48 protein-coding genes and 2 tRNA genes are annotated in these 54546 nt (G+C 50.4%); 33 read left to right on the forward strand and 17 right to left on the reverse strand.

Annotated features, from left to right (window positions below):
• Nucleotides 1-63: 63 nt before the first annotated feature.
• Complete coding sequence (locus C5S61_RS14370; RefSeq protein WP_205701405.1) at nucleotides 64-723, reverse strand: VOC family protein; 660 nt, start codon at nucleotides 721-723, stop codon at nucleotides 64-66.
• A gap of 161 nt (nucleotides 724-884) precedes the next feature.
• Here C5S61_RS14370 and C5S61_RS14375 point away from each other — a divergent pair, with 161 nt between their 5' ends.
• Together C5S61_RS14375 and C5S61_RS14380 are read left to right on the forward strand one after the other, a co-directional pair.
• On the forward strand, nucleotides 885-2021 hold the full coding sequence (locus tag C5S61_RS14375) for a DNA cytosine methyltransferase (RefSeq protein WP_110515755.1): 1137 nt from the start codon (nucleotides 885-887) through the stop codon (nucleotides 2019-2021).
• A gap of 17 nt (nucleotides 2022-2038) precedes the next feature.
• Complete coding sequence (locus tag C5S61_RS14380; protein ID WP_110515757.1) at nucleotides 2039-3484, forward strand: hypothetical protein; 1446 nt, start codon at nucleotides 2039-2041, stop codon at nucleotides 3482-3484.
• Here the strand turns inward: C5S61_RS14380 and C5S61_RS14385 are convergent.
• Nucleotides 3444-3695 (reverse strand): VOC family protein, encoded by a 252-nt coding sequence (locus tag C5S61_RS14385; RefSeq protein ID WP_110515759.1) that lies wholly within the window; start codon nucleotides 3693-3695, stop codon nucleotides 3444-3446. The genes C5S61_RS14380 and C5S61_RS14385 overlap by 41 nt on opposite strands.
• Nucleotides 3696-3926: 231 nt before the next feature.
• Between C5S61_RS14385 and C5S61_RS14390 the strand changes: the two genes are divergently transcribed.
• The 4 genes from C5S61_RS14390 (at nucleotide 3927) to C5S61_RS14405 (ending at nucleotide 10678) form a co-directional block, all read left to right on the forward strand.
• Nucleotides 3927-5675 (forward strand): DUF8814 domain-containing protein, encoded by a 1749-nt coding sequence (locus C5S61_RS14390; protein WP_110515761.1) that lies wholly within the window; start codon nucleotides 3927-3929, stop codon nucleotides 5673-5675.
• A 424-nt stretch (nucleotides 5676-6099) separates the two neighbouring features.
• Nucleotides 6100-9297 (forward strand): carbamoyl-phosphate synthase large subunit, encoded by a 3198-nt coding sequence (gene carB / locus C5S61_RS14395; protein WP_110515763.1) that lies wholly within the window; start codon nucleotides 6100-6102, stop codon nucleotides 9295-9297.
• Nucleotides 9298-9425: 128 nt separating this feature from the next.
• Nucleotides 9426-10067, forward strand: a complete 642-nt coding sequence (locus C5S61_RS14400; protein ID WP_164689493.1) for a cyclase family protein — start codon at nucleotides 9426-9428, stop codon at nucleotides 10065-10067.
• 56 nt (nucleotides 10068-10123) lie between these two features.
• Complete coding sequence (locus C5S61_RS14405) at nucleotides 10124-10678, forward strand: hypothetical protein (RefSeq protein ID WP_110515767.1); 555 nt, start codon at nucleotides 10124-10126, stop codon at nucleotides 10676-10678.
• A gap of 333 nt (nucleotides 10679-11011) precedes the next feature.
• On the opposite strand, the gene C5S61_RS14415 is transcribed toward C5S61_RS14405, so the two are convergent.
• Nucleotides 11012-12040, reverse strand: a complete 1029-nt coding sequence (locus C5S61_RS14415) for an N-acetylmuramoyl-L-alanine amidase (RefSeq protein WP_110515771.1) — start codon at nucleotides 12038-12040, stop codon at nucleotides 11012-11014.
• A gap of 248 nt (nucleotides 12041-12288) precedes the next feature.
• Between C5S61_RS14415 and C5S61_RS14420 the strand changes: the two genes are divergently transcribed.
• Together C5S61_RS14420 and pulA are read left to right on the forward strand one after the other, a co-directional pair.
• Nucleotides 12289-13035, forward strand: coding sequence for a response regulator transcription factor (locus C5S61_RS14420; RefSeq protein ID WP_110515773.1), 747 nt, complete (start codon nucleotides 12289-12291; stop codon nucleotides 13033-13035).
• Nucleotides 13036-13108: 73 nt separating this feature from the next.
• Nucleotides 13109-15784 carry a pullulanase-type alpha-1,6-glucosidase gene (gene pulA / locus C5S61_RS14425; protein ID WP_110515775.1) on the forward strand — a complete coding sequence of 892 codons (2676 nt, stop codon included), beginning with the start codon at nucleotides 13109-13111 and terminating at the stop codon, nucleotides 15782-15784.
• Between the two features lie 64 nt (nucleotides 15785-15848).
• Here pulA and gatB read toward each other — a convergent pair whose 3' ends face one another.
• From gatB to C5S61_RS14460, 7 genes are all read right to left on the reverse strand, one after another.
• A complete protein-coding gene (gene gatB / locus C5S61_RS14430; protein WP_110515776.1) occupies nucleotides 15849-17300 on the reverse strand; it encodes an Asp-tRNA(Asn)/Glu-tRNA(Gln) amidotransferase subunit GatB in 1452 nt (483 codons plus the stop codon).
• Nucleotides 17301-17718: 418 nt separating this feature from the next.
• Nucleotides 17719-18690, reverse strand: coding sequence for a BtrH N-terminal domain-containing protein (locus C5S61_RS14435; protein WP_110515778.1), 972 nt, complete (start codon nucleotides 18688-18690; stop codon nucleotides 17719-17721).
• A 177-nt stretch (nucleotides 18691-18867) separates the two neighbouring features.
• Nucleotides 18868-20370 (reverse strand): DUF790 family protein, encoded by a 1503-nt coding sequence (locus C5S61_RS14440; protein WP_110515780.1) that lies wholly within the window; start codon nucleotides 20368-20370, stop codon nucleotides 18868-18870.
• 436 nt (nucleotides 20371-20806) lie between these two features.
• Complete coding sequence (locus tag C5S61_RS14445) at nucleotides 20807-22132, reverse strand: DEAD/DEAH box helicase (RefSeq protein ID WP_110515782.1); 1326 nt, start codon at nucleotides 22130-22132, stop codon at nucleotides 20807-20809.
• Nucleotides 22133-22140: 8 nt separating this feature from the next.
• Nucleotides 22141-22686, reverse strand: coding sequence for a helix-hairpin-helix domain-containing protein (locus C5S61_RS14450; RefSeq protein ID WP_110515784.1), 546 nt, complete (start codon nucleotides 22684-22686; stop codon nucleotides 22141-22143).
• 170 nt (nucleotides 22687-22856) lie between these two features.
• Complete coding sequence (locus tag C5S61_RS14455) at nucleotides 22857-23093, reverse strand: hypothetical protein (protein WP_110515786.1); 237 nt, start codon at nucleotides 23091-23093, stop codon at nucleotides 22857-22859.
• Between the two features lie 117 nt (nucleotides 23094-23210).
• Nucleotides 23211-26840 carry a WD40 domain-containing protein gene (locus tag C5S61_RS14460; RefSeq protein ID WP_164689494.1) on the reverse strand — a complete coding sequence of 1210 codons (3630 nt, stop codon included), beginning with the start codon at nucleotides 26838-26840 and terminating at the stop codon, nucleotides 23211-23213.
• A gap of 858 nt (nucleotides 26841-27698) precedes the next feature.
• On the opposite strand from C5S61_RS14460, the gene coxB reads away from it, so the two are divergent.
• From coxB to C5S61_RS14490, 5 genes are read left to right on the forward strand one after another with little or no spacing between them, the layout of a single operon-like run.
• Nucleotides 27699-28778, forward strand: coding sequence for a cytochrome c oxidase subunit II (gene coxB / locus C5S61_RS14470; protein ID WP_110515792.1), 1080 nt, complete (start codon nucleotides 27699-27701; stop codon nucleotides 28776-28778).
• Nucleotides 28779-28787: 9 nt separating this feature from the next.
• Nucleotides 28788-30635: a cytochrome c oxidase subunit I gene (gene ctaD, locus C5S61_RS14475; RefSeq protein ID WP_110515794.1), complete on the forward strand. Its 1848-nt coding sequence runs from the start codon at nucleotides 28788-28790 to the stop codon at nucleotides 30633-30635.
• A gap of 59 nt (nucleotides 30636-30694) precedes the next feature.
• Nucleotides 30695-31324 (forward strand): cytochrome c oxidase subunit 3, encoded by a 630-nt coding sequence (locus tag C5S61_RS14480; RefSeq protein ID WP_110515796.1) that lies wholly within the window; start codon nucleotides 30695-30697, stop codon nucleotides 31322-31324.
• Nucleotides 31325-31349: 25 nt separating this feature from the next.
• Entirely contained in the window at nucleotides 31350-31682 is a 333-nt protein-coding gene (locus C5S61_RS14485; RefSeq protein ID WP_110515798.1) for a cytochrome C oxidase subunit IV family protein, read from the forward strand.
• 4 nt (nucleotides 31683-31686) lie between these two features.
• Nucleotides 31687-32499 (forward strand): cytochrome c oxidase assembly protein, encoded by an 813-nt coding sequence (locus C5S61_RS14490; protein ID WP_110515800.1) that lies wholly within the window; start codon nucleotides 31687-31689, stop codon nucleotides 32497-32499.
• A gap of 41 nt (nucleotides 32500-32540) precedes the next feature.
• Here the strand turns inward: C5S61_RS14490 and arsM are convergent, their stop codons facing one another.
• The 4 genes from arsM to C5S61_RS14510 form a co-directional block, all read right to left on the reverse strand.
• A complete protein-coding gene (gene arsM / locus C5S61_RS14495) occupies nucleotides 32541-33359 on the reverse strand; it encodes an arsenite methyltransferase (protein WP_110515802.1) in 819 nt (272 codons plus the stop codon).
• Nucleotides 33360-33404: 45 nt separating this feature from the next.
• On the reverse strand, nucleotides 33405-33827 hold the full coding sequence (locus tag C5S61_RS14500) for a GNAT family N-acetyltransferase (RefSeq protein ID WP_110515804.1): 423 nt from the start codon (nucleotides 33825-33827) through the stop codon (nucleotides 33405-33407).
• Between the two features lie 54 nt (nucleotides 33828-33881).
• On the reverse strand, nucleotides 33882-34241 hold the full coding sequence (locus tag C5S61_RS14505) for an ArsR/SmtB family transcription factor (protein WP_110515806.1): 360 nt from the start codon (nucleotides 34239-34241) through the stop codon (nucleotides 33882-33884).
• Nucleotides 34242-35104: 863 nt separating this feature from the next.
• Entirely contained in the window at nucleotides 35105-35476 is a 372-nt protein-coding gene (locus C5S61_RS14510; RefSeq protein ID WP_110515808.1) for a hypothetical protein, read from the reverse strand.
• 168 nt (nucleotides 35477-35644) lie between these two features.
• Here C5S61_RS14510 and C5S61_RS14515 point away from each other — a divergent pair, with 168 nt between their 5' ends.
• Nucleotides 35645-36937 (forward strand): DUF2087 domain-containing protein, encoded by a 1293-nt coding sequence (locus C5S61_RS14515; RefSeq protein ID WP_110515810.1) that lies wholly within the window; start codon nucleotides 35645-35647, stop codon nucleotides 36935-36937.
• A gap of 268 nt (nucleotides 36938-37205) precedes the next feature.
• Here the strand turns inward: C5S61_RS14515 and C5S61_RS14520 are convergent, their stop codons facing one another.
• Together C5S61_RS14520 and C5S61_RS14525 are read right to left on the reverse strand one after the other, a co-directional pair.
• The gene (locus C5S61_RS14520; protein WP_110515812.1) at nucleotides 37206-38267 is read right to left on the reverse strand and encodes a DNA methyltransferase; all 1062 of its coding nucleotides are present in this window, start codon (nucleotides 38265-38267) and stop codon (nucleotides 37206-37208) included.
• Nucleotides 38268-38350: 83 nt separating this feature from the next.
• Complete coding sequence (locus C5S61_RS14525; protein ID WP_110515814.1) at nucleotides 38351-39856, reverse strand: carboxypeptidase M32; 1506 nt, start codon at nucleotides 39854-39856, stop codon at nucleotides 38351-38353.
• A 374-nt stretch (nucleotides 39857-40230) separates the two neighbouring features.
• On the opposite strand from C5S61_RS14525, the gene C5S61_RS14530 reads away from it, so the two are divergent.
• The 11 genes from C5S61_RS14530 (at nucleotide 40231) to rplA (ending at nucleotide 46777) form a co-directional block, all read left to right on the forward strand.
• Entirely contained in the window at nucleotides 40231-40437 is a 207-nt protein-coding gene (locus C5S61_RS14530; RefSeq protein WP_054536720.1) for a hypothetical protein, read from the forward strand.
• The gene (locus C5S61_RS14535; RefSeq protein WP_110515816.1) at nucleotides 40434-41507 is read left to right on the forward strand and encodes an STAS domain-containing protein; all 1074 of its coding nucleotides are present in this window, start codon (nucleotides 40434-40436) and stop codon (nucleotides 41505-41507) included. Before C5S61_RS14530 ends, C5S61_RS14535 begins: the two co-directional genes overlap by 4 nt.
• Nucleotides 41508-41518: 11 nt before the next feature.
• On the forward strand, nucleotides 41519-42652 hold the full coding sequence (locus tag C5S61_RS14540) for a pyridoxal phosphate-dependent aminotransferase (protein ID WP_110515818.1): 1134 nt from the start codon (nucleotides 41519-41521) through the stop codon (nucleotides 42650-42652).
• 64 nt (nucleotides 42653-42716) lie between these two features.
• Nucleotides 42717-42801, forward strand: a tRNA-Tyr gene (locus tag C5S61_RS14545).
• Between the two features lie 26 nt (nucleotides 42802-42827).
• A tRNA-Thr gene (locus C5S61_RS14550) sits at nucleotides 42828-42903 on the forward strand.
• A gap of 95 nt (nucleotides 42904-42998) precedes the next feature.
• On the forward strand, nucleotides 42999-44201 hold the full coding sequence (gene tuf, locus C5S61_RS14555; protein ID WP_110514142.1) for an elongation factor Tu: 1203 nt from the start codon (nucleotides 42999-43001) through the stop codon (nucleotides 44199-44201).
• Between the two features lie 153 nt (nucleotides 44202-44354).
• Nucleotides 44355-44519, forward strand: coding sequence for a 50S ribosomal protein L33 (gene rpmG, locus C5S61_RS14560; RefSeq protein ID WP_110515820.1), 165 nt, complete (start codon nucleotides 44355-44357; stop codon nucleotides 44517-44519).
• 68 nt (nucleotides 44520-44587) lie between these two features.
• The gene (gene secE, locus C5S61_RS14565; RefSeq protein WP_236706941.1) at nucleotides 44588-44803 is read left to right on the forward strand and encodes a preprotein translocase subunit SecE; all 216 of its coding nucleotides are present in this window, start codon (nucleotides 44588-44590) and stop codon (nucleotides 44801-44803) included.
• A 24-nt stretch (nucleotides 44804-44827) separates the two neighbouring features.
• Entirely contained in the window at nucleotides 44828-45400 is a 573-nt protein-coding gene (gene nusG / locus C5S61_RS14570) for a transcription termination/antitermination protein NusG (protein ID WP_110515822.1), read from the forward strand.
• 35 nt (nucleotides 45401-45435) lie between these two features.
• Complete coding sequence (gene rplK, locus C5S61_RS14575; RefSeq protein ID WP_110515824.1) at nucleotides 45436-45861, forward strand: 50S ribosomal protein L11; 426 nt, start codon at nucleotides 45436-45438, stop codon at nucleotides 45859-45861.
• 202 nt (nucleotides 45862-46063) lie between these two features.
• Nucleotides 46064-46777, forward strand: coding sequence for a 50S ribosomal protein L1 (gene rplA / locus C5S61_RS14580; protein WP_110515826.1), 714 nt, complete (start codon nucleotides 46064-46066; stop codon nucleotides 46775-46777).
• A 66-nt stretch (nucleotides 46778-46843) separates the two neighbouring features.
• On the opposite strand, the gene C5S61_RS14585 is transcribed toward rplA, so the two are convergent.
• Nucleotides 46844-47608: a dimethylarginine dimethylaminohydrolase family protein gene (locus C5S61_RS14585; RefSeq protein ID WP_110515828.1), complete on the reverse strand. Its 765-nt coding sequence runs from the start codon at nucleotides 47606-47608 to the stop codon at nucleotides 46844-46846.
• A 151-nt stretch (nucleotides 47609-47759) separates the two neighbouring features.
• Between C5S61_RS14585 and rpoN the strand changes: the two genes are divergently transcribed.
• From rpoN to C5S61_RS14630, 8 genes are all read left to right on the forward strand, one after another.
• The gene (rpoN, locus tag C5S61_RS14590) at nucleotides 47760-49145 is read left to right on the forward strand and encodes an RNA polymerase factor sigma-54 (protein WP_164689498.1); all 1386 of its coding nucleotides are present in this window, start codon (nucleotides 47760-47762) and stop codon (nucleotides 49143-49145) included.
• A 22-nt stretch (nucleotides 49146-49167) separates the two neighbouring features.
• A complete protein-coding gene (locus C5S61_RS14595; RefSeq protein WP_110515831.1) occupies nucleotides 49168-49458 on the forward strand; it encodes a hypothetical protein in 291 nt (96 codons plus the stop codon).
• Nucleotides 49445-49825 carry a hypothetical protein gene (locus C5S61_RS14600; protein WP_054536730.1) on the forward strand — a complete coding sequence of 127 codons (381 nt, stop codon included), beginning with the start codon at nucleotides 49445-49447 and terminating at the stop codon, nucleotides 49823-49825. Before C5S61_RS14595 ends, C5S61_RS14600 begins: the two co-directional genes overlap by 14 nt.
• Entirely contained in the window at nucleotides 49822-50760 is a 939-nt protein-coding gene (locus C5S61_RS14605; protein ID WP_110515833.1) for a diacylglycerol/lipid kinase family protein, read from the forward strand. Before C5S61_RS14600 ends, C5S61_RS14605 begins: the two co-directional genes overlap by 4 nt.
• A 274-nt stretch (nucleotides 50761-51034) precedes the next feature.
• Complete coding sequence (locus C5S61_RS14615) at nucleotides 51035-51343, forward strand: hypothetical protein (protein WP_110515837.1); 309 nt, start codon at nucleotides 51035-51037, stop codon at nucleotides 51341-51343.
• A gap of 309 nt (nucleotides 51344-51652) precedes the next feature.
• The gene (locus tag C5S61_RS14620) at nucleotides 51653-52474 is read left to right on the forward strand and encodes a 6-carboxytetrahydropterin synthase (RefSeq protein WP_110515839.1); all 822 of its coding nucleotides are present in this window, start codon (nucleotides 51653-51655) and stop codon (nucleotides 52472-52474) included.
• Nucleotides 52475-52531: 57 nt separating this feature from the next.
• Nucleotides 52532-53152 carry a GTP cyclohydrolase I FolE gene (folE, locus tag C5S61_RS14625; protein WP_110515841.1) on the forward strand — a complete coding sequence of 207 codons (621 nt, stop codon included), beginning with the start codon at nucleotides 52532-52534 and terminating at the stop codon, nucleotides 53150-53152.
• Complete coding sequence (locus C5S61_RS14630) at nucleotides 53145-53846, forward strand: SDR family oxidoreductase (protein ID WP_110515843.1); 702 nt, start codon at nucleotides 53145-53147, stop codon at nucleotides 53844-53846. The genes folE and C5S61_RS14630 overlap by 8 nt, the downstream gene beginning before the upstream one ends.
• Nucleotides 53847-54546: the final 700 nt, after the last annotated feature.

Raw genomic sequence — 54546 nt, forward strand, 5'->3', positions numbered from 1 at the left:
CCCCTGACCCCTGACCCCCAACTCCTATGTTCTATGTTCTTTGCTCTATGTTCTTTACTATGCTCACATTTTGACTTCTGCCTTTTGATTTTTGATTTGCTTTATCCCGCTTGGGGTTTCGATGGTGGCGATCAATTGGGGCGTGGCTGCGGTGTGCCACTCAAGCTGATCCTTTATGCCAATCTGGCTGAGCATAGTTTCGATGCGGCGTGCTTGAGGGTGGTATAGCTCGAATTTCAACAAACGACAACCCTGATCGGTTAAATGTTGAATTGGATGTTGGCCTTGGTGCCATTGGATGAGCATTGGCGCAACGCCAGCGAATGGCAAAGCGCCATCAGCGGGAATCGTAATTTGCCAAGTGAGATCGCCGCGGCTCATTGGCGTGACCGTGCCAAACTGGTGCTTGAGCAATTCGCTCGCAGGCTGAATCAGAATTGTTCGGGCGACCCAGGTTGCCAAGCGCGGAGCGCTGGTTGGTTGCAGCGAATCCAATTCAAACCAGCGTGGGCGATTAGGCGCAGGCAAGCTTGGGTCGGGGGCAATTACTTCGAGATAGCAATTTGTGCCAAGTTTGAGCACCGAATTATGGGTAGCCATGGCCTGATGTTGGCCGCCAGCTTGCATTGGCACACCCAGCAAATCTTCGATATAGGCCACGCCAAACGCGAGATTGGGCGCAGTGACGACTAGATGATCAATCCATGTCGCTAAAGGCATCATGGGTGTTGCTCCTTTTATATAAATCTGTAAAGTAAACCTAAAATTGCTTGATTTATTATTTAATATACTATATAATACGAACACATATGCGTATGATAAAATTATTTACTTGCATACTAAACTCTATCGATAATACATCATGAACAATAGGAGTCACTAAGATGTTAAAATCTATTTCTTTATTTTCTGGAGGAGGAGGACTTGATTGTGGATTAGAAGCCGTAGGATTTGAAAGTCGTTTTTGTACCGATATTGATTTTCATAGTTGTGAAACTCTTAAGCAAATGAAAAATGCATCTCTAAAAGGCGAAAAGGGTGGATTGAAAAATGCCTATATCTTACAAAAAAATATAGTTGATTTATCAATAGAAGAAATTATTCAACAATCTCGTCTAAAAGTAGGCGAAATAGATTTATTAACTGGTGGTCCTCCATGCCAAAGCTTTAGTGTTTTTGGACGAAGACAAGGTCTCAATGATCCAAGAGGTCAGTTAGTTTGGGAGTATTTAAGAATACTACGTGGATTAAGACCCAAAGTATTCTTATTTGAAAATGTTCCAGGGTTATTGAGTATTGATAATGGATTGGTATTTAAGAATTTCCTAGATGCAGTTCAAGAACCATTTAATGGCTACTCATATAATGTCACTAAATATGTAGTTGATGCTGCTCATTATGGAGTTCCTCAGTTTAGAACGCGTGTTTTAATTATTGGGGTATTGAATAATTCTGGTCTAGAATTTCCTTCAGAAAATATACCTTTTGTAACGCATGATGATCCAAAATCAACAAAAGTGGCAGAAAAATTATTACTCCCCTTTAATACTGTTAAGGATGCGTTGGTTGGTTTACCAACAATTGAAGATAACGTTCTTATTAAGAATCATGTAGGAAGGAAACATGGTAGTGATATAAAAGAACGATACGCTAACTTAGTCTTTGGTGAGCGTGATCCTAAAACTCGCATTAATCGATTACATCCTCAACGTCCAAGTTATACTATTATAGTGGGATCAGATAAAGGAGGTGGTAAGGGTCACGTTCATCCCTATCTTCCACGAGAGGTTACACCTAGAGAATCTGCAAGAATGCAGTCATTTCCTGATTGGTGGGGATTTTCAGGCACCTCTAGACATCCTATACGCCAGATCGGTAATGCTGTACCACCTATTTTAGCTGCGGCTATTGGATCTTTTATATGTGAAAATATTTTTAAACAAAAGCCGTTAGATCGCCATACCATTTGGAAAAAGCTTGGTCAAGAGCATCTTTTGACGACTGAGGATTCGAAGGCATAGTTATTATGAGGTAATTAATGTTATTAGATACTTTTTTTACCAATAAGATACCCAGTAGTTCTTTTACTTGGACTGATGAGCTTATTTTAGTTGCAAGCATATTTAATGAGTTTAATGAAACGATTTATGATCGAGATCTATTAATAGAAAGGTTTGAAGCAATATCAAGAAGGCTTCCGAACCAACGAGATTCCTCTGATTACCGAGATGAATATGGAGCTTATGCTAATTTTCTAGGCATTACTCATCTTGAAAAACAAGATAATTATTGGATTTGGAAAATGAATCCTATAGCTCAAAAATTACTATGCGATACTGAACCAAACCCAGAATTATTTATAAGATTACAGTTGGCATTATTTCAGTATCCCAATCCAATTGGTGCAAAATATCATGAAAATGGGAATATATCAATAGAACCACTTTCACTTAATAAAAGAATATACCAAATAAAAAATAATATTAAAACAGTTCCTTTAAGGTTGATATTAACTGTATTAATTAACCTTGACGAAAAATATGGAAATGAATCCTCTTTTTTAACCTATTCGGAAATATGGAATAAATTATTTAGTAATCCAAATGCAGTATGTACATTTGAGCCAGATGGAGAGTATCTTGCTAAAAAAATAATTGATTTTAGAATTAATGATGAAAACAGTTATTATGATAGTAATGCATTAAGAAATTTACATATATTACAGCATACAGGATTAATTACAAGAAAATCAGGTATTATATATTTAAATCAAGGTAATAAACATATATCTAAGATAATATCTGAAATGAAAAATCATTTTGATATACCTGAATATCAAGATGATAGGATTATTAAAGAATGGAGTATTAATGTATTAGAATCTGGTGAATGGTCAAAATATTATATGGGAAACACATTATCTCAAGAATATCTTGAATCGATCATCACTGGTATTTCAGAAGAAACTATATATAGTACGATTAAACCATTACCAATAATAAACATAACTGAATCGCGAGTTCAATATAATGAATCAAAACAAATAGACTATCAACAAACTATAATATTAAGGGAAAAATCAAACCTTTCTCATCGAAATATATTAAAAATCATATCTGATAAATTATTAGTTTATGGATTAGAGCCAAAATTTAATAATTTTATAGATTTATGTTGTTTATATCCAAACAAGCTATTATTTGAAATAAAAAGTTGTAGATTAGATAACATAATTGAACAAATCAGAAAAGGTATAAGTCAATTATATGAGTACCGATATAGACATCAGGAATTAGATAAAGCAAACCTAATTCTTGTTTTAGAGATGAAACCTTCAGGAGATTTTCTATGGCTAATAAAGTATTTAGTCATTGATAGAAACATCAATCTTTGTTGGTTAGAAGGAGATGACAATTTAGCTTGTCCCGATATGTGTAAAGACGTTATAGGATTCTTATGCAATCGTATAGACAACGATTATTAATAAAAATGTGTAGGAGCTTCGGATAAGGCGCGATGACTTCGAGATAGCAATTTGTGCCAAGTTTGAGCACCGAATTATGGGTAGCCATGGCCTGATGTTGGCCGCCAGCTTGCATTGGCACACCCAGCAAATCTTCGATATAGGCCACGCCAAACGCGAGATTGGGCGCAGTGACGACTAGATGATCAATCCATGTCGCTAAAGGCATCATCGTGATTGCTCCTGAATAAAGATTGTTACGCATAAATGTGAGCCTATCATGGGCCAAACTGAGAATAACCTGATAATTAGCTGAAAATTATTATTGACTTTAAGGTATCAACCCGCTATGATTGGCCTCCAAGCCCCATCTCCGTGTTGAGATGTTTGTTGCCATAAATTTATGGCTTTTGCCTTACTGTGGTTCGTGGGCGGAATTCACACTTGTAGGAGGTTGTCGATTATGCGGCGTTATTTGCTCGCCGCCGTCGCCATTGCCCTCTTGATTATGCCAGTATTAACGATTAATGCTGGTCCAGAGCAAGTTTGGGTTGATGATTTAACGGCTGGCAGCTTTGATGGGTTGGTCGGCAGTGGCACTATCACCCTCGCTCCCAACGCTCCTCCCGCTCCTGCATTCGTTGGTGATTATCCTCAAGCAGGCAGCTATCTTTCTTCCGAGCATCAATTTGAAGAAGTCGTTGCTGCGGTTGTGATTGATACCGATACAACGTTAACCACTGGTGGCGCTGTGCGTTTTGATGTGCGCGGCAAAAATCCTAGTGGCACGTGGCAAATGTGGCAAGAGGCTCCGCGCGGTGGTCGGGTGGCGCTCGAACGCCCAACCAGTGTGATTCAATATCGCATGTGGTTGTTGGCTAATGGCGAATCACCACGCGCGCGCTCAGTGACCATGGTTGCCGAATGGTCGGATGGCGTGGCAATGCTGGCCGAATCACAAGCGCCAACCTATCGGATTTATGCGACTCGCGAGGGCTTAGTTGGCCATCGCACCGCCAACGGCCATATCATTCGCCCATACGATCAGTTTGTGGCCTTGCCTTCGTGGCGCTCGCTCTCGTCGTATCGTGGCTATGAATACCAAGTGCGCGTAACCTACAAAGGCCGCTCCAAAGTTGTGCCAGTGTGGGATGTGGGGCCGTGGAACACCCGCGATGATTATTGGTCGACCAATCGTCAATCGTGGAAGGATTTGCCCCGTGGCTTGCCCGAAGCCCAAGCAGCCTATTATGATGGCTACAATGGCGGACGTGACGAACGTGGCCGCCGTCCGAATTTGCCCAACGGCATCGACATCGCCGATGGCACCTTCTGGGATTTGGGCATTCCCGATAATGCGTGGGTTGAAGTAACTTTCTTGTGGGAAGGCTACGATCCTGGGGCTGGCAGCCCTGCGGCAACGCCAACGCCAAATGTTACCGCCACGCCATTGCCGGTTACGTTGCCGCCAGCAGGCTCGCTGTTGGTCGATAACCGCGACAATAGCTTCCGCGAAATGCAAGGCGTATGGTTTGATGCTCGCTGTGGTTTCAACGGCGCACACCGCTGGACGAAGAGCGTCGCTAATCAAAGCCAAGTTGATAACCTTGGGGTTTGGAAAGCACCAATTACCAATCCTGGTTTCTACGAGGTTATGGCCTATATTCCCGCTTGTGGTGAGCCAGCGACCAAGAATGCCACCTATGTGATTGCCCACGACGGCAGCAATACCAAAGTGCGCGTCGATCAAGAGGCCAATCAGAATAAATGGTATTCGCTGGGTGTTTATTACTTCAAGGGCGGCAACGAAATTCTGCTCGACGATGTGACTGGTGAAGAGGGATTAAGCGTGCGTTACGATGCCATGGCTTGGTTGCCACGCTCCGACAACACTGCGCCCAACGCCACAATCATCGATGTCAAAGATCTTGGCGCGGGTCGCTACGAAGTGCATTGGAACGGCCAAGACGATAGCACAGGCATTGCGAGTTTCGATGTTCAAGTGCAACGCAACGGTGGCGAATGGGTCGATTGGTTGGTAACCACGACCGAATTGCAAGATACCTTTATTATTGATGTTAATGCCGCTGATGCAGAACATACCACCTATGGCTTCCGCACGCGTGCGCGCGACTGGGCGGGCAACACTGGCGAATTTCCGCCAAGCGCCCAAGCCACCTCGCTCGACACATTGGTCATTCAACAACCATAAGTTTAGATGTTCTCTCACCCCAACCCCTCTCCCGTTCAGCGGGAGAGGGGCTTTTTGTATTCTCGTTTTATCGATGATTTTTGGTTCTCCAATCATGCTCCCCCTCGCCCGCGTCGAGTGGGAGAGGGGGCTAGCTTTCAAGGGTCGGTGTGAAGATCACCTCACCCCAACCCCTCTCCCGCTAACGGGAGAGGGGCTTTTGTATTCTCGGTTTATTGATGATTTTTTGGTTCTCCAATCATGCTCCCCCTCGCCCGCGTTCAGTGGGAGAGGGGGCTAGGGGGTGAGGGCACAACGGCCAATTGAACTACCCCATGCGATTTCATCGTATAATGCTAGCCCGACACACGAACTTGGCTAGGATGGGGCGCGGCAAGCCAACGGCGTGCCTTGCGGGCGTACATCCCCCACTATGGAGACACCGATGCCAAAACGCAGCGACATTCACTCGATTCTGGTGCTTGGCGCAGGCCCAATCGTGATCGGGCAAGCATGTGAGTTTGATTATAGCGGGACTCAGGCAATCAAGGCCCTGCGCGAAGAGGGCTACCGCATTATTTTAGTCAATTCGAACCCAGCCACGATTATGACCGACCCTTCGTTGGCTGATCGTACCTATATTGAGCCGTTGGATGTGCCAACGGTCAGCGAAATTATTGCCCGTGAACGTCCCGATGCCTTGCTGCCCACCGTCGGCGGTCAAACGGCGCTTAATCTGGCCATGGATTTGCACCGCGCTGGCGTGTTGGATCAATACAATGTGCAAATGCTCGGCGCAAATGTCGAAGCGATTGCCACCGCGGAGGATCGCGAGTTGTTCAAGCAGGCCATGGATCGGATTGGCTTGCAATCGGCGCGTTCTGGCATTGCTCGCTCAATCGAAGAAGCGCTCGAATTGGTCAAAGCAACTGGCTTTCCCTCGATTATTCGGCCTTCGTTTACCCTTGGTGGCGCTGGCGGCGGCATCGCCTACAACGCTGAAGATTTTCGGCGCATCGTCGAAGAGGGCTTGAAACTTTCGCCAATTGGCGAACTGTTGATCGAAGAAAGTTTGCTTGGCTGGAAGGAATACGAGCTTGAGTTGATGCGCGACAGTGCTGGCAATGGGGTTGTCGTCTGTTCGATTGAAAACTTCGACCCAATGGGCGTGCACACCGGCGATTCAATTACCGTTGCGCCTGCGATGACGCTCTCCGACCGCGAATACCAACGCTTGCGCGATATGGGCTTGGCGGTGATGGAAGTTGTCGGCGTGGCAACTGGTGGATCGAACGTCCAATTCGCGATCAATCCCCACGATGGGCGGGTGATTGTGATTGAGATGAATCCACGGGTTTCACGTTCATCGGCGCTGGCATCCAAAGCTACGGGCTTTCCGATTGCCAAAATTGCCGCGAAGCTGGCGGTTGGTTATACGCTGCCCGAATTGCCCAACGACATCACCAAATCAACTCCAGCTTCATTCGAGCCAGCGCTTGATTATGTGGTGGTCAAAATTCCGCGCTGGAACTTCGAGAAATTCCCTGGCTCGCAGCCAGTGCTTGGCACGGCCATGAAATCGGTTGGCGAAGCAATGGCGATGGGCCGCACCTTTACCGAAGCCTTGCAAAAAGCCTTGCGCTCGCTGGAAAATGGCCGCATGGGTTGGGGCGCTGATGGCAGCCAACCGGTTCCGCAAGAACGCTTGCGCGAGCTGTTGATTACGCCAACGCCGCAACGGATTTTCGCTATGCGCACCGCCTTTGACCTTGGCTGGACGGTTGATCAGATTCATGAATTGACCAAAATTGATTATTGGTTCCTTGATCAATTGGCCAGTTTGATTGCGCTTGAAAAAGAGCTGCGCCAATACGATTTGGCCACAATTCCAGCAGAATTATTGCTGCAAGCCAAACGCAACGGCTACAGCGACCCACAATTGGCCTATTTGCTGAATGCGAACGCCGCCGAGGTGCGCCAACAACGGCTTGGCCATGGCATCGCACCAACCTATCATCACGTTGATACCTGCGCGGCGGAATTTCCGGCGCAAACGCCATACCTTTATTCATCATACGAAACCGAGAGCGAAGCCAACCCCAGCGATCGGCGCAAAGTGATGATTTTGGGCGGCGGGCCAAATCGCATCGGCCAAGGGCTAGAATTTGATTATTGCTGTTGCCACGCGGTGTTTGCGCTGCGCGAGCTTGGCTATGAAACAATCATGGTCAATTGCAACCCTGAAACGGTTTCAACCGACTATGACACCGCCGATCGGCTGTATTTCGAGCCATTGACCTTAGAAGATGTGCTGAATATTGTCGATGTCGAGCAGCCAGCGGGTGTGCTGTTGCAGTTTGGTGGTCAAACGCCGCTCAAATTGGCCAAAGGCTTGGAAGCGGCAGGCGTGCCATTGTGGGGAACCTCGCCAGCAGCAATTGATCGCGCCGAAGATCGTGGCCAATTTGGCGAGGTGCTGGCCGAATGTGGCTTGCGGGCAACGCCCTATGGCTCGGCAACCTCGTGGGATGAAGCGCGGGCCATCGCTGAGCGCATCGGCTACCCAACCATGGTGCGGCCATCGTATGTGCTTGGCGGTCAAGGCATGGCCATTATCCACGATCAAGCTGGGCTTGATGATTACCTGCGCCATAACAGCGATGCCTCGCCAGAACACCCCGTGTTGCTCGACCGCTTTCTTGAAGATGCAACCGAGCTTGATGTTGATGCAGTTGCCGATGGCGAAACTGTGGTGATTGCTGGCATGATGGAGCAAATCGAACGCGCTGGCATCCACTCCGGCGATTCGGCGTGTGTAATGCCAACCGTTGGGATTAAGCCCGAAGTTGTTGAGCAACTCAAAATCGCTACCGATAAATTGGCGCGCGCCTTGGGTGTGGTTGGCTTGATGAACGTCCAGTTCGCGGTCAAAGACGACGAGATTTATGTGCTCGAAGTCAATCCACGAGCTTCGCGCTCGATTCCATATGTTGCCAAAGCGAGCGGCGTAGCATGGGCCGCGCTGGCTGCCAAAGTGATGGCTGGGGTCAGCCTCAAACAACAAGGCATCAGCAGTGCGCCTGAGTTGCGCGGCTTCCATGTCAAAGAAGTTGTGTTGCCATGGCGGCGCTTCCCTGGCGCAACAATTGCTTTAGGCCCAGAAATGCGCTCAACTGGAGAGGCCATGGGCAGTGGTGATAGTTTTGGGGCCGCGTTTGCCAAAGCCCAAGCTGGCTGTGGCCGTAGCTTGCCAACCAGCGGCGCGATTTTTGTCAGCGTCAACGACCACGATAAACCAGCTTTGGTGCCCGTTGCCAAGCAATATAGCGAGCTTGGCTTCAAAGTGATTGCGACTGCTGGCACGGCCCAATATCTGCGTGAACAGGGCCTCAAGGTTGAAAGCATTTATAAAGTAAACGAAGGCCGACCCAACGCAGCCGACTATATTATCAACGGCCAAGTTGATATTATTGTGAATACGCCGCTAGGCCGCGCTTCACTGTTTGATGAACAAGCGATTCGCCAAACTGCCTTGCGCCAAGGTGTGATTTCGATCACCACCGTGGCCAGTGCGGCGGCGGTCGCCGATGCGATTCAAGCCTTGCGCGAAGGTGGCTTAGGCGTGCGAGCCTTGCAAGATTAAGTTTCGCATGGTGCTTGCAGCCAGTGGGTCAAAACCTGCTGGCTGTCTGCTGTTTTAGTCGCATTTTGTGAGACAATAGACACTAGTTAAGAGGTATGGCGAATACCTCGTTGTTAAAGGAGCCAACCATGGCAAATTTGATCGATATTAGCGTGCCAATTTCACCAGCCTTGCCAGTGTGGGAAGGCGACCCACCGATTGAGCAAAAACGCGCCGCCGATATGAACAAAGGCGATATTTGTAATGTGACGCGACTCAACACTGGGGTGCACATCGGCACGCACGTCGATGCGCCGCTGCACTTTATCAACAACGATTTGGCAGTTGAAAGCTTAGAGCTTGATCACTTTATTGGTGATTGTTATGTGGTGGAATTAACCGGCACTGGCCCAATTACTGGCGAGGAATTAGCCGCCGCCAATGTGCCCAGCGATTGTAGCCGCTTGTTGCTCAAAACCAGCAATTCGGCCTTCTGGCAAGAAGAACCCTTGCGTTTTCATCGCGATTTTCGAGCGCTCGATAGTAGCGCTGCCCGTTGGGTGATTGAACATGATTTGCGCTTGATTGCGATTGATTATCTTTCAATCGAGCCGTTCGAAGCTGAATCTGGCAATCCAACGCACTGCATTTTGCTTGGCGGGCGGGTTGGCATCTTAGAGGGTATCAATCTGACCGAGGTTGAACCAGGTGCATATAATCTGATCTGTTTGCCCTTGAAAATTTTGGGTAGCGATGGCGCTCCGGCGCGGGCAGTGCTTCAACCACGCTAATCGTTGACGAATCAAGCTTGCTACAGCCAGTTTGTGGCAATATCGGGAGTTTTGCCATGGTGCATACCATTGATCTTGTGGTTGAACCAGTAACCGATCCACGGATTACGCTTGTTTTGCAAGCCTTGCGTGGTATGTATCTGAATGGGGGCGTGATTTTTCGCAGTGTGCGGCCAAGCGATGCTTCAGCCTACGATGAAGTATTGGCCAGCAATCCCAGCGATGTCAGCCTCCAGATCTATCGGTTTCTCAGCCATCCCACGCTGAATCGCGAATTGCCCGAATTGGGATTACCCACCGAAATTCCTAGCACTCTGCCGCTAACCTTTTATAGTGGCTACGAATATGAGGGTGCATTGACCCATGCCTTGGTCAGCGGCGGAGCCTTCACCAGCTCGCCCTTTAGCGATGGCGATGCCCGGACGATGAGCAAAGTCTGTGTTGAGGCGATGCTGGGCGGCGAAATTACCACAACCACGGTTTGCCGCATTGAAGGCGCGTGGGCACCGTGGTTCAACGCCAACCCATGGGATCGCAGCTTTGCCACGTTCAATCATGGCCAACGCCGCTGGACGTTGCTCTGTCTGACGGACACCAATCAAGCAAGCTAATGAATTGATTCCCTCACCCCAACCCCTCTCCCGTCGAACGGGAGAGGGGCTTTAATCACGTGGTTCTCTCCCAATTTCTTGGTGAAAACACGGATGCTCCCCTCGCCCGCGTCCAGTGGGAGAGGGGCACTAGGTTTTAAGATCCCCTCACCCCAACCCCTCTCCCGTCGCGCGGGCGAGGGGCATTCATTCGGTGGTTCTCCCAGCATTATTGATGAAAACCAGCGTGCTCCCCCTCGCCCGCGTTCAGTGGGAGAGGGGGCTGGGGGGGTGAGGGAATGCTCTCGCCCACGTTCAGTAGGCGAGGGGTTTATTTTGGGTGAAAGAACGCTGCTATCGATCGGTTGGTGGTGGTAGTTGGTCGCTTGTGCCTTGCATAGCGCTGACCTGCACCCAGCCTACAACATTCGAACTGCCACGCACAAAGCCCTCATACCAACCATCGCGCTGGCGAAATGGCATAAAGCGCTGATCTGCTTCCATTGTATACAACACCCGTGCTCCGCTATCAGGAGCTGAATGCACCTGCACATCGGCAGTTTTTGGGCGCTGAATCGCATATTCAATTACTTTCAAGGCTTCGAGATCGTTGCGATCGTGGGCTGCGAGATAGCGCAACAGGCCATTAGCAATGCTCTGTGCTACCACATCTGATTGATTGAGCATAAACGCTCGGTCGGTTGGGTTGGTCAAAAAGCCCATTTCTACAATAACGGCGGGAGTGGTTGGGGCAATCGCGTTGCGATGTCGCCGCCAACTGAAAGCATAGTAGCCGCGCATATTAGCCGTAATTGCTGAATCTTGGGGCATGTTTGTGCCTGCTGCATATTCAGCGATCAGGCTATCGAGCAACAATAAACTGGCTTCTGAGGCGCGCCATGGCGTTGCCATTTTAAAGCCTCTGCTGCTGCTACTGGTCGAGCCATCGGCATGAATCGTGATAAAGGCATCTGCTTTGTAGGCAACTGGCACGGTTGCAGGCAGCAGATCAACCGTAATCCCCTCTGCTTCGAGCAAGGCTTTGACCTGCTCGGCAACTGGTAAATTGACCTCAACCTCGGAAATTCCATTGACGAATGCTCCGGTTGAGGTGCGGAACTTGGCGAGATCTTCTGGTAAATCTTCGGTTTGCCAATGGCCCACTTGAATCCCGACCCGTGGTGGTTCTGGCACTGGGGTTTGGGTTGGCGGGGCAGGCGTAGCGCTGGGCGCTAGCGTAGCCGTTGGCACAACCTGGGTGGGAGCCGTGGTAGCAATCGCAATTTGCTGCACCGCAGCAGGTTTGGGCGCTTCAACAAGTATAGCAGCATCGCTACAGCCAACGACGAACAAGGTGCCAATAATCAAAGACCAGCGTTTCATCGGGTGGTTCCTTGTGTGGGTAAGATGGGGATTGGTTGTTGGGGATCGGGGAATGGCTATTGGTAGCTATGCGCTGTGCTCTATTTTTCAATCAGCAATCGAGTTATTGCGCAATGGATAGAAAACCTTCCGGCCCCCGATCCCCGATCCCCAATAATTAAAAGATTAACACGACTTTGCACTTAATTGCTTGACACAAAGATTAAGGTTGGACATATATTTGATGATAATTGGCTAAGGATTATCCGATGCAGACAATCCAAACCTTGGTGGTTGAAGATCACCCGACCTTGCGGGCGGCGATGGTCGCTGGCTTACATGCTACCAAAGAAATTAGCGTGATTGGCGAGGCTGGCAGCGGCGAAGACGCAATTGAATGGTGTGCCCAGCATATTCCGCAAGCAATTTTGATGGATGTGGCGTTGGCTGGCGAATTAAATGGCATTCAAGCAGCGGTCATCATTCGCCGCGAGCATCCGCGGATTCCAGTTGTGTTTTATTCGATCCAAGATGATGATGCTTATTATCGCGATTTTCAGCGTTCGGGAATTTTAAGCCACTATGCCTATGTGCGCAAAAGCAACTATCTACTACCGGCGATGGTTGCGCCGCTCTTGCGCGATGCCTTTCAAGGCCGCGCTTTTATCGACCCCGATATTGCTAGCCGCGTGCAAGAGGTGCGCCACCTCGATGAACAATCGGCGCTCGATTTGCTTGAGCCAGCCGAGCGCGAGGTGATGACCTTGGTCGCCCATGGCTTCACCAACGATCAAATTGCCCATCGCTTGGGCTTTCGCGATGCGCGGGCAGTGAGCCGCATCAATGGCCAAATTTATACAGCTTGGGGCTTGAACGAAAATACCACCGATGAAAAAGTGGCACGGACGCGGGCAACGATTATTTTTCATGAGCGCCAGTTGATCGTCTGGGATGAAGAAGGCCGTGGACGGGTTTATATGCCCGATGGCCAGTGGCAAACTCGTTGGAACGATTAAGCTGATTTCGCAATTTGTTGCATATAATGTGCTATACATACGAGTTTTCCCAGTTTATGGGGGATAGTTTAAGATGTTAGATCAATCTGTTGTTGAAGAGCAGCCCAGCGTCGGGCAGCTTGATCGGCTGCGGGCGTATTGGGTGCGTCGCGATACGATTGTATGGAATATTCATGCGCTCCCCAATGCTCGCTATGAGTTACATTATTCGCTTGATGGTTCGTTGGCATTAACCGCCAAAGGTATTAGGCATGGGCAGGTTTTGCCGCTCGAACGCCATCTACAAGGCTTAGATGCCGATTTGGTGGCGGCGTTTCCACATTTGCAAGGCTTGCCGGTGTTTCGGCTGGCTGCTGAGCACCATGGCTTGGTTGCGGAAATCCTGCGCGGGCAAGTCGCGGTGCAAGCCTATCACAGCGACGATCAGAGCTTGATCGATGCAACTGCCTTGCAAATTCCCGGGGTGCTTGATGATTTGTATCATTACACCGGCGAGCTTGGCGTAAGTTTCGATCAGGAGAAAATTCCGACCTTGCGTTTGTGGGCACCAACTGCGCGCAATGTCGAGCTGTTGCTGTATGCAGATTCAGCCAAAACCACTGGGCCACAGCGCCACCCAATGCAGTTCGATCAAGGCACTGGGGTGTGGAGCGTTGTTGGCAAGCCAAGTTGGAAACATCAATTTTATCGTTATGAAATTGATGTTTTTGTGCCTAGCACTGGTCAATTCGAATGCAACAGCGTGACCGATCCCTATTCGCTGAGTTTATCGACCAATAGCCAGCATTCGCAGCTTATCGATTTGCAGAGCCAGCGTTTGAAGCCCAAAGGTTGGAGCAAACTGGCCAAACCGAGCCTAACCAAGCCGACCGATATTGTGCTCTACGAGCTGCATGTGCGCGATTTTTCGATTACCGACCCAAGTGTTCCAGCAGAATTGCGCGGCACCTACAAGGCCTTCACCCAATTGGAATCGAATGGCATGCAGCATCTTCAGCGGCTGGCCAAGGCTGGCCTGAGCCATGTGCATTTGTTGCCAGTGTTTGATATTGCTACGATTGAGGAGCATCGGCCAGATCGCACGCGGATTGATTTTGAGTATTTGGCCAGTTTGCCCGCCGATTCGAGCGAGCAGCAAGCCTATCTGTATCCAATTCGCGATCGCGATGGCTTCAACTGGGGCTACGATCCGCGCCATTACACCACGCCCGAAGGCTCGTACAGCACCGATCCCGATGGAGCAACGCGCATTCTTGAGTTTCGCGAGATGGTGCAAGCGTTGAATCAGCTTGGGCTGCGGGTGGTGATGGATGTGGTTTACAATCACACTCATTCGAGCGGCCAAGCCAGTTGTGCTGTGCTTGATCGGGTTGTGCCTGGCTATTACCATCGCTTGGATGCTGATGGCAATGTGTGCAACAGCACTTGCTGCGCCAACACTGCCAGCGAACATCATATGATGGAAAAATTGATGCTCGATTCGCTGCGCACCTGGGCGGTTGAGTATAAAGTTGATGGCTTTCGCTTCGATTTGATGGGCCATCATCTTAAACGCAATTTGCTGGCAATTCGCGAAATGCTCGATGGCCTGACGCTTGCCGAGCATGGCGTTGATGGCAAAGCGATCTATTTGTATGGCGAGGGCTGGAATTTTGGCGAGGTTGCCGATGGTGCGCGCGGCGAGAACGCGACCCAACCAGCGATGGCTGGCACGGGCATTGGCACATTTAGCGACCGTTTGCGCGACGCGGCGCGGGGTGGCGGCCCGTTTGTTGGCTTCCAAGTGCAAGGCTTTGCAACGGGCCTACTTGATCGACCCAATCACTACGAACAGCGCGCCTTGGTCGAGCGCAATTATCAAGTTGCAGTGATCAGCGATGTGGTGCGCTTGAGTTTGGCTGGCAATTTGGCCGATTATCCAATGCTCAGCTGTGATGGCCAACAAACGCTTGGCGGCTATTTGTACGTTAATGGCAAGCCAGCGGCCTATGGGTTGCGCCCCGATGACCATATTGCCTATGTTTCAGCGCACGATAACGAAACCTTGTTTGATGGTGTGCAAGTCAAAGCGCCAATCGAAGCGCCAATGGCCGAGCGAGTGCGCATGCACAATTTGGCCTTGAGCTTGGTTGCTTTAGCCCAAGGCATTCCGTTTTTCCACGCTGGCGATGAGTTGTTGCGCTCGAAATCGATGGATCGCAACAGCTACAACTCCAGCGATTGGTTTAATCGCATCGATTGGACGGGCCAGCAAAACACCTGGGGTTCGGGCTTGCCGCCCTCGGGAGATAACCACGAACATTGGTCAACAGTTGGGCCATTGTTGGCTGACCCTGCGCTCAAGCCAACGCCCGAGGATATGGCTTTTAGCTATGCCCATTTTCAAACCATGCTGCAAATTCGGCGTAGCTCGCAGCTATTTCGGCTAAGCAGTGCTGAGCTGATCAAGCAAAAACTCTGGTTTCTCAACACTGGGCCTGAGCAAGTGGTTGGTTTGGTGGTGATGGTGCTTGATGATGAGGTTGGCGAACCAAGCGATTCACCATTCTGCCGAATTGTGGTGGCCTTTAATGGTTCGGCCAAGCCATTGAGCTACAGCGATGCCAGTTTTGGCCATTACGATTTGCAGTTGCACCCGTTGCTAGCCAATGGCTACGATTCGGTGCTTGAGCAAGCCAGCTTTGACCGTGACCATGGCAGCATTAGCGTGCCTGGGTTTAGTTGTGTGGTTTGGGTTGAACAACGCTAATTAAAAAATAAGGGCAGTGCAATGAATTTTACCCATTGCGCTGCCCTTGATTATTTAACCAAACTTAGTTCAGTGCATCAAGCTCAGTTTTGAGCGCTTCCTCGACCACTTGGGGGTTGGCTTGGCCTTTGGTTGCCCGCATCACTTGACCAACCAAGAACTTAATCGCTGGCAATTTGCCGCTCTTGTAATCGGCAACGACCTTGGGATTGGCGGCAATTGCATCGCGGGCAGCTTGGCTCAACACGCTGCTATCGCTAATTTGGCGTAAGCCTTTGGTATTGATAATCGCTACTGGAGCCTCGCCAGAACGATACATTTCTTCAAAGACTTGTTTGGCAACTGTGCTGCCAATTTCGCCCTTGGCCACAACCTCGATCAAACTGGTGAGGTTGGCTGGCGTAACGCGTTTGGCAACGTCGCTGAGCGTTTCTTCGCCATCTTTGATCAAACGGAATAACTCGCCGGTAATCCAGTTGGCGACTGGTTTGGCATTGCTTGCGCCAGCAGTGGCCACGATGGTTTCAAAATAATCGGCGGTTTCGCGCTCGCCGCTCAGCAAGGCTGCATCCTGCTTCGATAAGCCAAAATCGCTAATGTAGCGGGCAAATTTGGCATCGGGCAATTCTGGCAACTCGGCGCGGCGCTCGGCGACCCATTCGCGGCTCAACTCCAGCGGCGGCAAATCTGGCTCTGGGAAGTAGCGATAGTCGTGGGCGTGCTCTTTGGAACGTTGGCTGAGCGTAATGCCTGCTGCATCGTCCCAACCACGGGTTTCTTGCACAATCGTGCCGCCTTCGCGCACGATTTTCTCTTGGCGCTCCAATTCATAGACCAAGGCCCGCTCAAGGTTGCGAAACGAGTTCATGTTTTTGATCTCGACCTTGGTGCCCAATTCCTTTTGGCCTTCTGGGCGAATCGAAACGTTGGCATCGACCCGCAACGCGCCTTCTTCGAGGTTGCCGCTATTGACCCCCAAAAAGACCAAAATTTGGCGCAATTTGATTGCATACAAACGGGCTTCTTCGGGCGTGGTCATATCTGGCTCGCTGACAATTTCGAGCAAGGGCACGCCAGAGCGGTTGTAATCGACCAGCGAGTGGGTTTCATCGCCGTGTTGCAACATACCCGTATCTTCTTCGAGGTGGGCACGGGTGATGCCGACGCGCTTGGTTTCGCCATTGCCAAGGGTAATTTCTAGCTCGCCGTTGATACAAATTGGCTTATCGTACATGGTAATTTGCCAAGCTTTGGGCAAATCGGGGTAGGTATACGATTTGCGCGAAAATTCGCAATACTCAGGAATCTCGCAATTGAGCGCTAACCCAAGCAAGGCTGCTTTGCGAATCGCTTCCTGATTGACGACTGGCAAGGTTCCAGGTAGGCCAATGCTGACTTCATCGATACAGCTATTGGCGGGAGCGCTGGCATAGGCCGCGTTACAACCGCTGAACATTTTTGATTTGGTAAGGATTTGGGCATGAACTTCCAGCCCAATCGTGGCAGTATATTTCATAGCAACTCCGAGGCAACAGCACAATCTCCCGCTGATTGTGCCCGATCATGGCTGATTATGCAAGCTGTTGCATGGACTGGTGCATTGGATTTGGAAAAGGAGCATGCCCTCAGCCCCCAACGCCCTCTCCCACGAAAACGCGGGCGAGGGGGAGCCGACCAGTGTTTCGCACCCCATGGCGGTAAAAGCACCCGATTAAAGCCCCTCGCCCGCGCACGGGAGAGGGGTTGGGGTGAGGGGATCTTCACACCGACCCTTGAAAGCTAACCCCTCATCCACTGGATGCGGGCGAGGGGGAGCTGACCAGTGTTTCGCACCCATGGCGGTAAAAGCACCCGATTAAAGCCCCTCGCCCGCGCACGGGAGAGGGGTTGGGGTGAGGGGATAATTCTGTGGTTAACGCAACGAACCAGTACAGTTACAGGCTGGCGAGTTGCTGCATGGCTTGATATTCTTGCTCGGCAATCTGGTTCATCAGCGTGCTTGCCGCTTGAATTGGCTTCAGATCGTGATCTTTGCCTGCTTGATCAAGCAAAGCTGCTACTTCTGTCCAGTTTTCGGCAATTGTTGCGAAGCTTGATTCAGCTTGACGTAATTGTTTTGAATCGATCATTGTGCTGGCTTCGGCCAAGAAATCGCGGTAGAGCTTGCGAAACAGCGAGCCGCCAGTTCCAGCCCGTTCCATCAGCATCGCCGTGGTACAAAAATCGTACTCAATATCAGCCGAGCTTTCAAACCATGATTGCAATGCAGCGCTGGCTTTGCGAATACCTTTGTAGCTTACGTTGGTAATTGGCGGGTTGAGATAGGCTTGGGCATTGTTGCTGATTGCTTGGCGGACTGCCTGCGTCAAATCATACTCAGCGCCGCGTTTGAGCGTATAGGCCAGATTTTTCGAGGCCATCGAGCCTTTGGCATTGCGAGCTTGAGCCAAACTTTCCAACGATGTTTGCACCGTGCCGCCCTGTTGTTGGGTGTCGACCAAGTAGGCGTTGTGTTGATCGTAGCCATAGATTGCGGCGTAATGGCCAGCAAAATGAATTGGATTGCTGAAATATTCGAGGTAAAAACAATCGAGCTTCAAGCCAACCGCCTGGCCTTGATCAAGCCAAGTTTTGATGATTGCCCATGCTTTGCTTGGCGAGCTGGTTTCTTGGCGCTCAATTGAGAGGTTGAGATGCTTAACGAGGTTGTCGGTGAGTTGGTCGGGTTTGACTCGACCGCCGATAAAGGGCATTGGCATCGATTTCATATGCCAAAAAATAAAACCAAGCCCTTCGCCGAGGCCAAATAGTAGCGGCTCCGAAAGCTCAATTCCCTGTTGATAGAGCAATGTGCCATTGGTGGTTGTTTCACAGTGTTGGCCGTTGAATGGTTTAATTGCCAGCATACAATCCTCATCACATATTGGGATTTATTGATTTTATATCCTCTCACCTCAACCCCTCGCCCACGGAGTGGGAGAGGGGCTTTAACTTCGTAGTTCTGCCGCAATGCGTGATGAAAAATGCACGCTCCCCCTCGCCCGCATGACGTGGGAGAGGGGGCTGGGGGGTGAGGGAACGGCTTAGGCCGCTTTGCCAAGCATATTGCCTAATTCGCGCAACTTTTGCGGCGTAAAGAGGCCAAGATTTGGCACATACTGGGCGGTGCCTTCGCGCCAACCACGCAGCGCCAAGCCAATTTCGACCGCATTGCGACACTCCAAAATTGCCAAAAGCTCGGCTTCGGCCACAAAGCCCGCTTGATCGAAGCGTACTGCCAAGCGGCTCCAGCGATCGGCTGGCTGTTGGGCTGGAGCAAGTTGTTCAAGTTGGGCCAAAACTGCCTGCATATCGGGCGTAGTTTGGTAAATCACTTTGGCAACTTGGCAATTGCGCAGCAGGCTTTGATAGCTTTTTGCTACCACAACCAACACTTTGGGCTGACCAACCAAGCGTTGTGCCAAACTCGCTGCCATAGCTTCGGTGGCAGGCACAAAGATTGGAATGCGCTCGCTGCCACGTTGGGCAATAAAATCGGGCACTAACAAACGATGGGCCAAGCTAAATGGCACGGGATCGCGTCGAATCCGCCAGCCTGCATTCTGGCCTTTACTCACGAAGCGGCTCCAGGCTTGGCTAAATTGTTGTTCGAGCGTGGTTTCCCAGCTATCGCCGTTGCTATCAGCTTGATAGCGAGCTGTGCCACCAAGCACGGTTAACTCGCGCTTTGCAAGCTTAACAAGGCTATTTTTGCCCTGCATATGCACCTGAATCAAACCTTCGCTGGCTGTGTTGGGATGGGCCGCCAGCAAACGCAATGCACAACGCGCAATCCGGCGACCAGTGCGCGTCCAATTGCCAAGCGCATCTTTGGCTCCATGCAAAGTCAGCAGCACAAATGTGGCCATGCAATCTTCTGGCTCGCTTAATTCATAGCGCAGATTATAGCGCTGAGCCAAATTATGTGCCGAGACTGCCAAGGCATGAATATCGCCATCTAGCCGTAATTGCAACGAGCGGCAATTGCGCAAGCCCGTTTCGAGCGAATGAAAGTTGTATAGCGCCACAATCGCGCTTGGCTCTGGGCGTTCGGCGCTGCGCACCAACAAGGCTTCTTGCTCGTCATCAAGGTAGAGCACGCGCTCAAATTGACTGGCGGTTAATCCGACCTCGCTGGCCAGTTGATTGACCGCAGGCCAACGCTCGCTGGGCAAAATGAAGCCAGTGCTCTCATTGGCGTGAGCATACAGCAAGGCCCGAAAATCAGCTGGATTGCGCAAGCCACGTTCAGCTAATTGTTGGTAAGTCGCTTGATCGAGCACTTCGGCGATTTGGGGCTGATGCCAACGATAGGTTTGGCTTAAACATGCCACCAAGCCCCGCGCCAACTTGGGATCGCCGAAAAACTCCAGCAAAGTGGCGGCTTCAAATTCGCGCCGTACCCGCCCAAGCATCTGCTCGTAGTAGCCAATCGCATATTCAATCGCCGCCAAATAGCGATCATCACGCAATTGGTGCGGGTAGAGTTGGCGGCCAAGCTCGCCATTGCGGCTGGTATATTTGAAATCGGCTGGTGTAAATGACATACGTATTCCAATACTACAAAGGCTCAGCTGATTGATCCACGAAGGACACGAACAGCACGAAGGACTATAACCGCAAAGGACGCGAAGATCGCGAAGGTTAAGTTTTTAGCCACGAATTGCACGAATAATTATTTTTTTGCCACAGATTGTACGAAGGATGGCTATTGGTTTCATCCCTCATAATTCATCCTTCATCCTTTCAATGCTCTGCGCCTCTGCGTTAAAACAATGATCCACGAAGGACACGAAGGACTATAACCGCAAAGGACGCGAAGATCGCAAAGCTGTTTTGCCTCAGATTATGGTGATGCAGCTATGGGATTATGATTTTCGCCTTCCCTTCATCCCTTATCCTTCATCCTTCGGTTCCTCTGCGCCTCTGCGTTAAATCCTAATCTTCATCCCTCATAATTCATCCTTCATCCTTACCCTACGCTTAATGGTTGCTCTGCTGATTGTGCGCAGCCACAGCTTTTTTGCGGCGGCGCGCAGTTTGAACTTCGCTCGTATTGCGGGTAACTAACTCGTAGAGCAAAGCTTCATCGGGCTTTTTGCGCAATACCCGCCCCAAGCGTTGAATATATTCGCGAGCAGTGGCCGAACCACTGACTACAATCGCCACGTTGGCATCGGGCACATCAACGCCCTCGTTGAGCACCCGCCCAGTGACGAGTTTGGAATAGCGCCCTGAACGAAAGCCATCCAAAATCGCCTTGCGTTCGTCGGCTGCCGTGCGATAGGTAATGCTGGGGATGGCAAACTGGCGACTGATCGTGTTGACCAAGGCGTTGTATTCGGAAAAAATGATAATTTTATCGTTGGGATGCTGGCTGAGCAATTGGCCAACATGCTCAAGCTTTTTCTCGGCGTTGAGCGCAATCATGCGCGCTTGATGCTGAGCTTGCAGCGCATTGCGTGCTTGTGGATCGCTGCCAGAGCGCCGAATTAGCTCGCCGAAGAAATCGCCGCCGCTGGCCAATTTATGCCGATGTTTGGCCAGAAACCAGCGCCATGTGGTCATCAAGGTTTCGTAGCGCACCAATTCATCGGCGGTTAGATCGACCAAAATGCGTTTTTCTCGGAACTTAGCAATATGGCCTTCTTCGGCTAAGTCGTTTGGTGCACGCCTATAGACAACCTTGCCAACCAAGCGATCAAGTGCCGAATGCGAGCCGTCGCTGCGTTCAGGCGTGGCAGTCAAGCCCAAACGATAGGGTGTGCGGCTGCGCAAGGCAATCGTGCTATAGGCAGGTGAAGGCAAATGATGCACTTCATCACAAATTAGCAAGCCCAAATTTTCCAGCGGCGCATCGGGCATGGCCGCCGAAGCATAGGTAATGACGGTAATTGGCCGCCATTCACGCTGGCCATCGCCAACCACTCCCACAAATTTGGGATCGAGCGCCAAAGTTTGGATCACGGTGTCGCGCCATTGATAGAGCAATTCAATTGTTGGCACGACAATCAACGTGCGCAGGCCTAACTTGGCAATTGCCAACATGGCGGTGATGGTTTTGCCAGCGCCGGTTGGCAGCACAATCACCCCTCGCCCTTCGTTGGCCGTCCACGCAGCGACAGCCTCGGTTTGGTAGGGGCGAGGGGCGAATTGCAATTTGGCTTTGAAACCGCCCTGTAAACTGGCATCAACTTCGGGCAAATCCTCATCTGGTTCGTCAAGCAGGCTTGCATCAAGCAAACTTGCCTCGTCGAGCAGCCATTCTGCTTGTTCTGGCTGCTCGGCTTGGGTGGCAGTTCGGGTCATGCATCCTCCTAGGCGGCTTTTTGCCCATACTCCCATAAGGTTGGTTGGGTATAGATGATGTTGCTGTTGCGAGTGCTGTGGGCTGCATTGGCTGGTGGTGGTGGATCGTCGGGAAACATGTTCGAAACAATCAGGTCGGCACGTTGCGGGCCAACACCCCAAATTGCCGTCAGCCGTTGGTAGGCTGCTTCGCGCAACAAGGCCGAAAGCTCAATCTCGCCCAGTTCTTGGCTGATGCGTTCGGCCAAAATTGGCCCAATGCCAGCAATTTTGAGCAAGCGTTGTTGGCCGGCTGGCAGCAAAGCACATAGATCTTCGTAGAAATCTAATTGGCCTTGAGCCGCAAGCACCGTGATCTTGCGCGTGAGGCTGGCCCCAAGTTTGTTGAGACCTAACGGCTTGCCTGCTAAGGCGCGTTCGGAGAGCGAATGCCGCAGGCGGAGGATTGCCCGCGCGATTTCACCATAGCGCCGCACTCGGTAGGGATTGGCGTTTTGGCGCTTGAGCAGCGTGGCAATATTAAACAGGATTTGGGCAATTGCGCGATTATTCATGGCTATCACCAAAGCTTTCTACTCGTTCAAACGTACTGTGTCTGTGATGAAACATCTGTTCTAATTATACTACATTTAAGCTTAATCGCAAGCGTTATTATGTTGATCTCATTGATTCATAGAGCTCGTTAACGTACGCACAGTATAGCCCTAGGCTGTGACAAAAACCGTCACAATCGGCTTTTTGGCTGAATCTGAATCTCTAAATCGCAAGCCTTGATGCCACGAAAAAGCTGGCGCGGAATCGTCACCGCCGCATAGCCAGTTGCATCAAAGCGGCGTTCGATGCTGAAATTTGGAGTCGCAATATTGACAATCTGGGCATACGCCGCCTCGCAATGAATCAGCAAAGCCCAATCGCCGTTGGCTAGCTCTTGGGCTTCGAGATCATAGAGATAATTCGGCATCGACCGTTCCTTTCATGAATTACATTCATTTTTTGCAACGTCGCCGATTGTACCAGAAGATAATGGTTAATTGATCTCCAGCTTTTCCTTGCTTGCGTCCATCCGCTGGAGCAAACCCTACTTAATCACTGCGCCTAAATTGAGCAAACTTGCTTGTTCTGCTGGATTGAGGCCAGTTGCTTGCTTGATGCTAAGCCCTTGATAGGGGTGGTCGCCATGCAGCCGTTTGCGCAATTTGCCTGTGGCTAAATCCCAAATCGTAATCGTGCCTTGCTGATCGCCAGTGATTAACAGTTGGCTATCGGCGCTCAGCCAAGCACTATCCAAGGCTGCCAGATGTTCAAAACGCTGGACTATTTGGCGGTTCTGCCAATCCCAAATCAAGGCTAACGAACCAGCTGTAATCACAATCCAGCGCCCATCCGCCGACCATTGCACTTTTTTGAGCACGCCTGGTTTATGCAAGGCAAGAATCTCATATTGCTCTGTGCTGAGATCCAAAATGCGCACCTGTTGGTCGGCTGCTGCACTAACAAGCTGGCATTGGTCGGGGCTAAAGCTAAGGCTCACGATGCTGGCACTATGGCCAGCCAATAAGCTCACACAGCTATGTTCGTTAATGCCCCAAATGCGAATTGTATGATCGGCGCTGCCGGTCGCCAACAAATTGCCATTATTGCTCCACGCTAGGGTTGTTACTAAATCGTCATGGCAATCAAAAACGTGGCTAATATGGCCATGGGGCAGCGACCAAATGTGCACCGTATGATCTTCGCTGCAACTGGCGAGCATGCTCCCATCGGGCCGAAAGGCAAGCGCCCGAATTAAGCCGTGATGGCCAGTTAAAATTGTGGTCAATTGCAGGCGCTGACAATCCCAAATTTGAATCAGCTGCTCTTTGCTCAGCGCCAAACTGTGGCTGGCTTGATGATAGGCTAATTCACGCCCATTATTAGTTTCTGGGGGTAAATTGAGCCGATAATATGGCTCTGTTAGTTGCCATAATGCTACGGCTTGAGCTTCGCTAGAGCTAAACAATAAATCGTTATTTGGGCTTAATGCGAGGCTCCGAACGCCGCCACGATAGCCTTGCAGGGTATGAATTAAGCGCCCGCTGGCTTGCTCCCAAATTCGCAGGCTTTGATCACTGCTGACCGAATAGAGCCGCGAGCCATCGCGACTGTAGCGCAACGCCCGCACCCAATGCTGATGTCCATACAACATATGCGTCAGGTGGGCTGTTTGGACCTGCCAAACCCGAATACATTGATCGATACCAGCAGTAGCCAAATTGGCTCCATCAGGGCTAAATTGCAAATCGAAGACGCGATCTTCGTTGGCAAGGCTGGTGATTAACTGGTTGTCCTGAAGATCCCATAGATACACATCGCCATCAAGCCCTGTGCCCGCTAAAATTGTGGCATCAGGGCTAAACGCCAGCAGCTCAATTGGCTCGTGATGGGTTGCTACGGTGCTTTGATAGCGCAAATGCTGCCCATGCCACAGCTTGATTTGGCGATCAATCCCAGCGGTAGCCAAAAGTTGGCCATCGGCGCTCAATTGAATGCTATTGATGCCGCCACTATGCGCATTGATCGTTTGCAAACATTTGCCACTCAACCGATCCCACACCCGCAGTTCACCATCGCTGCTGGCGCTAATCATCTGTTGCGATTGCGGCGCAACCACCACGCCAATCACTGGCTGGCTGTGGCCAACAAACATGCGTGGATTATGACCATGACTGGCTTCCCACAAGCGAATTAATCCATCGTTGCCAGCGCTGATCAGATAGCGACTATCGCTGCTAAAACTCAGCGTGCGCACGCCATCGTGATTGCATGGCACATGCCAAAGTTTGCGCAGATCCAAGTTTTGCCAAACAATGAGTTCATCATCGGCGGTAGCTACGGCCAAAAACCGATCAGCAGGATCGCGGGCAAGGGCGATTAATGGGCCAAATTGCTCGCTAAACACGCTGCGCGAAAGGTCGCTATAGCTCAAATCGAGCTGTTTGGGCGTGAGGCCGCGCAAATTGGCTTGCCACAATGGTTTATGCCGAAAATCAAATTGGCTGAGATCGGCCTTGAGTTCAACCAACAAATTAAAAATATTGCCTGGTGCGTAGCCCATTTCCAAGGCACTCAACGCTTGCATCGTTTGCAACAATTGACGTAGCATCGTCAACAAGCGCTCTTGGCCAAGCTCGACAAAAATTCGGTGCAGCAAGGGCCGCAAAATGGCGCGACTTTGGTGCTCGCGAATGCTATCGAGGCTATTGGCTTTAATCAGCGCGTGGCGATAGAGCAAACCCTGCGTTCCATCAAGCAATTCTTGGGCAATCTGGTCGATCAAGCGGTCGGTGGTATATTCGAGCACCACATTGTGCAACATAAACCCATCTTGGTGGCGCTCCACCAGCGAGCGGCGCAGCAACGATTCAAGGGTTTCGAGCAGCATATGTTGATATTTCGAACGCACCAAATCGTGCTTAAGTTCGGCCAATTTGACGGTATGGCGTTCGATTGCCAGCCAATACAATAATTCCTGTTCTTGGTCGGATAAGCGCTCGAACTGCTGGGCCAAAATTGTGCGGACATCGCCAAAAATCAGCTCCTCGTGCTGCAAAAACTCAGCAATTTGGCCAAAAAACATGGTTTTGATCACTTGGGCAACCAATTTTAAGGCCAACGGATTGCCCGTGTAATGCTTGATCAGCTCTTGCCAGAGTTGCGGCGTGCCATACAGCTGCTGATTATCGAGCAACATTTGGGCATCATCACGAATCAACCCAGTGAGCACCATCGAGCGGGTGTGTACACCTTCGAGCCGATTGAACTCATAGGGTTTTTCGCGGCTAGTTACAATCAAACAGCTTTCGTGGGCGCGCTCGCTGATTGCTTGAAACAGTTGGGCATATTGCTCGTAGCCCTCGCGATAGCGCCCAGCAGGATAATTGGGCTGCAAAATTGCCTCAATATTATCGAGAATCAACAGGCAGCGAGTGGTGCGCAAATAATCAATCAAGACACTTAAACGCTGCTCAAATTGCGCCGGATAGGCCGAATTGGGGCTGGGAATAATCCGATGTAAACATTCCAAGAGAAAATCATTCGCCTGTTGGCCTTGCTGCAACGAACGCCAAACAATCACTTTAAAATCATCTTGGGCTTGTTGGGCAACGCGCGTTGCAAGGCTGGTTTTGCCCATGCCGCCAAGCCCAATAATTGCCACCAAGCGGCAACGATCGAGCTGAAGCCACTTAACTAAGGTGGCAGTTTCATCCTCGCGACCAACAAAATTCTGCACATCGGGCGCATCGCCCCAATCGTGCAAGACCCCCATCAACGGGCCAGTTTTGGCTTGCTCCTGCTTTTGTTGTTGTACTTCGGCCAGATAGGCGTTTGCCAACTGTTGCAAGGCCTGCCACGTTGCCAGCGGCGTAAAATCGATTGCATACTCGTTGAGGGCAAACTGAATCATTGCCAACAACTGCTGTTCAGCCAAGCCACGCTGGTAGGGCGGTAAATCCAACTGATCGATTACCAGTTGCGCGAGGGCGGCGATATAGCCAAGCGGGCACAATATTTGATCATTTTCATAGCGCATAATTGTGGTATGCGCCAGCCCAAAATGGCGGGCAGCCCGATTTTTTGAGCGAAAAACCCATGAACGCAAATCGCCCAGAAATGCGCCAAGTCCTTCGGTTGCATGAAAAACAGGCAACGATAAAACAGCGTTTGTCATGACAAACCTCATTCTGCGCTGGAAAAATATCAAGTTCGGTAAGAACGAATTATGCCTGAATGATAGATGCAAGCTCGTAGAACTTCAAGAGCTAGTACGCTAGTGCCAAAGTACTATTTTTAACCGTCGTTTAACCAACGATAAGCCAGAAAGCAAAAGTCAGAAGTCAGAAGTCAAAAGAAGGGATGAGGCTATGGGCTTTGGGCTGGCGAGAACCTAATCCTAAAAATCTGTGTGAATCTGTGGCAAAAAAATACATATTCGTGGCCTTCGCGGATCTCATTTTTAACGCAGAGGCGCAGAGCAACCGAAGGATGAAGGATGAAGAACGTAACATCAAAAGGCAAAAGAGGGGTCAGGGGCCAGCGATCAGGGAATGAGGCTATGGGCTTTGGGCTGGCGGAACGTCCTTCGTGCTCTTCGCGATCTTCGCGGTTCCGATCCTTCGTGCTCTTCGTGCTCTTCGCGGTTCCGATCCTTTGTGCTCTTCGTGCTCTTCGTGGATCAAATTTCGTGTGCTATGGCTGCTTTGGGCTACAATTGGGCTAAAAATTGCGCGCAAAATATTTAGACAGCGCTAGCAAGATTTGATACTATCCCAGTTAGCGACCAAATCGCAGCCCTGTACCTATCCATATGTCAACTTGAGACTTTTTGATAACAGTGTACAATTGGGGTGATAGCGAACCAGTAACTCCCCCAACTCCAAGTTCATGCCACCACGAGATTGCGCGTGGGCGGTTTGAGTGGAGTTGACTCTATTTAGTAGTAGTGGAAAGGCCAATCGTTCGGCTTGGTGGCGGATGTTCGCGGTGCCAACCACGATTTGGAGAACACGGTCTTAGCAAGGAGGCATGGATGCCCAATCGTTCGCCTGCCAAGGCTCTGCTGCGCCCTACGGCAACCCTGTTGCTTGGAAGCGTTGTACTGGCAGCGTGCGGTCAAAAGACCCCTCAAACGACCCTGAACCCAGCAAGCGAGAGCACCCGCGCAATTTACAATCTCTCGGAATTGTTGTTTTGGTTGGGCGTTGTGGTCTTTTTGATTGTACAAACCTGGTTGATCGTTTCGATCATCAAGTATCGACAGAAGGATAGTTCGCAGGTTCCCACACAGATTCATGGCAATACGAAGGTTGAAATTGCTTGGACAATCGTGCCAGCAATTATCGCGATTGTTATTTTCGTCTTCACCTTCGACACGATTCGCAAAATCGAGTTTATGCCAGACGAAGCTGCCGGTAATACCTTGAATGTCAAGGTTATCGGTCATCAGTGGTGGTGGGAATTCCAGTATCCTGATATTAAGGATGCGAGCGGCAAGCCGTTGGTCACTGCTAACGAGTTATGGATTCCTTCAGGAAGCTATATCGACGTTAAAATGACCTCGGTTGACGTAATCCACGACTTCTGGATTCCTGGGCTTGCAGGTAAGCGCGACGTGATGCCCAATCGCGAAAGCGGCTTGTGGTTCAAGGCCGATGATGTGGCCGATGGTGCGCCTGGCGTATTCTGGGGCCAATGCGCCGAATACTGTGGCGGCCAGCATGCCTACATGAAAATGCGGGTCGTTGTGGCCAGCCCTGCCGACTTCCAAAAATGGTCAACCGAGCAAAGCCAAGTGGCGGTTAATACCACCTTGCCTGAATCGTTTACCAAAAATTGTATTGGTTGTCACGTTGTGCGTGGCACCAACTCCGCTGGGATTACCGGCCCCGATTTGACCCACTTCGGTGGCCGCATGACGATTGCCGCTGGCACCGTCGATAATACCCGCGAACATCTTTATGCATGGTTAGACGACCCTGATGCAGTCAAGCGTGGCAACATTATGACCACCGCCATCAAGGCCGATACCCTGACCGAAGCCGAAATTAATGAGTTGGTCGATTATCTGGAAAGCCTCAATCCAGGCACCAGTGTTAAAGGTCAGCAGTAGGAGGGCCGCATGGCTACTGACGTAAGTACCCTCCATCACGCCCCAGCCAAACAACGGCGGGGTTGGTTGGAATGGATCACCACCGTCGACCACAAAAAAATTGGCATCATGTATGCAGTGACTGCCTTTTTGTTCTTTGTAATCGGCGGGCTTGAGGCATTGCTCATTCGTTTGCAACTTGGTTCATCGCAAAATGCGATCCTGACTCCAGAAGCCTATAACCAAGTCTTTACGATGCACGGCACAACCATGGTGTTTATGGCGATTATGCCTGTCAACGCTGGGTTTATGAACTATTTCGTGCCACTGATGATTGGCGCAGGCGATATGGCCTACCCGCGCATGAACGCCATGAGCTATTGGCTCTTGCTGTTCGGCGGGATCGTCATGTATTCCAGCTTTGTTTTCGGTGGCGGCGCTCCCGATGCTGGCTGGTTTGCCTATGCTCCATTGACCTCAACCACCTACTCGGTCACCCGAGGGATGGATTATTGGGTCTTGGGCTTGCAGCTGTTGGGGGTTTCCTCGCTAGCTGGCTCGGTCAATATCATCGTAACGATCATCAGGTTGCGAGCACCAGGCATGCGCTTTAATCGGATGCCATTGTTCGTATGGATGAGCTTCGTTACCTCATTCTTGTTGATTTTCGCCCTGCCAAGCATCACCGTTGGCATCACGTTGCTGTTCTTTGATCGCAACTTTGGTACCAACTTCTTCTTGCCTGCTGCTGGTGGCGACCCACTCTTGTGGCAACACTTGTTCTGGTTCTTCGGTCACCCCGAAGTGTACATTATGATTCTGCCCGCCTTCGGTGTGGTTTCAGAAATGTTGCCAGTCTTCTCACGCAAGCCAATTTTCGGCTACGAGTTTGTGGCCTACTCGGGCGTTGCAATCGGTGTGTTGGGCTTCACCGTGTGGGCTCACCACATGTTTGCGACCAACTTGGGCGTAATTGCCGACACCTTCTTTGCTGCCGCCTCGATGCTGATTTCGGTTCCGACTGGGGTCAAAATCTTCAACTGGCTGGCAACCTTGTGGCGTGGCGAGTTGCGCTTCAAAACTCCGATGCTGTTCAGTCTTGGCTTTATCGCCATGTTCGTGATCGGCGGGATTTCCGGGGTTTCGTTGGCAGCCGCACCATTCGACTTGCAAGTGACCGATAGCTACTTTGTGGTTGCTCACTTCCACTATGTGCTGTTCGGTGGCGCTGTCTTTGCCTTGTTTGGGGCTGCTTACTATTGGTTCCCCAAAATCACAGGCAAGATGATGAGCGAACGCATTGGCAAATGGCACTTCTGGATTCTGCTGCTCGGCTTTAATTTGACCTTCTTCCCACAACATATGCTTGGGTTGCAAGGTATGCCGCGGCGGGTCTGGACGTATCAACAAAACCAAGGCTGGGATTTCTACAACTTGCTCTCAACGATTGGGTCATTTTGTATTGCGCTTGCAACCTTGGTCTTTATCGTCAACTTCATTATCAGCTTGCGCAAGGGCGCTCCTGCGGGCAACGACCCATGGGATGCAGCAACTCTGGAATGGGCGACGACCTCGCCACCTCCAGCCCACAACTTCGATGTGGAATACATTGTGCATAGCCGTCGCCCCTTGTGGGATAACAAATATAGCGGCGAAGGCCGTGGCATGACGATCAATTACGATTTTCATCCCCACTTGCCACCGCCGTCATTTGCCCCAATCATCTTCTCGTTTGGCTTGTTTGTGCTGGCCTATGGCATGCTCAATCTGGCCTCAGCCCCATTGATTGGGATTCCAATTATCTTGGTGGCCTTGGCAATTGCCTTTGTCGGCATGAATCGCTGGGTCGGCGAAATTGCCCAAGATCCGGTGCTGTAAGCTAAATTGCCCTGCGCCGATGTTCAGTTGGCGTAGGGCTTAGTTATCTGGGAGAACCTATGGCACAGGCAGTCGTGCGCGATATTGATAAAAATGATCCTGGGCGCGGCCTCGATTTACGCAAGCTTGGTATGTGGACGTTCCTTGGCTCAGAAGTTTTCTTCTTCGGAGCCTTGGTTGTAACCCACCTCTCAATGCGCGGGGTCGTTGCACCATCAGCAAGCAAAGCCAACCTCGATGTTGCTGGCGTTCGCAACATGTTTGGCGATAATGTCCTGACCTCGATTCTGGCCTTCATCTTGTTGACCAGCAGTTTGACCATGGTGTTGGCACTAGATGGGGTTAAAACCAACAATCAAAAGCGCTTCCGCTTCTGGTTGGGGGCCACCATCGCATGTGGCGTAATTTTCTTGGGTGGTCAGGTTTACGAGTTCTATCACATTGTTCACGAATATAATGTGACGATCAAGAATATGATGTTTGGCTCGACCTTCTTCTTTGTGACGGGCTTCCACGGAACCCACGTTGCAGTTGGGGTCATCTGGCTGGTATCATTGCTGGTCTCGGCAATTCGCCACCCTGAGCGCTACAATGCTGGCAACTATATGGCCGTTGAGCTTGGCGGCTTGTATTGGCACTTTGTCGACTTGGTGTGGGTCTTGATTTTTACCGTAATCTATCTGATCTAACCATTATTTATCCAAGGAGTACATAATGGCCCACGGTCATGATGAACACGCCTCAATCGAACACGAAGCGCATCACAGCCACGCCAAGTTGTATGTGATTATCTTCTTTATCTTGTTGGTGATGACTGGCGTTGAAATTGCGATTCCAATCATCAATAAAGCTGAAATTGTGGTTAAGCAAGTCGAAGTTGCGCTTTTGCTTGGCTTGATGACAATCAAAGGTGCAATCGTTATGATGTTCTATATGCACCTTAAAGGCGATCGCCGCATGTTTGGGACGCTGTTTGTCTTCCCAATTGTGTGTGTGTTGTTGATGATGCTTGGTTTCTTTGCTCTATTCCAACCAGAGTTATGGTAAACAAATGAACGAATGGACGCTTGATTGGCCGCTGTTTTTGGGCTTAATCGCCGCAACGGTTGGCTATCTCTGGGCAGTTGGCCCAGGTCGCAAGCGCCTCGGTGGGCCAGCAGCTTTCCCAGTTGGGAAGGCTGTTGCCTTCTTAAGCGGCTTGTTGGCCTTAGGTTTATCGATTATGTCGCCAATTGGGCTGTGGGCAGATCGCTATCTGTTTACGATGCACATGGTTCAACATATGATTTTGACCATGTTTTGCGCGCCCATGTTGTTAATTGGCATTCCTGAATGGTTGCTACGGCCATTGGTGCAATTGCCATGGGTCTATGCGATTGTGCGCTTTGCGGTGCATCCAATTGTCGCATTTAGTGCTTTCAATATTTCCTTCAATGGCTGGCACTTTCCCCAATTTTACGATTTGGCTTTGCGCAACGAGTTGGTGCACATTCTCGAACACCAAATGATGATGGGCAGCGCGATTTTGCTCTGGGCTCCATCGCTGATTCCCTTGCCTGAATTACGCTCGTCGTATCCGGTGCAAATGCTGTATTACTTTGTGAATTCAATTATCCCAACCATTTTGGGTGCGTTGATCACCTTTGCAGATAGTGTGTTGTACCCAACCTATGAGCTAGCGCCACGGATTTGGGGCATCAGCGCAATCGCCGATCAGCAAATTGGGGCCTTAATTATGTGGATTCCAGGCGGCTCGATTTTTATTCTCGCCATTACCATCGCTTTTTTCAAGTGGATGAACCGCGAGGACGAAGAACAAAGCCTGCCAAGCATCGCCGACCAAAAAGCGGCTGCGCGCCAGTAAATCAATCAAGGCGCGTTGTTTGCCAATGCGCCTTTTTAGACCTATTTATGCGCCCGAATCAAGCACGATGTAAAGCGTTCCGCTAATTGCTGGCCTTGCAAATCGCTTAATCCTGCCAATTCCTCAGGCAACTTGCCGCCAATATCCGCTAAACTATAGCGATGGGTTAGCTCGAAACTAATCTGTTGAAAGCCTGCTTGCTCTAAAAATTGCTGATATTGCTCGCGGGTTGGTGCACCCGCGACACAGCCAACCCAATTCATGGCTGCGCGTAAACTGGCTTCAGGCAAGGGGAAATCAGCCAAACTACCATCGATTACAATATCTGAAATGGCCATATAGCCACCAACGTTGAGCACACGATAAGCCTCACGTAATGCCATGCCTTTATCGGGAGCCAGATTGATCACGCAATTGGAGATAATCACATCGACTTGCTCATTCTCTAGCGGCAGCTGCTCAATATCGCCCTTCAAAAAAGCTACGTTTTCAATCTGGGCTTTCTGAGCATTCTGGCGGGCCAAATCGAGCATGGCATCGGTCATATCAACCCCATAGACAAAGCCGGTTGGCCCAACTTGTTTGGCAGCGAGCAAGACATCTAAGCCGCCGCCCGAGCCAAGATCAAGCACGACTTGGCCTGGTTGCAAAGCGGCTCGCACAACTGGATTGCCACAGCCACGGGTGCTGTTGACTGCGGTTGCGGGCAAATCAGCGGTTGCTATATCGCGATAGAGTGTGCTGCTCAGCGAAATATCATGACTACCGCAACAACTGGTTTTTGGCTCTTCCTGTTGCACCTGCTCGGCCCATTCGCCATAATAGGCTTGGACGTTGGCTTTAATTGATTGATCGCTCATCGTGGTTTCCTCCATTGAAAAAATTCAATCTTGTAATCAAAAAAATCAAACCAGTTGCTTCACCATCAAGCTGGCACTGCTACAGATTGCGCCCCATTGCGCCGAGCTATGCAAGCGCTCATCAGCCGCGCTGCGTTCGATTGGCTGGTAGTCGTGAGCAGCGAAAAAATGCGCAGCACTAGTGGTCAAGAGATACAGTGTTTGCATGCCCTGCCGTTGTGCTTGTTGCTCCAAAGCTTTGAGCAATGTTGCGCCTAAGCCTTGGCCTTGCTGGGTTGGCGTAATTGCCACTGAGCGGAGCAAACCAAACTCGCCATACTTCTCAATCGCGCCACATGCTACTAAATTGCCATCTTGCCACCAGCCATAGGCCTGCGCAGTGGCTAAACCTTCGTTGCCCAACCCAACTGTGCTCAATAACTGCTCGAATGTTGATTGTTGATCTGAGGTGATTGGTTCAAGTTGCATAGCCTATCCTATTGAAAAATTTCAATTCAAAAGCGCTAAAAAAGCTAGCCGCAGCTAGCGATTCCAGCCATCCAAGTGGCTGTTGATGCGGGCTTTGAGGCTGGCGAGGCGTTCGCGTTCAACCCGATAATAGGCCCACGGGCCACGCCGTTCATAGCTGACCAAGCCAGCTTCGCGCAACAACTTGAGATGATACGAGACGGTTGGCTGCTTGACCGCAACCGCTGCCTCAAGGTCGCAAACACAGACATCTTCGGTTGAGCGGGTGAGCAGCGTCAGCAATTGCACCCGCACCGGATGGGCGAATACCTGAAAATCAGCGCTGATCGCTTCGGCTTCGCTTTCGTTTATTCCGGCGCTGGCAGGCGTGCAACACCCAGTGGTTTGGGCAATTAATTCAATTATTCCAGTCATCATCGGCCTCCACTAGCACTATAGCACGCCTATCGAATTGATTCAATCTGCTGGTTTATTAAACTTGTTATAGTAACGAGAAGCTAGGTTTAGGCTGAATTAGCTCCAACCAAAAGTATTGAAAATGGCGATAAACCATATGCCAATCCCAATAATTCCTAGTCCAATGGCAAATGTATATGCCGAAGGTTTTTGGATGCTTAGTGATGGCTTAAGAATTTGTCGAACATCCTTGCCAATTCCTAGCAATAGGCAGCAAATTGCTAGACCAAATGGAATTACACTGAGCACGCTACTGCGAAAAAGACTAGACCCGACTGGCCAAGTTCCGGTTGATCGGGCCTCTAAATATAAGAAGCTAGGCCAAAAAACCATGGTTGCTAAGGGAATACAACCTAACACTCCGCCAACGATTCTTAATATAGCTGGTCGTCTTTGGATTGGGCTGGCGGGAACCGAATAATCATGCGACATAAACTGCTCTTCAACTAATTGATTGAGTATATTGATAGCATATACCCTGAATGAGTACAACGCTATAGGCAAATACCTCCGAAGGCTGATTTGCTGCTTACGCGGTTGGCTGCTTGACCGCAACCGCCGCTTCAAGGTCGCAAACACAGACATCCTCGGTTGAGCGGGTGAGCAGCGTCAGCAATTGCACCCGCACCGGATGGGCGAATACCTGAAAATCAGCGCTGATTGCCTCGGCTCGTTTTCATTTATTCCGGCGCTGGCAGGCGTGCAACAGCCAGTGGTTTGGGCAATTAATTCCAGTCATCATCGGCCTCCACAAGCACTATAGCACGCCTATCGAATTGATTCAATCTGCTGGTTTATTAACCAATTATCGAAGCTCAAAGCTAGTTCAAAGAGTACATGTAAAAGCTTACAGCAAATGTCACAACCACTATCACTACTCCTCCGATGATAAGTTTGATGGCGTAGTCATAGGCTCTAGGTCTTGGCCTACTTGGTAATAATTTTAAAATCTGCCAGCTATCTTGGGCCATCCCAATTAAACAACAACCTATAGCGAGTGTAAATGGAAGAATTACAAGGGTCATTGGGCGATATGATAGGTATATAATGGGTTTATCGCCCCCCGAAAGCGCTTCAAGATAAAATATCAAAAAATAAAAAACAACAGCTCCCAATACAAAACAACTCATGAACCCAAAGAGGATGCGGAAAAATGACGCATCCTCCGATTTGCTTGGATAATTATTAGGCATCCGATTCTCCTCAAACTTTAAACGAATAGGTTAACGTTTGTTGTTCATAGCATATACCCTGAACGAAGCCAATGCTATACGCAAAATACCTCCGAAGGCTGATTTGCTACTCACTAGGTTATTTTATTATTCAATTATCTAATTATTGAATAAATAAGTGAGAATACGATGCGATTTTACACATCAGCGGTTGCAGATAGCCTCAACACGCTGCAATTGCTCAATCAAGCACCCAATTTGCGCGGCGCAACGGCGTGGGTTCAACACACAGCCCAAGCCCTCAGCGCCCAAGAATTGGCCGATAATCAATTGGTCGCTAGCCTCAGTTTTGGCTTATTGCCCAGCGACCCGAGCCAAACGATGGACGATTATTTGACGGGATTACACAACAGCGAGCCGGTTGCATGGGTCGCGCAGATGCAACAGCAAATGCTCGAATTTGCTGGCAATCAAGGCTCGCTCACCAGCGAACGGCTGTGGCAGGGCTTGCGCAAGGCTGGCATTTATAGCGAGTTGGCGACCCAACAAGCCTTGTTAGCGACGATGCAACAGCCCGCCGAATTGTTGGCGCGCGTTTTTCAGCATCTTGTGCATATGTGGCAAACTTGGCTGCAAAGCGAATGGCAACAAGCCCAAACTGCAATCAGCCAGCTCAAAAATCAGCTCCAAAGCCAAATTCCCGACGAGGCTGCACTCAACGGGTTTCGCCAAAACTTGGGTTATGCAGTCAATCAAGCTTGGCAGCAATTGCAGGGGCAACGCCAGATTCGGCTGTTTGCTGCAACCCAAAATGCTAGCCTTACGACGTTTCTAGTTGATTCAAGCTGTTTGTGGGTTGGCATTGGCTTTGGCAGCAGCAGCAGCGAGATTCAGCCTCGGGTGGTGAGCCGCAACGAGCTTTTGTTTCGCTTGCAAGCTTTGGCCGATGCAGCACGGATTCAAATTATGGAGCTGCTGGCGCAGGGCGAATTGCCAGCTCAAGCGATTATTAGCCAAACTCAATTGCCACAATCGAGCGTTTCGCGCCATTTGAACATGTTGCGTAACGCTGGCTTTGTGCAAGAACGTCGCGCAGGCGGCGCAACCAAAAGCTATCGTTTGGTTGCTAGCCAACTTGGGGCCACTTTTGCGGCGTTTGAGCAAGCACTCGCCCAACCCAGCCAAGCCCAAACCAGCCCAGATCAAGCAGAATCAGCTGTGCCAAGCAGCATCCAACGGTTTTTCAATCGTGAAGGGCGCATGGTTACCTGGCCAAGCAAACACAGCGATCGGATTCCAGTGTTGGCCTATTTGGCTGGGCAATTTGAGTTTGAGCGTGAATATAGCGAGCGTGAGGTCAACGAACTGCTCAAACCGCACACTGGCAGCGATGTGGCCAACCTGCGGCGCTATTTGATCGATGTAAAACTCTTTGAGCGCGATGGCACTGGCTCCCGCTATTGGCGCAAAGGCGAGGAATAAGGTTATAGGAGTCAGGATTCAGGGGCTAGGGATCAGGATTTTGATTGTTAACCGCGAAGAGCGCGAAGAACGCTAATGTTGATTATAGGGGTCAGGATTCAGAGGTTAGGGATCAGGGTTGGGTTCTATGATCTAGGAGAAAACAATTTGGTAAAGCTATTGATAACTAACCGATCCCTGATGCCTCATTTCTTGCATCTTCGTGCTCTTCGTGTTCTTCGTGGTTAAAAACTCCCTGACCCCTAATCCCTGATCGCTGACCCCTCGGCTACTTTTTACGAAACAGAAAAATATACTCGTGTTTGAAGATGTAGAAGCCGCCAACCAAGGCTCGGTAGCGCCACAGCTCTTTTTGATGGCGCTTGCCAGTCGTTTCTTCAAAGTTTTTGACGATGATGCTTTTGAGTTGAAAGCCTTGTTGCTGCACCACTTCCATGGTGCGAAAACCAAGCGGAACCCACTCACCATGCATATATTTATCGCCGATGATCACCGCGAGATGGCGGCCCCGTTGCAGCACAGGCACGACCCGTGCAACCGCCGCCGCCATTTGGGCCAGAAAATCATCGACCGAGGGTGCATTGGATAAATCGCGCTCATCATCGCTGAAATTGATAATATCGAAATAGGGCGGGTGCATAATTGCCAGCTGCACATGGCGCTGACCATAATCAGCTAAAAGCGCTTGCCAATTGATCGTCGTGCAATCGCCATGCACCGAACGCGCGGTAATTGCCGCTGGATTTGGCTCGCGCTCGACTGCTTGGTTGGCATATTCAACCATATGTTCCTGCAATTCAACCCCAAGCACATTGCGGCCAAGGCGCTGGCCTTCGATCAGGCTCGTGCCTGAACCAGCAAACGTATCAAGCACCCAATCGCCTTGTTTGGTATAACGCCGCATCAATTGATTGGGAATTTGCGGCACAAAATTGCCCCAATAGCCAGCAGAATGCACGCCTGAGCCATCGCGCCGATCGATCATCCACAAGCTATCGGTATTAATATCGTCGTATTCCTTCCAACGATTGAGATTAATATCGTTGATTGCGGTAGTGCGTACTGTTGCAATGCTGCGGCTCAAGCGATCGATGTAGTAATGGGCGCGTTCGAGCGTCTGGGCATCGCTAATTTGCTGCAATTCTCCCAGCAAATAATCATAATCATAGGCCACACTTTCGGCCTGATCAGCAACCCCATCAGCATAATCAGCGAGGTGAGTCGTTGTGGCAAGAATAGTAGCGCGGAGTGCGACGAGGGCTGTGAGATCACGCCAACCAGCCAAAAGATTGAGCAAACGCGGTTTGCGAAACCAAAGCAACCGATCCATGCAATCACCCATGAACAATTCACAAACGGGGTTGGTCTTATACAAACCAACCCCGACAACGGTTTCCTGTGTGGAATGCTATTTTACAACGAATAGAGCTCGCCGTATTTGGTGCGCAGATAGCGGATGTATGGCTCGATGCTGAGGTCTTGGCCCGTTACTTTGCGGATCAAGGTTGGAACGCTGTATTTGCGGCCATGCACATACATGTTGGATTTCAACCAATTGTGCAGGTTGGCAAATTGGCCTTGGCTAATTTCGGTTGGTACATTTGGGTTGGCCTTTACAGCGGCATCGAAAATTTGCGCGCTGAGAATATTGCCCAAGGTGTAGCCTTGGAACGAGCCACCGATGATCCCGCCATACCAGTGTACATCCTGCAACACACCATCGCGATCGTCTGGAGCAGTAATACCCAAATCGCTGCGGTAGCGTTCGTGCCAGGCTTCGGGCAAATCGCGAATTGCCAATTTGCCTTCGAGCAAGGCCAATTCCAAATCGAAGCGAATCATCACGTGCAAGTTGTAGGTCACTTCATCGGAATCGGTGCGTACCAGCGAGCGCTGCACTTTGTTGATTGCGCGATAGAAGGTGTCGAGATCGACCTTGCCAAGTTGGCTTGGGAAGGCAGCTTGGGCCTTGGGATAGGCATATTGCCAAAAGGCGCGGCTGCGGCCAACCACATTTTCCCAGAGGCGCGATTGTGATTCGTGCGTGCCCGCCGATGCGCCGCTCGCCAATGGCGTGTTTTCATAGGCTGGGTTTACGCCCAACTCATAGACTGCGTGGCCAGTTTCGTGAATCGTGCTGAACAAGCCATCGCTCAGATCGTTGTCACGGAAACGGGTGGTAATCCTCACGTCGCCAATTGAGAACTTGGTCATAAATGGGTGATGGGTTTTATCTTGGCGACCGCGTTCGAAATCGTAGCCAATTTCGCGGATCAAGCTCTCGCCAAAGGCCAATTGCTCTGCTTCTGGATAGTGCTGGAGCAAGCAGCTATCGTCGGCGGCTGGTTGTTCGGTGATGGTTTTGACCAAAGGCACGAGTTGTTCGCGCAAGGGGCCAAAAATCTCGCGAATCTTGGCGACCGTCATGCCTTGGTCAGCCAAATCGATTAATGGATCGGCGATGTGCTCGCTTGGGCCGAAAAACTCGGCGTAGCGGCGGCTGAGATCCAAGGTTTTTTCGAGCAACGGCGCAACTGCTGCGAAGTCGTTGTTGGGGCGGGCTTGGGTCCAAGCGGTATAGGTTTTGGCGATGTGCGAATACAATTCGGCAATAAATTCGCTTGGCACGCGCACCGCTTGGTCGTAATCGCGCTTGGTGACGAGCACTAAAGCTGCATCATCCGAATCGGGATCTTGCTGCTCGGCCCAAGGCACGAGCTTATCGAGCAAGCGCCCAACGTCGGCTGAGGTCGCGTGTTCGTGAGCCAAACGGCTGAGCGTTGCCATTTGGCGACCGCGAGCTTCGGCCCCGCCATTGGGCATATAGGTGCTTTGGTCCCAATTTAACACAGCGCCAGCATACGATAAATCTTGAGCAACCCCAATTTTTTCCTTCAAATCAGCTAATTGTTCTTGCATTCTGTTCTCCTACACATGTGGCACGCTTGTGCAACAATGCACACCCGCCTTGTCATTATAATTCAATTCATGGCCAATCGGCGAGCCAGAATATGTATTCTGACGGTGTAGAATGCTACCCGCAACGCTTTGGCAAAAGCACTGCTGGGCGAGCAAACCAGCCTTTATATGCGCAGCAACGCCAAACGTGCTGATAGGCCAAATGTATGATGCGCTCTGGTACTATCTGGGGGAGCGAATCCAACCCCTTTGAGTGGTACATATCCCTAGGTAACCCATAAACAAAGTCCTATAGTCCTGTTATTTCTAGTTGCACGAACCGACTGAGTGTGTCATACTCACGAATAACCATTTTTCCCAACGGGTTTTTCACTATGCAACGATCATTACCATCTGCGAAACAGCTTGGTTTGGCTGCCTTGGCAACGTTGATTTTAGGAATCGGCTTGCTGTATGCAGGAGCCTTAACCATTGCACCATTAGCTTTGCTCAGTTTTGTCGTGCTATCAATTGTGGCAATGGTATCCCTCACCGCCCACGACATAGAAGATACCATTCTAAAGAAAGGGCGTTCAGAATGAGTTTACTTCCCGCCGCCATTGACGACAATGAGTTATCGCCTGCGCGCAAATCTCTGCTTGATCGGATTCATTTGGTTTGGATCTTTGTCAATGGTTCGACCGCACTGAGCCTCTTCTTCCTGTTTCTGTTCAATTTCTTTAGTGGCAACGACGCTTGGATTCAAATGCTGATCCTCTCGATTTCATCGATTGGTTCGACCGGGATTTTGTGGTATACCAATCACAAGCCGGTGCAATGGCGTTTGTGGGCTGCCTTGGTTAGCTCGATGGTTGCCTTAATCGAAATCGCGCTCTTCTTCCAAAATGGCTATTTGATTGCGATTTCGGTTACCAGCGTGGTCAGTATTTATGCGGTTACCGCTGATCGCCACGAATTAATTACCTGGTCAGCAGTCATTGGCGTGATCTTTACGATTGTTTTTGCTATTTTGAATGGCGTGCAACAAACCCCACCAGAATGGCTGAATAACCTGCACCTGAATTTGGTTATTTCGAAAGTGCTGGTGCCAGCGTTTATTGGTGGTGGCATTGTGATGATTGCGCTGTTGTTGCTTGGTTTGAGCAATACCCTGCGCCAATCGTTGAACGAGGCCAATGAGCGTCGCCGGATTGCTGAAGAATCGCAAGCTGCTCAGGCTAAAACCTTAGCCCAAGTTGAGCGCCAAGCTGCTGAACAAGCTCGCTTGCTTGAATTGGTACGCGACCTCGAAACGCCGGTTATTCCAGTGCTCGATGGCGTTTTGGTGCTGCCAATCGTTGGTCACCTCGAAAGCAAACGCCTCGAAAATCTCACCGATTTGTTGTTGAATCGGGTGGCGCAAGAGCGGGCACATACCGTCTTGCTTGATATTACCGCCGTTTCGGTGGTTGATACCGCTACCGCCCAACACCTGATTCAGTTGGCCCGCGCAATTCGTTTGCTTGGCGCTGAATGTGTGATTACTGGGATTCGCGCCCATGTTGCGAGCACCTTGGTGGCGCTTGGCATTACATGGGAAGGCCTGCGCACCGCTGGCTCGTTGCGCGATGGCATTGCCAAAATTATCGCCGAAAAGAATATTGCAATTTAGGAATCTGGCTTGTGGTTTTTGATGATACTGATTTAACGCCCAACCATATTGAAATGGCTCGCCGCGCTGCGGCGGGTCATTTTATTGATCTGACCAGCAGCAATCCAACCCAACAAGGCTTGCTTTTTCCGCCTGAGGTGCTTGAGCAGGCTGCTAGCAACTATTGGCGGCAACGGCGCTACGAGCCAAATCCACGGGGCTTGGAGCCAGCCCGCCAAGCAATTATTGACTATTATCAGCAACGCACGCCAGCCTTGGTGCTGACGCTTGATGATGTTTTTATTACGGCTAGCACCAGCGAAGCCTATAGCTTGCTGTTTTCGCTGCTCACCGCGCCAGGCGATAACATTCTTGGCCCAAATGTGACCTACCCATTGTTTGAATATTTGGCCGATTTGCATCATGTTGAACTGCGAACCTACGAGCTTGATCCTGCCAACGATTGGGCGATTGATCAGGCTTCGTTGCTAGCGGCAGCAGATGAGCGCACGCGCGCAGTGTTGTTGATTTCGCCGCACAATCCAACCGGAGCGATCATCAGCGAGCCAATTGCGGCCTTGCAACAGCTTGGCATTCCGTTGATCTGCGATGAAGTATTTGCGCCATTTGCCCTTGCCAAGCCTACCGTGCCACCCTTGGGTGTGCTGCATCCAGCTGTGCCAGTTTTTCACCTGAACGGGATTTCTAAGCTTTTGGCCTTGCCCGACCTCAAATTGGGCTGGATTGCGCTGAACCAAGCAGCCCAAGGCTATGCAGAACGCTTAGAATTGATCAACGATACCTTTTTGAGTTGTAGCACGCTGATTCAGAGCATGTTGCCCGCTTTATTGCAAGCAGCGCCAGCCTTTATTGCCCAGATGCTAGAGCGCGTGCGCAGCAATATTGACTATGCGCGGCAACACTTGGCAGCGCATCCGCGTTTGATTTGGAGCGAGCCAGCTGGCGGCTATTATCTGTTTCTGCAAGTGCGTGATGAATATGACGATGAAGCCTTGGTGGTGCGCTTAATCGAGCAAGGTGTGCTGGTGCATCCTGGCTTCTTTTTCGATTGGATTGATGATTGTCGAATTATGCTTTCGGCCTTGACTGAGCCAAATCAATGGCAAGCTGGGATTCAAAAACTTGCCCAGAACCTTACAATTTGACAAGCAATCAATCTTAGGCTATAATCACCCGCGCTGCCAGAAAATGGCAGGTTTACAAAAAAGTGGGTAGGTACCAGAGCGGTCAAATGGGGCGGACTGTAAATCCGCTGGCTTCGCCTACGGGGGTTCGAATCCCTCCCTGCCCACCAACTTGTTTTCCATGTCACAGACAAATGCCCTTGTAGCTCAGTTGGTAGAGCACACCCTTGGTAAGGGTGAGGTCACGGATTCGAGTTCCGTCAAGGGCTCCATACCTATGCTGGAAAACGATCCGACACTTTGTGCGGGTCGTTTTCATTGAAACTTACAAAACCCCTTTTTGGGATTGTAGGAGGACAAACACTCAATGGCTAAGCAAAAGTTCGAGCGGAACAAGCCCCACATCAACATTGGGACGATCGGCCACGTTGACCACGGCAAGACGACCTTGACCGCTGCTATCACCAAAACCATGGCACTGCGTGGTCGCGCTGAATTCCGCGCTTTCGATCAAATCGACAACGCTCCAGAAGAACGCGCCCGTGGGATTACGATTTCGATTTCGCACGTTGAGTACGAAACCGAAAATCGTCACTATGCCCACGTCGACTGCCCAGGCCACGCCGACTATATCAAAAACATGATTACCGGTGCTGCCCAAATGGACGGCGCGATCTTGGTGGTCTCGGCCCCAGACGGCCCGATGCCCCAAACCCGCGAACACATCCTCTTGGCTGGCCAAGTTGAAGTGCCTGCGATGGTTGTCTTCTTGAACAAAGTCGACATGATGGACGACCCTGAGTTGCTCGAACTGGTCGAAATGGAATTGCGCGAGTTGCTGTCAAAATACGGCTTCCCCGGCGACGAAATTCCGATCGTGCGCGGCTCAGCGAAAGGCGCATTGGATAGTGCATCAACCGATGCTGGCCAACCAGAGTATCAATCGATCCAAGAATTGATGCAAGCGGTTGACGACTATATCCCAACGCCAGAACGCGCCATCGACAAACCATTCTTGATGCCCATCGAAGACGTGTTCTCGATCAAAGGCCGCGGTACCGTGGTGACCGGTCGGATCGAACGCGGGATCGTCAAAGTGGGCGATACGATTGAAATCATCGGGATGGGTCCAGACGTACGCACCACCGCCGTAACCGGCGTGGAAATGTTCAAGAAGTTGCTGGACGAAGGTCGCGCCGGCGACAACGTTGGGGCACTCTTGCGCGGGATTGAACGGACGGACGTGGAACGCGGTCAAGTCTTGGCAAAACCAGGCTCGATCAAACCACACACCAAGTTCAAGGCTGAAGTGTACGTATTGAAGAAAGAAGAAGGTGGCCGCCACAGCCCATTCTTCAGTGGCTATCGCCCACAATTCTACGTTCGGACGACGGACGTGACGGGTGCGATTGGCTTGCCCGAAGGCGTGGAAATGGTGATGCCAGGCGACAACATCCAAATGACGGTGGAGTTGATCGTTCCGGTTGCTATCGAACAAGGCTTGAAGTTTGCGATTCGTGAAGGTGGCCGCACCGTGGGTGCTGGTATCGTGACCGAAATCATCGCATAAGCTAATGCTTTGAAAAAGCACAAACGCGATCAGCCGCTTGGTCTGGTCGCGTTTGTGCCTCAACCTGCGTCAGCAGCAGGCTAAGCATAACAAGACGGGGGCAACCCCGCATTATTATGTTTGGCACTGATTCACATCTACAGAGGTTTTATCATGGCAAAGAAAGAAAACCGGATTGTAATCACCTTGGCTTGTACCGAGTGTGGTGATCGCAATTACACAACGACCAAAAATCGCAAAAACGACACAAATCGTTTAGAATTGGTGAAGTACTGCCCACGTTTGCGCAAACGCACCCTGCACCGCGAAACGAAGTAGTATTAGAATTGCGCACACGCGGTCGCGCCTAGCGCCCCGCAGCATTTCTATTTCATCAGGAGGTTGTGGTGGCCGTGGCAACAGAAGACAAAGAAGATTACAAACCGAATCCAATCGCCCAATTTTTCCGCGATGCGTTTTCGGAAATGCGCAAGGTCGTTTGGCCAAGCCGCGAGGAAACTCAACGCTTAACGCTAGTCGTGATTGGCATTTCGTTGTTGGTCGGGTCGATTCTAGCAGTCTTCGACTTGCTATTTGAAACGCTGGTGCGGATCATCCAATAAATACCGCCAAATGCGAGGCTCAGTATGTCTGACAACGAAAACGAAGCAGAACAAACGCTAGATCCCGAGGGTGTCCATTGGTACGTTATTCATACCTATTCAGGCTATGAAAACAAAGTGATGCAAAATCTCAAGCATCGGATTGAATCGATGGATATGCGGAACCAAATTTTCCGCGTCGTCGTGCCAACCGAAGAAGAGATTGAAATCAAAAATGGCCAGCGTCGGACTGTTCAAAAAAAGGTGTTTCCTGGCTATGTGCTGGTTCAGATGGCCATGACCGACGATTCGTGGTATGTGGTGCGCAATACACCAGGTGTCACGTCGTTTGTGGGCATGGGAACCAAGCCAACTCCTTTGGCCGATGAAGAAGTTCGCTTTATTCTGAAGCAAATGGAAGAAGAAGCACCCAAAGTCAAGGTCAACTACGAAATTGGCCAAACTGTCAAAATTACCGATGGCCCCTTCACCGACTTTGAAGGTGTGGTCGATGAGATTGACGAAGAACGGGGCCGCGTGCGCGTGCTTGTTTCGTTCTTTGGTCGCGAAGCACCAGTTGAGCTTGATTTCTTACAAGTTATCCGGGTTATCGAATAAACACCCGCGACACCTAGTTCGCGAAGGAGTCCCCTGTGGCAAAGAAAGTAACCGCAGTCGTAAAGTTGCAATTGCCTGCTGGTAAAGCAACGCCTGCACCACCCGTTGGTCCTGCACTTGGTGCAACTGGTATCAACATTATGGCGTTTTGTAAAGATTACAACGAAAAAACGTCAGCTCAAGTTGGCACGATTATTCCCGTTGAAATTACGGTTTACTCAGACCGCTCGTTTACCTACATTCTGAAAACCCCACCTGCTGCCGACTTGTTGCGCAAAGCTGCTGGGATTCAACGTGGGAGCGGCAAAACTGGGACCCAAGGTGCTGGCTCAATCACCCGCGCTCAATTACGCCAATTGGCCGAAACCAAATTGCCTGATTTGAACGCCAACGATCTTGAAGCCGCCGAAAAAATTATCGCCGGTACCGCCCGTTCAATGGGTATTACGATCAAAGACTAAGTGAAAATATGAAGGATGAGTTATGAAGTATCAAATAGCTTGCATCCTTTGATTTTTGCTCAGTCAGTCGATTAACGAATTAAAACATAGCTATGAAGTGATGGTTGAACGATATTTATCCTTCATCCCTCATCCTTCATCCTTATACATGTTTGTGGCAGAAGCTTTGGCTTCGCTTAAGACCACAAGGAGCTAATTGTTCATGGCAAAGCAACACGGTAAAAAGTACCAAGCTGCTGCGGCAAAAGTAGAAGCTGATCGCTTGTACACGCCCGAAGAAGCTGCGGCTTTGGTCAAAGAAACTTCGTTCACCAATTTTGATGCAACCGTTGAAGTTCACTTGCGCTTGGGTATCGACCCTCGCCACGCCGACCAAACGGTTCGGAGCACCGCTTCATTGCCCCACGGTACCGGTAAAAACGTGCGCGTGTTGGTGTTCGCCCAAGGCGATACCGAAAACGTCGCTCGCAACGCTGGCGCTGAAATTGTCGGCGGCGATGAGCTGATCCAACGCATCGAAAAAGAAAACTTCATCGATTTCGACGTAGCCGTTGCCACCCCCGACATGATGGGTAAGGTCGGTCGCTTGGGCCGGATTCTTGGCCGCCGCGGCTTGATGCCAAACCCCAAGAGCGGTACGGTTGTGCCACCAAACGATTTGCCGCAAGCTATCAAGGCGTTGCAAGGCGGTCGCGTCGAATTCCGCAACGATAAAACTGGTTTGTTGCACGTTGCCATCGGCAAGGTTAGCTTCAGCGCTGATCAAATCCGCGAAAACTTGTTAGTCTTGTTGGATGCGATCAAAGCTGCTAAACCAAGCGGTTCAAAAGGTGTTTACATTCGGAGCATTACCCTGACCAGCACCATGGGTCCTGGGATTCCGATTGATGTGAACGTTGCGCAAGCAACCGCCTAATTGAATTCCCTAAACCAGCGGGAATGGCTGCTGCCGTTCCCGCTGGTTTTGTTTTAACCCTCAACGTCAATCAACCAACACACTGCAACAGGTCAACGCACCCTCGGCTTTGGCTAGCTCGCTATTATCCAGCAAAATTAATTGATAGCCCCGCTGGCGCAAGCGTTCAGCAGTTGCCGGATAGGCCTGTTCGTAGAGCAAACGCCCATCGTGCAGCTGTACCACATTGGCTGCATACTCCTCGCGTGGGTCAATCTCGATCACTGTATATTCAGCAAATATTTGCCGATCAACCCATTGAGGGTTGAGCAAGACTGTGGTGTGATCAACGGCACAGACCGCGCTTTTGAGATGCAGACACTGGCCCAATTCCACGCCTTGGACACGATAGCCAAATGGCTGGGTTAACGCCTGTACTTGCTCAACCGCTGCTTGATTGCTACGGCTCGAAAGGCCAATCCAGATGCTTTTGCCCAAAACGACAACATCGCCGCCATCAAGCGTTGCTGGCTCGCTGAGCCAGGCCAACTGACGGTAGTTTTGTAGCACTGCGGCCATTGCTGCCAACTCTGGGCGACGCGATTCCGCGCCAGGCCTGGTGATGATCGCTAATTCGGGCAGCACGACGGCGGTATCTTCGACAAACACCGAATCAGCCAAATCTGCGGCTAAAGTGAGTTCGACCACCTGATAGCCATGAGCCGCAAGCGTGGTGCAGTAGCGATTATGCTGGCTCTGAGCATTGCTCAAATCAATCGGCAGACGTTCGAGGTGCGTTAGCTCACATGCTTGAATTGCCGGACTAACCGGACGAACAATTGCGGTTGGCATAAAAATTGCTATCCTTTTTGGCTACTTCAAAAGTCCACGTATGTACCACAGAAAGCCTTCACTTGGTGGTTTACCGTATAATAGCAATAGAATTACCTTGTTTGCCAGCACATGTGTTGGCAAAGCACCAAACCTATGGAGGAATTGCGCCATGGAATTTCGCATGGGCATGTCGCCTGAGGCGCTAGCACAACAAGCCATGTCAACCAAAGCATCACCAGCTTTGATTGCATTAAACAATATGCTGGTGCTTTCAACCCACGAATTGCAACAATTGATCCAGCAAGAATTAGAGGACAATCCAGCACTTGAGAATGTTGATCTGGAGCCAGATGAAACATGCTCGCGCTGTGGTCGGCCTTTAATCGAAATGCTGTGTTTATATTGCGTTCACGAAGACCAACGCTTGGCCGAGGCTGAACGCAGCGATTACACCGCCGCTGGCGAGGAAGATGAATTTGATCCATTGATGATGGTGGCCACACCAGCTCAATTGAGCGAAGTGTTGCTGCGCGATTTACGCGCCTCGCTATCAGAACAAGATTATTTTATTGCTGAATATTTGGTTGGCTGCTTAGATGAGCAAGGCTTCCTCGATGCCAACACCGCCGATATTGCCGCAACCCTAACAATTGATGAAGATCGGGTAATTACGGTCTTGCTCAAACTACAAGATATTGCCCCAGTTGGCGTGGGTGCGCGCACTGTCCAAGAATGTTTGTTGTTGCAATTGCGCCGCCTCGAAGAAGAAGATGTACGACATCCGTATGTTGAGCGCGTGATCACTGAGTTTTGGAATGATTTGGCTGAGCATCGCTACGGCGCAATTGCCCAAGCCTTAAATGCAGAATACGATGATGTGGTCGAAGTGCGCGAGTTTATTCGCGAGCATTTGCGGCCTTATCCTTTGGCACTCAGTGGCGAAGGCTCAGCTCGGACCAACTACATCATGCCCGATGTAATTATTCGCGAGAACGAAGGCAAGCTTGAAGCAGAAGTGCTGATGTCGGATCGCAGCTTCCTGCGCATCAATCCGTTATATCAATCGTTGGCGAAACGAGGCCGCGAATCCGAAGCCGAAATGTCTTCCGAGGAACGCGATCACCTTAGTCAATATGTTGCTCGTGCTCAAATGTTCCTGACCAACATTCGCCAACGCCGCGAAACGATTCGCCGGATTAGCGAATTTCTGATTGAAACCCAAGAAGATTTCTTGCGTCAAGGCGTGCGCTTCCTGCGTCCAATGACCAGAGCCGAGGTTGCCGATGGAATTAGCGTCCACGAATCGACGGTGAGCCGCGCAACCGCCAATAAATATGTGCAATTGCCCAATCGCTCGGTGATTCCATTTAGCCATTTCTTCACTGCTTCGTTGAATGTCAAAGATGTGCTGTTGGAATTGGTGCAAAACGAAACCCGCCCATTAACCGACCAAGAATTGGTTGAATTGCTCTCAGAGCGTGGTTTTGATGTGGCGCGCCGGACAATTGCTAAATATCGCAATCAACTGAATATTTTGCCATCGACCTTGCGCTAAACCTTCAAGAAAGGCTATTGTGATGCAACGTTGGCGAATATGGCTCGGATGGTTGCTCGCTGCTGGGTTAAGTTTGCTGATTGCGCGCTTGGTATTGCTGTTATTTGCTGCCAACCCCGCTCAGCCGTTTACCCAACTCATTCTTTGGTTGAGCCAAGCCTTGGTTTGGCCTTTGGCATGGCTCGACGCAGCGCAGCCGCAAACAGGCGTGCGCTTTGAGCGTGGCACGTTCTTGCTTATAGTCCTTGGAATGATTGGCACCAGCATCTGGCAATTGCTGCACGCACGGAGAACCACCCATGGATTGGAGTAACTTTTTCAGGGCTGTTGGTTGGACGATTGCAATTGCCGGTGGTTTGGGCCTTTTGGGCTTAGCCCTCATTTGGTATCGGCTCAAACGCCTGAATGTGCCCGAAGGCGCATCGTATCGCGAAACCATGATGCGCGTTCCCTTGAGTTTGGTGATTGTGCTCGATTTGCTTGATTTGGCTTTTGACGTGTTTGCCGCGCCAATTTCGTGGTTGGTGCTCAGTCACTTCAACTTGCAGGGCTTACGCCGCGTCAGCGTGGTCGAGGCCCTCATTCCAGGTACCCAAGTGATTCCTTGGATGACGGTTAGTTGGTTTGCAGTGCGGTTATTTGATCGCCATTCGCAACCAGATGAAAGTGTTGAGCCATGAGCGATGAGGCCACTTTGAAGATTAGCCTAATCATGAATCCGGCTTCGGGCACGTCTGAGCAAGGCGCTTTGCTGCGCGAAACGCTGGCCCCAATGAGCGGTGTCACCATTCTCACGACCGATGCTGCTGGCGATGGCGAGCGTTTGGCTCGTCAAGCAGTGGCCGATGGAGCCGAATTGGTCGTGGCTGCTGGCGGCGATGGCACGATCAACGAGATCGTCAAAGGCCTGCTAGAAGCTGAACGGCGTGTGCCACTCGGCGTGATTCCGCTGGGCACAGGCAACGATCTTGCCCGCACCTTGGCCTTGCCCACCGATCCGCTTGAAGCTTGGAAATTGATTTTGGTCGGCGAGCGGCGCAAGCTCGATGTGATTGAGATTCGCACGCCGCGCGAATTGCATTATGCGCTGAATGTCTCGGCTGGTGGCTTTAGCGGCCAACTCAACGAAGCCTTATCGAGCGATGTCAAGGCGGCATGGGGGCCATTGGCCTACTTGCGCGGGGCCTTGGGCGTTCTGCCCGATTTAACAACCTATCGCACCACGATTCAATACGATGATCAAGCGCCTGAGCAGGTCGACGCGCTCAACATTATTATTGCCAATGGCCGCACGGCGGCTGCTGGCGTGCAAGTTGCGCCCTTGGCCAACCCCGAAGATGGCTTGCTCGATGTGGTGATTGTGCATTATGGCTCGATTTTGAACTTGGTTGGAGCGGCGGCACGCTTATTGGTCAATGGTAATTATCTGAATAGCGAGTTGGTCGAATTGCGGCGCGCCAAAAAAGTCCAAGTTATCTCTGACCCTGAAATTTGGTTCAACGCTGATGGCGAACTGATAACCAAAGAGCCAATTGTGTTTGAGGTGCTGCACCAAGCCTTGGAAGTGATCGTCGGTACTGAGTATCAGGCAGAAATCCAGAAGGATGAAGGATGAGGGATGAAGGATGCGGGATGAAGGATGCGGGAACCGCGAAGATCGCGAAGAACACGAAGGCAGATTGCCACGTTCATCAATGGATGCCGTTTGGGTGCGGATTGTCCTTGAGGGGGTGCAGGGGGATTAAAGCCCCCTGCGTTTCCCGCCTTGAGGCGGGACGGAAGGGTGGAGAACCGAAGGATGATGGATGAAGGATGAAAATAGCATCCTTCGTGCGGCTTCATGTCCTTCGTGGTTAAAAAAGATCCCCAAGTCAAACAAGGAGATTCTGATGAGTGATGATTTACGTGATGAACTACGCGAATTAGCTGGCTATCGCAACGAAGAAAGCGATGTGTTGGGCGTGTTCACTGCCGATGAAGTTGAAAATCTGCAAGATTTTACGATTACTGATATTGAGCAAGGCGAAACTGAAGCCTACAGCGATTTGAACGAGCCGCTGGAATCATACGATGAATTGACTGGCGAGAACTTGCGCGAAGGCGAAACCGACGATCCCATGGAAGCGATTCAAGAAGGTCTCAGTTATGTGCCGCCAGTCGATGATCCCCTAGATTTCGACGATTCAGCTGATCGATAGGGGCTTTACTTCCACCATATCCGCAGGATGATCGTAGGTTGTGGGCTGTCGAATTAATCGAGTATTCAACCAGTGAAGCTTGTTTCGATAGCCCAGCGCCGCTGCGCTACCGTTCATCCTTCTTCCCTCATTCTTTCCTCCCACATCCTTCGTCATTCATCCTTCAGCCTTATATTTGCGTAGTGTCAAGCGGCATACCTTGCTAAGATCATGCTTAAAAAGCATTGAGAGCCTAGAGTTTCAATGGCATAATAAATAGACATGATCGATAGCTGGGGGATTGGTAGTTAACATAAGGATGAATTGCTCATGGATGTTTTTGCAACTAGGCGCTTTAATTTTTCGGCTTCGCACCGCTATTGGCGCGAGGAATGGAGCCAAGAACAAAATGAGGCGGTCTTTGGCAAATGCACCAATCGCTATGGTCATGGCCATAACTACGAGTTATTTGTGACCGTCGCTGGTGTTGTTGATCCGCTTACCGGCATGGTTATGAATATGGTTGAGTTGAAGCGCTTGGTCACAACGGTCTTAGACCAATTTGATCATAAACATCTGAATGAAGATACCCCCTACTTTCGTGAGATAATCCCCACAACCGAAAATTTGGTGCAAGTTTTGTGGGGCCAGATCGAGCAGCAATTACCCAAAGGAGTTCGTTTAGCCAAATTACGCTTGTACGAAAATAACGATTTGTATGCTGAATATTTTGGTCAGCAGCAGAGCGCCACCTTCAACCGGCGCTATGAGTTTTCGGCAGCGCATCGCTTGCATGCGCAACAGTTATCCGATGAAGCAAACCGCGATTTATATGGCAAGTGCAATAATCCCAATGGCCATGGCCATAATTATCAGCTGGAAGTAACCGTTGATGGCCTGATCGATGCCCAAACTGGCATGGTGATCGATTTGGTCGATATGGATCGGCGCGTGCAGAGTGTGCTTGACGACTGGGATCATCGCCATCTTGATTATCAGGTTGCCGAATTTGCCGAACAGCCATCGACCGCAGAAAATATTGTGGTTGTGCTGTGGCAACGGCTCGAAGCGTTGTTTGGCTCACAATTAAAACATTTGCGGCTGTGGGAAACTGCCAATAATGTCTTTGATTACCCGTTGAGCCACAACTAACGCAAGCCTGAATCGTGGATGAGGTTCTAGAACTACTACTAATAAAGGATTAATCAGATGACGCTTATTTACTCTGGCAATGGACTTAATAGCAACTCAGCACCAGCTGTGCGCGAAGATATGGAAGCAGCAGTCAAAACGATTATCGAAGGTCTGGGCGAAGATGTTGAACGCGAGGGTTTGCAACGTACCCCGCATCGGGTTGCCAAGATGTTTACCGAGCTTACCGCTGGCTATCGCACTGATCCAGTTGCCTTGATTAACGAGGCAATCTTCACGGTTGACTACAACGAGATGGTTTTGGTGCGCGATATTGAGTTTTCATCGCTCTGTGAGCATCATATGTTGCCATTTTGGGGCAAAGCCCACGTTGCCTATATTCCCAATGGCAAGGTGATTGGGCTTTCGAAAATCCCCCGCATTGTCGATATGTTTGCCAAACGTTTGCAAGTGCAAGAACGCCTCACCCGCGAGGTTGCCGATTTTGTGGCTGAGGCAATCGGTGCCAGCGGCGTGGCGGTCGTGGTGCACGGCGCGCATATGTGCTCGATGATTCGTGGCGTTAAAAAAGCCAATGCCCGCATGGTGACGCAATCACTGCAAGGCGTGTTTAAAACCGATCCCCAAATTCGCGCGGAATTTATGGGTCATATTACGGCGAATTATTCCGATGAGTAAAACAATTGTGATTACTGGCGCAGGGCGTGGCATTGGCCGAGCAATTGCCTTGGCTTGTGCCGCGCAGAATCAGCTCATTTTGCTAGCTCGCAGCGCAACCGAGTTGCAAGCAGTTGCCGCCGAAATTCAGTGGGCTGGCGGGACGGCGCAGATTGTGGTTGGCAATGCCAGCGATCCGGCGATTGTGCAGCAAGCGATTAATGTGGCACAGCAAGCAGGCCAAGGCCAGATCGATGCGCTGATTTTGGCTGCTGGCGTGGCCCATGTAGCCGATGTTGGAGCGTTAAGTTTGCAGCAATGGCAGCAATCGTTGGATGTGAACTTGACTGCCAGCTTTGTGGCTTGCCAAGCTGCCTTGCCCTATCTCAAACCTGGCAGCCAGGTTATTGCGATTTCATCGATTGCAGGCAAGAGTGGTTTTCCTGGCTGGTCGGCATATTCGGCTAGCAAATTTGGCTTGATGGGGTTTTTGCAGGCCTTGCGTGAGGAACTGCGCCCGCAATCAGTGCGGGTTACTGCCGTCGTTTCGGCGGCAGTTGATACAGCGTTGTGGAATGATGTGGCTGGCAGCTGGAACCGCCAAAATATGCTGCAAGCCAGCGAAGTTGCCAACACCGTCGCGCATATTTTGAGCCAACCAAGCCATGTGTTGATCGACGAGATTAGCATTGGCCATGTGGTTGGTAAATTGTAGGCAACAAAAAACCGAGGCGGTAAATGCCGCCTCGGCTTACTCTGGAAGTCCCAGATTGAGAATGGTCGAGCATCAAACTGAAAGGCTGCGATGTGCGATGGTAGTGCGATGTCGAGTGCAATGAGCTAGAATGGTGCGACAATGTGCTAGAATGTCGTGCTGCAATGTAGTAGTGCGATGAGTGCTGCAACGAGTTTAGTTGGTGCGACGATGTGCAATGATGTGTACTGCGACGATGCTAGGTTGCTTGGCGACTACGATGTTCAGTTCGATTACTCTGGATGTATCATACCAAGCTTATTCCACTGATTCAATCAAGCGACAGTCCATAGCTTGATAGCACCTTGCTTCCCCCATATGTGTCATCAAAAATTTTTAAGAAATCACCCATTTAAGTTGTAATTCAAACATCCTGATTCGTATGCTGCCTATTTTCGTCGTTTAAGCTGCTGATAGAGCGGAATTTCGTCATTTGCTATGCGAATGTTCCTAAACAGAGGGGGGATGTAGCTATAAAGTACTATTGTGAGTCGTAAAGTTTGAGCTATTTTTGATCCACGAAGCGCACGAAGGACACGAAGGACGGAAACCGCGAAGCACACGAAGATCGCGAAGCTAGATTTTTTTGCCACGAATTACACGAATGAGTATCCAAAGAGCCGATAGCCTGATCCCCAGCCCCCAACCCCTGATCCTGTCT

Origin of the sequence: Herpetosiphon llansteffanensis (assembly GCF_003205875.1) — a bacterium.
GTDB classification, from domain to species: domain Bacteria; phylum Chloroflexota; class Chloroflexia; order Chloroflexales; family Herpetosiphonaceae; genus Herpetosiphon; species Herpetosiphon llansteffanensis.

Excerpts from the sequence above, each read along its gene's own strand:
- carB (WP_110515763.1), top strand. The coding sequence starts at position 6,100 with ATGCCAAAACGCAGCGACATTCACTCGATTCTGGTGCTTGGCGCAGGC.
- C5S61_RS14485 (WP_110515798.1), top strand. The coding sequence starts at position 31,350 with ATGGCCCACGGTCATGATGAACACGCCTCAATCGAACACGAAGCGCAT.
- gatB (WP_110515776.1), bottom strand. The coding sequence starts at position 17,300 with ATGAAATATACTGCCACGATTGGGCTGGAAGTTCATGCCCAAATCCTT.
- C5S61_RS14585 (WP_110515828.1), bottom strand. The coding sequence starts at position 47,608 with ATGCCAACCGCAATTGTTCGTCCGGTTAGTCCGGCAATTCAAGCATGT.
- C5S61_RS14405 (WP_110515767.1), top strand. The coding sequence starts at position 10,124 with ATGGTGCATACCATTGATCTTGTGGTTGAACCAGTAACCGATCCACGG.
- tuf (WP_110514142.1), top strand. The coding sequence starts at position 42,999 with ATGGCTAAGCAAAAGTTCGAGCGGAACAAGCCCCACATCAACATTGGG.
- C5S61_RS14480 (WP_110515796.1), top strand. The coding sequence starts at position 30,695 with ATGGCACAGGCAGTCGTGCGCGATATTGATAAAAATGATCCTGGGCGC.
- C5S61_RS14435 (WP_110515778.1), bottom strand. The coding sequence starts at position 18,690 with ATGCTGGCAATTAAACCATTCAACGGCCAACACTGTGAAACAACCACC.
- rpmG (WP_110515820.1), top strand. The coding sequence starts at position 44,355 with ATGGCAAAGAAAGAAAACCGGATTGTAATCACCTTGGCTTGTACCGAG.
- C5S61_RS14400 (WP_164689493.1), top strand. The coding sequence starts at position 9,426 with ATGGCAAATTTGATCGATATTAGCGTGCCAATTTCACCAGCCTTGCCA.
- C5S61_RS14420 (WP_110515773.1), top strand. The coding sequence starts at position 12,289 with ATGCAGACAATCCAAACCTTGGTGGTTGAAGATCACCCGACCTTGCGG.
- C5S61_RS14490 (WP_110515800.1), top strand. The coding sequence starts at position 31,687 with ATGAACGAATGGACGCTTGATTGGCCGCTGTTTTTGGGCTTAATCGCC.
- C5S61_RS14440 (WP_110515780.1), bottom strand. The coding sequence starts at position 20,370 with ATGTCATTTACACCAGCCGATTTCAAATATACCAGCCGCAATGGCGAG.
- C5S61_RS14525 (WP_110515814.1), bottom strand. The coding sequence starts at position 39,856 with ATGCAAGAACAATTAGCTGATTTGAAGGAAAAAATTGGGGTTGCTCAA.
- C5S61_RS14595 (WP_110515831.1), top strand. The coding sequence starts at position 49,168 with ATGCAACGTTGGCGAATATGGCTCGGATGGTTGCTCGCTGCTGGGTTA.
- C5S61_RS14520 (WP_110515812.1), bottom strand. The coding sequence starts at position 38,267 with ATGGATCGGTTGCTTTGGTTTCGCAAACCGCGTTTGCTCAATCTTTTG.
- C5S61_RS14510 (WP_110515808.1), bottom strand. The coding sequence starts at position 35,476 with ATGCCTAATAATTATCCAAGCAAATCGGAGGATGCGTCATTTTTCCGC.
- C5S61_RS14600 (WP_054536730.1), top strand. The coding sequence starts at position 49,445 with ATGGATTGGAGTAACTTTTTCAGGGCTGTTGGTTGGACGATTGCAATT.
- C5S61_RS14620 (WP_110515839.1), top strand. The coding sequence starts at position 51,653 with ATGGATGTTTTTGCAACTAGGCGCTTTAATTTTTCGGCTTCGCACCGC.
- folE (WP_110515841.1), top strand. The coding sequence starts at position 52,532 with ATGACGCTTATTTACTCTGGCAATGGACTTAATAGCAACTCAGCACCA.
- C5S61_RS14390 (WP_110515761.1), top strand. The coding sequence starts at position 3,927 with ATGCGGCGTTATTTGCTCGCCGCCGTCGCCATTGCCCTCTTGATTATG.
- C5S61_RS14375 (WP_110515755.1), top strand. The coding sequence starts at position 885 with ATGTTAAAATCTATTTCTTTATTTTCTGGAGGAGGAGGACTTGATTGT.
- C5S61_RS14450 (WP_110515784.1), bottom strand. The coding sequence starts at position 22,686 with ATGAATAATCGCGCAATTGCCCAAATCCTGTTTAATATTGCCACGCTG.
- C5S61_RS14535 (WP_110515816.1), top strand. The coding sequence starts at position 40,434 with ATGAGTTTACTTCCCGCCGCCATTGACGACAATGAGTTATCGCCTGCG.
- pulA (WP_110515775.1), top strand. The coding sequence starts at position 13,109 with ATGTTAGATCAATCTGTTGTTGAAGAGCAGCCCAGCGTCGGGCAGCTT.
- rpoN (WP_164689498.1), top strand. The coding sequence starts at position 47,760 with ATGGAATTTCGCATGGGCATGTCGCCTGAGGCGCTAGCACAACAAGCC.
- C5S61_RS14615 (WP_110515837.1), top strand. The coding sequence starts at position 51,035 with ATGAGTGATGATTTACGTGATGAACTACGCGAATTAGCTGGCTATCGC.
- C5S61_RS14385 (WP_110515759.1), bottom strand. The coding sequence starts at position 3,695 with ATGATGCCTTTAGCGACATGGATTGATCATCTAGTCGTCACTGCGCCC.
- coxB (WP_110515792.1), top strand. The coding sequence starts at position 27,699 with ATGCCCAATCGTTCGCCTGCCAAGGCTCTGCTGCGCCCTACGGCAACC.
- C5S61_RS14505 (WP_110515806.1), bottom strand. The coding sequence starts at position 34,241 with ATGACTGGAATAATTGAATTAATTGCCCAAACCACTGGGTGTTGCACG.
- C5S61_RS14630 (WP_110515843.1), top strand. The coding sequence starts at position 53,145 with ATGAGTAAAACAATTGTGATTACTGGCGCAGGGCGTGGCATTGGCCGA.
- C5S61_RS14445 (WP_110515782.1), bottom strand. The coding sequence starts at position 22,132 with ATGACCCGAACTGCCACCCAAGCCGAGCAGCCAGAACAAGCAGAATGG.
- C5S61_RS14380 (WP_110515757.1), top strand. The coding sequence starts at position 2,039 with ATGTTATTAGATACTTTTTTTACCAATAAGATACCCAGTAGTTCTTTT.
- C5S61_RS14605 (WP_110515833.1), top strand. The coding sequence starts at position 49,822 with ATGAGCGATGAGGCCACTTTGAAGATTAGCCTAATCATGAATCCGGCT.
- C5S61_RS14415 (WP_110515771.1), bottom strand. The coding sequence starts at position 12,040 with ATGAAACGCTGGTCTTTGATTATTGGCACCTTGTTCGTCGTTGGCTGT.
- rplA (WP_110515826.1), top strand. The coding sequence starts at position 46,064 with ATGGCAAAGCAACACGGTAAAAAGTACCAAGCTGCTGCGGCAAAAGTA.
- C5S61_RS14530 (WP_054536720.1), top strand. The coding sequence starts at position 40,231 with ATGCAACGATCATTACCATCTGCGAAACAGCTTGGTTTGGCTGCCTTG.
- arsM (WP_110515802.1), bottom strand. The coding sequence starts at position 33,359 with ATGAGCGATCAATCAATTAAAGCCAACGTCCAAGCCTATTATGGCGAA.
- C5S61_RS14455 (WP_110515786.1), bottom strand. The coding sequence starts at position 23,093 with ATGCCGAATTATCTCTATGATCTCGAAGCCCAAGAGCTAGCCAACGGC.
- C5S61_RS14370 (WP_205701405.1), bottom strand. The coding sequence starts at position 723 with ATGATGCCTTTAGCGACATGGATTGATCATCTAGTCGTCACTGCGCCC.
- C5S61_RS14500 (WP_110515804.1), bottom strand. The coding sequence starts at position 33,827 with ATGCAACTTGAACCAATCACCTCAGATCAACAATCAACATTCGAGCAG.
- ctaD (WP_110515794.1), top strand. The coding sequence starts at position 28,788 with ATGGCTACTGACGTAAGTACCCTCCATCACGCCCCAGCCAAACAACGG.
- C5S61_RS14515 (WP_110515810.1), top strand. The coding sequence starts at position 35,645 with ATGCGATTTTACACATCAGCGGTTGCAGATAGCCTCAACACGCTGCAA.
- nusG (WP_110515822.1), top strand. The coding sequence starts at position 44,828 with ATGTCTGACAACGAAAACGAAGCAGAACAAACGCTAGATCCCGAGGGT.
- C5S61_RS14460 (WP_164689494.1), bottom strand. The coding sequence starts at position 26,840 with ATGACAAACGCTGTTTTATCGTTGCCTGTTTTTCATGCAACCGAAGGA.